The organism is Streptomyces sp. NPDC029216, assembly GCF_040648015.1.
Taxonomy (GTDB): Bacteria; Actinomycetota; Actinomycetes; order Streptomycetales; family Streptomycetaceae; genus Streptomyces.
Map to the genome: position 1 here is coordinate 1 of NZ_JBEZWL010000062.1, position 42686 is coordinate 42686.

Here is a 42686-nt window from a genome sequence, read left to right on the forward strand (position 1 = left end):
GGCGCGGCGGGGGCGGCCGGGCCGGTCGGCGGGGCGGGGGCGGGCGGCGGTAGTGGGGGCGGGGCGGGGTGTCCGGTGCCGCCGGTGGCGGCCGGTGGCTCCGGGGTGGCGGCCCCCGCTGAGGTGCCGGCCGGAGCGGGGGGTGCGGTGGTGCCCGTCCCGGTGCGGGCCGGAGGGGCGGGGGTGGTGAAGGGGTCCGGTGGGGTGGGGACCGCCGGGGGGTGGGACGGAGCGGGGTCGCCCGGGGGCTGGGTGGCGGGTGCTGACGTGGTGTCGGGCCCGGTGGCGTCCGCTGCCGTGCGGGTCGGGGTGGTGGGGCTCTGTGCGACGGGCTTCCGTGCGGCGGCGTCCGCCGGGGGGTCGCCCGGGGTGGGGGGCGCGGGGGTGTGCGGGGCGTCGGGGGTGGGGGAGTGGTGGGGGCGGGGCGGGGTGGAAGGGGGCTTCGGGGCGCGTTTCGCGGCCCGTCTGGGGCGGGTGTTCGGGCCGCCCGATCTGCCCGCGCCCGCGCGCGCGAGGCGGTCCAGGAGGTCCGCGTACGCCTCGCGCGTGCGGGCGCGCGGCTCCGTGCGGCCCCTCTCCCACGCGCGGACGGTGCCGGCGGTGACCCCCAGCTCCGTCGCGACCTGTTCGTGCGTCAGTTCGCCCGATTCGCGCAGCCGGCGGCGCTCCCCGGGGGGCGGCAGGCCCCGCTCCGAGCCGGAGGCCGTCTCCACGTCTGGTGTCATGTCACACTCCCCGCGACCCGGCAGCACTGGGCGATAAAGTACATAAACGTATATTGGGCGACACAACGGACAATCGCCTGTTACCCGCACATAGCGCGTGTCGTTGGCACCATGACGGGGTGACCCAAGTGATCGAACGCGGGGCCCCGTTGCCGGAGGCCCCGCAGGCCCGGGCGCCACGCCGTTCGCCGGCTGCCGCCGCCTGCGTGCTGGGCGGCGCCGTGGCCGCCGGACTGGGGCTCGGCTTCCTGGCCGTCCTCGTGATCGTGCTGTGGATCAGCTCCCCCTACCCCGACAGCGGGCCCGGCGGGGCGCTGCACCTTGCCGCCGGGCTGTGGCTGATGGCCCACGGGACCGAACTCGTCCGCTACGACACCCTCTCGGGGGTGCCCGCCCCCGTCGGCGTGACCCCGCTGCTGCTGGTGGCGCTGCCCGTGCTGCTGATCCGGCGGGCGGCCCGGCTGGGCAGCGCCTCCGGGGTCGGCGTCGGGGTCGGCGTGGGGGCGGAAGCGGAGGCGGAGGAGGTGCTGCCGGCGAGCGCGGTGTTCTCCGCCGTGCTCTGCGGATACCTGGGGGTGGGCGCGCTCGCCACGCTGTACGCGGCCGGCGGCCCGATGCCGGCGGACCCGATCAGCGCGGCCTGGCACCTGCCGCTGGTGGCGGTGTTCGCCGCGGCGGGCGGGGTGTGGGGGGCCAAAGGGCGGCCGGCGGGGTCGTTGCCGGGGTGGGTGCCGGGGGGCGTGCGGCGGGCCGTGGCCCGGCCGAGGTACGGGCTGGCGCTGCGCTCGGGCGTGGCGGGGGCGCTGGTCCTGCTGGGCGGCGGGACGGTGCTGGTCGGGGCGTCGCTCGTGTGGCACGCGGGGGAGGCGCAGTCCTCGTTCCTGACGCTGACCGGGGTGTGGTCGGGGCGGTTCGCGGTGCTGCTGCTGGCGGTGACGCTGGTTCCGAACGCGGTGGTGTGGGGGGCGGCGTACGGGCTGGGGCCCGGGTTCGCGGTGGGGACCGGGGCGACGGCGACGCCGCTCGGGTTCCAGGGGGCGGCGGCGCTGCCCCGGTTCCCGCTGCTGGCGGCGCTGCCGCCGGAGGGGGCGGGGACGCCGCTGACCTGGGCGGCGGCCGGGGTGCCGGTGGCGGCGGGGCTGGTGGTGGGGTGGTTCGCGGTGCGGCGGGCGCGGGAGGTCTCGTACGGGGAGACCGCGCTGACGGCGGTGCTGGGGGCGGTGGTGTGCGGGCTGGCGATGGCCGGGCTGGCGGCGGCGTCGGCGGGGGCGCTGGGGACGCGGGCGCTGGCGGACTTCGGGCCGGTGTGGTGGGAGGCCGGCGCGGCAGCGGCGGGGTGGGTGGCCGTACTGGCGGTGCCGGTGGCGCTGGGGGTGCACGGGGTCCGGAACCGGCCGGTGGGCTCCGCCGGGGGTGTGGCGGGCGGGGACGCGTGGCACGACGCCGGGGTGCGGGAGTTGAGGTGGGCGGTGTTGAGGGAGGCGGCGGTGCCGCTGGTCGCTCCCGCGGGTGGGGGGGCTTTGGCTCCGCCGGTGCCTTTGGGTGAGGGGGCGGTTGCGTTGGAGGTCGAGGGGGTGCCGGGGCCTCCGGCGGTTCCGGGTGCGTCCGGGGCTTCGGCGGGGCCGGTTGAGGTGGCGGCTACGCCGGAGGTGGAGGGCGAAGCCCTGGCCGGCGGCGCGGCGGAGGTTCCGGGAGATCAGGGTGCGGTGGAGGCGGGGGTGTTGGTGCCGGCGGTGGTGGGGGCGCGGGTGCTGGCGCGGCGGCGGCCGCCCGGCTGACCGGGGTCGGGGGTGCCGCTGCGCGGAGCCGTCTCCCCGCCCCGCCCTTCCACCGTTCCTCCCCCAGCTACCGCTGGGAGGTGCCCCCAGGGGCTCCGCCCCGGACCCCGCGCCTCAAACGCCGGCGGGGCTGAAAGGCCCGGGGCGTCGCCCCGGACCCCGTTCCGGGGGCTCCGCCCCCGTACCCCCGCGCCTCAAACGCCGGCGGGGCTGTCCATAGCCCGGGTCAGCGTTGGACCCTCAGGATGTTGCCCACCACGTTGTTCGGGAGGAGGTCGTTGCACTGGAGTTCCGCGGTCTGTGTCAGGGCGTCGTCGCGGCAGACGTAGAAGTCCTTGTACGCCAACTGCAGACCGTACGACGTGCCCGCCAGCATCAGGGCCAGCGTCGCCGAGACCAGGCCGCTCACCGCCGCCGCCCGCTGCGGCCGGGCCGCCGGGCCGAGGGCGGAGAGGCCGCCCGGCTGGGGCGGGGTGCCCTTCTCCGGGTCGGCCGGGGTCGCCGGGCGGCCGCGCAGTGCGCTGATCCCCCAGTACATCGCCAGCGCCCCCAGCAGCAGCCCCACCGACGGGATCCCGAAGATCCCGAAGAAGAACCCCCACATGCCCGCCAGCATCGCGTACCGCGCACGCCGCTGGACCGGGTCCATCGGGTCCCAGCGGGCCGGCCCCCCGGGCTCCGGCTCCCGGTCCGGGCCGGACGGAGCGCCGCCGCCGTCGTGCGGGCGCTGCGGCTGCCGGGGCTGCCACGGCTGGTCGGGCCGGCCCTCCGGGGGCGCCGCGAAGGGGTTGTCGTCGGTGGAGGGGTCGGGCTGACGGCGGTCCGGCATCGAGTGGCTTACTTCCCCTGTGTCATGGACGTCGTGGACCCGGTGTGCGCCGGGTTGTACGGCTTGTACGCCAGACGCTACCGCCCGCCCGTCCCCCCGTCCCTCGGGGGCGGTCCCGTGTGCCGGTATCGTTGCAGGCGGTCGGTGGCTTCGTATGGTTCCCCGTATATCGGTACCCCGAAGTTTCGTATGACCACACAAGACCAACGTCGCAAATCCTGTGAGAAAGGGCCTCCCATGGCCGCCTCCCGCCTGGTCGTGCTGGTTTCCGGCTCCGGCACCAACCTCCAGGCCCTGCTCGACGCCATCGACGCCCACCCCGGCGGAGCCGAGGGTTTCGGTGCCGAGGTCGTCGCCGTCGGGGCCGACCGCGAGAACATCGCCGGTCTGGAACGGGCCGAGAAGGCGGGGATCCCGACCTTCGTGTGCCCGGTGAAGGCCTACGGGAGCCGTGAGGAGTGGGACGCCGCCCTCACCGAGGCGACCGACGCGTACGCGCCGGACCTCGTCGTCTCCGCAGGATTCATGAAGATCGTCGGCAAGAGCTTCATCGACCGCTTCGGCGGCCGGTTCATCAACACCCACCCCGCCCTCCTCCCGGCATTCCCCGGCGCGCACGGCGTGCGGGACGCCCTCGCGTACGGGGCGAAGGTCACCGGCTGCACGGTCCACTTCGTGGACAGCGGCGTCGACACCGGTCCGATCATCGCCCAGGGTGTCGTGGAGATCGGGGACGGGGAGGACGAAGCCGCGCTCCATGAGCGCATCAAGGAAGTCGAGCGCCAGCTGCTCGTCGACGTCGTGGGGCGCCTGGCCCGGCACGGCTACCGCATTGAGGGACGAAAGGTAACAATCCAGTGACCGCCAACGAAACGACGACGGCTACGACTCAGCGGGCGATCCGCCGCGCACTCGTCAGTGTTTACGACAAGACGGGACTGGAAGACCTGGCCCGCGGCCTGCACGAGGCGGGCGTCGCGCTCGTCTCGACCGGCTCCACCGCGTCGAAGATCGCCGCGGCCGGCGTGCCCGTCACCAAGGTCGAGGAGCTGACCGGCTTCCCCGAGTGCCTCGACGGCCGGGTCAAGACCCTCCACCCGCGCGTGCACGCCGGCATCCTCGCCGACCTGCGCCTGGAGGACCACCAGCGCCAGCTCGCCGAGCTGGGCGTCGAGCCCTTCGACCTGGTGATCGTCAACCTCTACCCCTTCCGGGAGACCGTCGCCTCCGGCGCCACCCCGGACGAGTGCGTCGAGCAGATCGACATCGGCGGCCCCTCGATGGTCCGCGCCGCCGCCAAGAACCACCCCTCGGTCGCGGTCGTCACCAGCCCCGCCCGCTACGCGGACGTCCTGGCCGCCGCCCAGGGCGGCGGTTTCGACCTCGCCGCGCGCAAGCGGCTCGCCGCCGAGGCCTTCCAGCACACCGCCGCCTACGACGTGGCCGTGGCCTCCTGGTTCGCCGACGACTACGCCGCCGCGGACGACTCCGGCTTCCCCGACTTCCTGGGTGCCACGTACGGGCGGAAGAACGTGCTGCGCTACGGCGAGAACCCGCACCAGGGCGCCGCGCTCTACGTCGACGGCACCGGCGGCCTGGCCGAGGCGGAGCAGCTGCACGGCAAGGAGATGTCGTACAACAACTACACGGACACCGACGCCGCGCGCCGGGCCGCGTACGATCACGCCGACCCCTGCGTCGCGATCATCAAGCACGCCAACCCGTGCGGCATCGCGACCGGTGCCGACGTCGCCGAGGCGCACCGCAAGGCGCACGCCTGTGACCCGCTCTCCGCGTTCGGCGGCGTCATCGCCGTCAACCGCCCGGTGACGGTGGAGCTGGCCGAGCAGGTCGCCGAGATCTTCACCGAGGTCATCGTGGCTCCGGCGTACGAGGACGGTGCCGTCGAGGTGCTGGCCCGGAAGAAGAACATCCGCGTGCTGCGGGCCGAGGGCGCCCCGTCCAACCCGGTCGAGGTCAAGCCGATCGACGGCGGTGCGCTGCTCCAGGTCACCGACCGGCTCCAGGCCGAGGGCGACGACCCGGCGAACTGGACCCTGGCCACCGGCGACGCGCTGTCCGCCGAGGAGCTCGCCGAGCTCGCCTTCGCGTGGAAGGCCTGCCGCGCCGTCAAGTCCAACGCGATCCTGCTGGCCAAGGACGGCGCCTCGGTCGGCGTCGGCATGGGCCAGGTCAACCGCGTCGACTCGGCGAAGCTGGCGGTCGAGCGGGCGGGCGCCGAGCGCGCGCAGGGCTCGTACGCGGCCTCGGACGCCTTCTTCCCGTTCCCGGACGGGCTGGAGATCCTGACCGCCGCCGGTGTGAAGGCCGTGGTCCAGCCGGGTGGTTCGGTCCGTGACGAGCAGGTCGTCGAGGCGGCGAAGAAGGCCGGCGTGACGATGTACTTCACGGGTACCCGCCACTTCTTCCACTGAGCGACCCGGCAGACGGCGAAGGCCGCGTCCCGCAGTGCGGGACGCGGCCTTCGCCGTGAGCGGTGTCTGCCGGCTGCTGCTTACTTCTTGACGACGATCGTGCCCGCGGCACGGTCGTGCCAGCCCTGGAGCTTGCCCGAGTTGTCGAAGAAGGGGGACAGGTAGACCAGGAGCTGGCCGATGCCGCAGAGGAAGGAGCCGACCATCGGGATGATCCAGCGGATGAAGCCGCCGCCGATGCCGGGGTTCTGACCCGTGTTCTCCTTGACGACCTTCAGGCCGAGGGCCATCTTGCCGACGGTGGCGCCCGCGAACGCGATCATCAGCCATTCGTAGAGCAGGGTGGCCAGGCCGAGGATGAGCAGACCGCCGAAGAAGGCCGCGAAGATGCCGCCCGCGGCCTCTCCGGCCTGGGCCGACGCCTGGTTGAGGCAGGTGCTGTACTCCGGGGACATCGGGTCGATGCCCGTGCAGTCCTTGATGTCGCTGGCCGCGCTGAAGGCGCCCGCGAACACCACGGAGCTCAGGATGAAGTACAGGACACCGATGATCAGACCGTCGATCACACGGGCGCCGAAGCGGCGGCCCATCGTGGCGACCTGGACGGTGCCCAGGCCCGCGACGTTGATGTAGCCGTTGTTGGCCTGGAGCGTGCCCGGCGCCTGGGGAGGGACCCCGTACGGCTGCTGGCCCTGCTGCGGGTAGCCGTATCCGGCCTGCGGCGGGACGCCCTGCGGGGCCTGCTGCGGGTAGCCGTAGCCGGGCTGGCCCTGCGGCGGCTGCTGAGGCTGCTGCCCGTACGGGTTGTTCGGGTCGCCGAAGCTCATCTGGGTGTTTCCTCCGTGAAGTGCGGGGACGCACGGCACGCTGGAGGACACTTGCTTCTGCGGTACGCCCCCCGGCACTGCCCGCGGCACTCTTTCCGATCTCTTGCTGTCCGTCATCGTGGTGGGCTCGCACCGGGCTTGTCCAGTTGGTTGCAGAGCCGGGCCAGACTTGTTGTGCAAGTGCAATCAAGAGCACGTTCCGGCCTCCGCCCGACTGGAAGCCGGGCCGCCCCATCCGGAAGGATGCCTCCCATGAGCGCCCAGATTCTCGATGGCAAGGCCACCGCGGCCGCGATCAAATCCGAACTGACCGCCCGCGTGGCGGCCCTGAAGGAGCGGGGCATCACCCCCGGCCTCGGCACCCTGCTCGTCGGCGACGACCCGGGCAGCCGCTGGTACGTCAACGGCAAGCACAAGGACTGCGCGGAGGTCGGCATCACCTCCATCCGCCGCGAACTGCCCGCCACGGCCTCCCAGGAGGAGATCGAGGCGGTCGTGCGCGAGCTGAACGACGACCCGGCCTGCACGGGCTACATCGTCCAACTGCCGCTCCCCAAGGGCATCGACACCAACCGCGTCCTGGAGCTGATGGACCCGGCCAAGGACGCCGACGGCCTGCACCCGACGTCGCTGGGCCGGCTGGTGCTGGGCGTGCAGGGGCCGCTGCCCTGCACCCCGTACGGGATCGTCGAGCTGCTGCGCCACCACGGCGTCGAGATCAACGGCGCGCACGTGGTCGTCCTGGGCCGCGGCATCACCGTGGGCCGCTCCATCGGGCTGCTCCTCACACGCAAGTCCGAGAACGCCACCGTGACGCTGTGCCACACCGGTACGCGCGACCTCGCGGGGCTGCTGCGCCAGGCGGACATCGTCGTGGCGGCGGCGGGCGTTCCGCACCTGGTGAAGCCGGAGGACGTCAAGCCGGGCGCGGCCGTCCTCGACGTCGGCGTCAGCCGCGACGAGAGCGGCAAGATCGTCGGTGACGTCCACCCGGGCGTCGCCGAGGTGGCGGGCTGGATCTCCCCGAACCCGGGCGGCGTCGGGCCGATGACCCGGGCGCAGCTGCTGGTGAACGTGGTCGAGGCGGCGGAGCGGGCCGGCAGTGCGGGCTGAGCACGACACGAGCGGTACGGGCGAGACCAACGGGACCGGCGGGGCCAACGCGACCGGCGAGGGCGCCGAGCGGCCGGCCGCGAAGTCCCGGCGGTTCCCCGCCGTCACCCAGGACACCGCCCGCCCCGAGGGGGCCGGCCGGGCGATCCCCGGGGCCGTGTCCACGCCCGCCCGCCAGTGGCCGATGCTCAGCGTCCTCGCGGCCACCGCCGCCGGGCTGCTGTCCACGGCGATGGGGCACCCGCGGGTCGGCTGCCTCGTCATCGGCGTCGCCCTGATCGGGGCCGCGGTGCTGCGGCGCGTACTGCCTTCGGTGGGCATGCTCGCGGTGCGCTCCCGCTTCACGGACATGGTCACGTACGGGGTGCTGGGCGTGGCGATCACGCTGCTGGCGCTGGTCATGGAGCCGAAACCGTTGCTGCACGTCCCGTTCATGGAGACCGCGGTCCGCTTCACGGTCCGCTGACCGCGGGGCCGCCGCACCGCCGGAACACCCGTGCGGTGCGGCGCGCCCGGGCCCTCGAAGGGCCGTGGAAAGGGCGGCCTTTCCGGCTGGAGTACAGGTCGCGCGTGCGTTCGGACCTTGGAACCCGGGGGTCGTGTGCCGTGGACCACAGGCGCCGGGGGGTTCGGGACCCCCCGGGTCGGATAGCCTGACCGCGGATGTCTCTTCACGTCAAGATTCGCAGGACAGGGAAGCGGCGTCCTTCCCAGCAATGGGGACCCAGCACATGGGGCGGGGACGCCCCACCGCCAGCTGTCTAACGGAGAAGGCCATGACCCGCACTCCCGTGAATGTCACCGTCACCGGCGCCGCCGGCCAGATCGGCTACGCGCTGCTCTTCCGCATCGCGTCCGGCCACCTGCTCGGCGCGGACGTGCCGGTCAAGCTCCGCCTCCTGGAGATCCCGCAGGGCATGAAGGCCGCCGAGGGCACCGCCATGGAGCTCGACGACTGCGCGTTCCCGCTGCTCAAGGGCATCGACATCTTCGACGACCCGAACCAGGGCTTCGAGGGTGCCAACGTCGCCCTCCTCGTGGGCGCCCGCCCGCGCACCAAGGGCATGGAGCGCGGTGACCTGCTCTCCGCCAACGGCGGCATCTTCAAGCCGCAGGGCGCCGCGATCAACGCGCACGCCGCGGACGACATCAAGGTCCTGGTCGTGGGCAACCCGGCCAACACCAACGCGCTCATCGCGCAGGCCGCCGCTCCGGACGTACCGGCCGAGCGCTTCACCGCGATGACCCGCCTGGACCACAACCGCGCCCTCTCGCAGCTCGCGCAGAAGACCGGTGCCGACCTCACCGACATCAAGCGCCTCACCATCTGGGGCAACCACTCGGCGACCCAGTACCCGGACATCTTCCACGCGGAGATCGCCGGCAAGAACGCCGCCGAGGTCGTCAACGACGAGGTGTGGCTCGCCGAGCAGTTCATCCCGACCGTCGCCAAGCGCGGCGCCGCGATCATCGAGGCCCGTGGCGCGTCCTCGGCCGCCTCGGCCGCCAACGCCGCCATCGACCACGTCCACACCTGGGTCAACGGCACCGCCGCCGGCGACTGGACCTCCATGGGCATCCCCTCGGACGGCTCCTACGGCGTCCCGGAGGGCCTGATCTCCTCCTTCCCCGTCACCTGCAAGGACGGCAAGTACGAGATCGTCCAGGGCCTGGACATCAACGAGTTCTCCCGTGCGCGCATCGACGCGTCCGTGGCGGAGCTCGTCGAGGAGCGCGACGCGGTCCGCGGTCTCGGCCTGATCTGATCCACCCGCACTGACCAGGGGGTTCACCCGAACGCCTGATCAGTACGAACGCCCCTGCGCCCCGGCCAAACCAGGCCGGGGCGCTTTGGCGTGATTTCGCCTATCGGTTCCTGTAGGTGGAAAATAAGGTCGCCCGGTGACCGACCACCTGATTCCCCCTCAGCCCGGCGGCGACCACACGGCGGACCCGCGCGACGGCCGTCCACCGGTCCACCCCTCCATAAGCGAGGCCGGCCGCCTGCTGTGCGCGGGAACCTATCTCGACGGCGGCTACCGCGACCGGGTGATCGACGAGCTGTACGTCCACGAGGAGCGGATCGCCGCCCCCTCGTACGGGTTCGACGCCACCCGCGTCCTGGCCCACGCGCTCCGCGCCCGGCGCGTCGAGCTCGCCTGGGCCGCCGGGATCATCGGCGCCTGGTTCGTGGGGTCCCTGCTGACCAGCGGGGCGCTCACCCTGCTGCTCGTGCCCTTCCTGCTCCTGAGCTTCGCCAACTGGCTCCGGCGCCGGAGCAACCCCTTCCTGCGCTTCCTGGCGGTCCTGCTCAGGATCTACGTCTGGGTGATGCTGGCCCTCGGCATCCTCGGGCTCTGGCTGGCCGGCTCGATGGCCGGGGGCCCGGGCGGCGTCTTCGGCGATCTGCTGCCCACCGGCGACTCCGGCGGCTACAGCGGGTACGACGGCTACAGCGGTTCGAGCGGCAGCGGCTCGGGCGATGCCTCGTCCCTCTACCTGTGGCTGACCCCCCTCGTCTTCGCGGCCATCGTCACCCTCGTCGCGCTCCAGCGCGGCCACGGCGCCCGGATCGTCTCCCGGGAACTCAGCCCGAACCGGTACGCCGACCCGTCCGCCGACCCCGTCACGGAGAGCCCCCGCTTCGCCCGCGTCCGGGAGCGGATCCGCGGCGAGCAGCACTCGGCGCTGATCATGTACGACATCAACGGCCCGTTCACCGGGGCGGGGGACGCGTACCGCCCCTGGCAGCTGTCCGTCGAACTGCGCCCCCGCGAGGACCTCGGCCTCGACCGCAAGCCGCAGCCGGTCTCCAACGCCGACATCGTGCGGCGCATCGTGCCGCTGCTCCAGGCCCTGCGCGTCCCGTCCCCGCACGGCTCGCCGCAGGCGCAGGCCGACGTACTGGACCGGCTGCGCGAGCTGGTCGTGGACGAGTGCGTGTTCATCCCGGCCGCGGGACTGCCGCACCGGGACCGGGCCGGGGCGGTCCGGGACCGGTTCGCCGCGCACCGCCTCGGCTCCATCGAGGAGGGCGGGGAGCGGCGCAGGCACTTCCTGCGCATCCGGGTCGGCGGCTGGGACGAGAACCTCGTCGTCACCGTGTTCGTACGGGTCCACACCCAGGGCGGCATGCTGATGCTGGAGGTGGCCCCGCACGTGCTGCTTCCCGTGCGCACCGCCTTCCAGAACGCCGACGCGGAAGCCCAGCGCTTCCTGAACAACACCTGGTTCGGCAAGGCCGTCGCCGCGCTCGCCGCCACCCCCGGCTCGTTCGCCGGAGCCGTCGCCACGCTGGGCCGCGGAGTGGCCAGCTGGTGGCGGATCGTCACGGGCGGCCACGGCGGCGCCCGGCCCGCGGGACCGACGCTGTCGGTGCGGGAGATCGCCGCGATGGGCGACGGCTCCCTCTTCCACCTCATGGACCTCGACCGGTACCTGAAAACCATTCAGGACCGGGTGGTCGGAGGGGTTACCGTCGCCCTGCACGAAGCGGGCTGGCACACCGAGGAATTCGCACAGCGCGCGATCCACGTGGCCGAGGGCGGCACCTTCATCCAGGCGGTGAGCAACAGCGCGTTCAGCGTCGGGGGCACCGGACACCACAACACCGCCGGGGGCGGTACGAGCGGCAAGGGGAACAGCGGTGGCAAGTAGCGGCGAGGAACGCCCGGTCCACATCGGCAACGTCAGCCACACCGCCTTCAGCATCGGCGGCAGCAACAACACCAACACCGTCCACAACGGTGCTGCGGAGGACCGGCCGCCCAGCGCCGAGGACCTGCTGCGGGCCGTACGCGAACTGCGCGTCGAGCTCGTGCAGATGCCCCGCAGCAGCGGGCGCGGGGACCTCGACGCGGAACTGGAGGACGCGGCCGCCGAGCTGGAACAGGACGGGGAGATCCGGCCGGGGATGGCCGCACGGCTGCGCCGGGCGCTGGAGCGGTGGGCTCCGCTGGTGGAGACGGTGAGCGCGGCCACGGCGCTGGGCGGGCTGCTCGCCTCGCTGGGAGGCTGACCGGTGTCCTCGCCCGACGACACCTGGTGGAACCCGCGCACGCAGCGCTGGGAACCGGGCCCGGAACCGGCCCGCCCGGGCGAACCGGAACACCCGGCCGGCCCGGGCCACCCCGGCCGGCCGGGGCACCCGCAGGACGCCGCGTGGCCGCGGCAGCCCGAGCCGTCCGCGGAGCAGCGCCGGCCTGAGGAGGCGTCGCGGCCCGCGCAGGAGCCGGGCCGGTCCGCGCAGCCCACCGCCTCCGAGGCGCCCACGCAGGCCGCGGGGCCCGGGCAGCCGGCGCAGCCCGCCTGGTACGAGCAGCCGGCCGGGTACGGGTGGGCCTCGCAGCCCGCCGCCCCGGACGAGGGGCTGCCGCCGCTGCCGCCCCCGCCCCGGTATGACGGCTGGGCCCCGCAGCCGGTCCCGCCGCCCCTTCCGCCGCAGCCCCCGCACGGGCCGGGCGGGCGGGCGCAGCAGTGGCGGACCCCGCTGCTGGTCGGGCTCGCCGCGGCGGTCGTCGGCGGAGCCTCCGTCGCGGCCTGGATGCTGCTCGGCGGCAAGGACCAGCCCGCCGCGGACGCCCGTCCGCCGGCCCGGTCGGGCCCGTCGGTGCCGGGATCCTCCGAGCCCTTCACGAGTCCTCCGGCGAACCCCGCCCCGAGCCGGTCCCCGAGCGGCTCACCGAGCCCTTCGGCGAGCCCCGGCTACACGGTGGTGCGCAACGAGGCGGGCTTCTCCGTCGCCGTCCCCTCCGGCTGGGGAACCAGCCACGACGAACAGGGCAACGGGGCCTTCTACCGTCCGCCCGGCGGGGACCGCAGCGCCCTGATCCAGATCTTCCGGATCACGGAGCCCGCCTCCACCGGCTCCTGCGAGCTGCTGCGCATGTCCTCCGACCGGCTGAACTCCGGGACCCCCGCCTACCGGCAGGTGTCCATCGACCCGGTCGCCGGCTCCGCCTGCGAGCTGGTGTACGAGTACGACAGCGCGGAGTCCCACGGCCGCCGCCGGGGCATGGAGCGGATCGTCACCACCCCGGACGGCAACCGGTGGGCCCTGCTGGCGGCCGGCCCGGCCACCGACGGTCTGACGACGCGCGCGAACCTGACGGCGGCGGTGGAATCCTTCCGGCCGGAGTGAGCGGCCGGAAGGCCGCAGGTCAGCGCTTGAGCGACCCCGGGGTGTAGTGCCCCGGGGACAGCCGGGTGGTGACGGCGATCCGGTTCCACACGTTGATCATGGCGATGGCCGTGATCAGCTGCGCCAGCTCGGCCTCCTCGAAGTGCTTGGCGGCCTTCTCGTACACCTCGTCCGGGACGAAGCCGTCCGTCAGCACGGTGACGGCCTCGGTCAGCTCGATCGCCGCCAGCTCCTTCTCCGTGTAGAAGTGCTTCGACTCCTCCCAGGCGCTGAGCTGGATGATCCGCTCGACGCTCTCGCCCGCCGCGAGGGCGTCCTTGGTGTGCATGTCCAGGCAGAACGCGCAGTGGTTGATCTGCGAGGCGCGGATCTTGACCAGCTCGACGAGGGCCGGGTCCAGGCCCTTCTTCGAGGCGAGCTCCAGCGCGATGGCGGCCTTGTACGCCTCCGGGGCGAGCTTGAACAGCTCCATGCGGGGGGTGTGCTCGGCGGCCAGTTCCGTGGTCTTCGTGTCGTTGCTCATGGGTCCACCGTACGGAGCGGGCGGCCCGCCTATATGGTCCATATCCATGACGGATCCGTGGGCCACTTACGGCGCCGACCTGCACCTGGACCTCTCCTCGGTGGCTGCCGGCGAGCGCGGCCTGCGGGCCGCGCTCACCGAGTCGCTGCGCGAGGCGGCCCGCAGCGGGCGGCTGGCGCCCGGCACCCGGCTGCCCTCCTCCCGGACCTTCGCTGCCGACCTCGGCATCGCCCGCAACACCGTCGCGGAGGCCTACGCCGAACTCGTCGCCGAAGGCTGGCTGACGGCCCGCCAGGGCTCCGGCACCCGCGTCGCCGAACGGGCCCGGCCGCGCCGCGCCCCGGCCCCGCCCCGGGTCCGCCGGCCCGCGCGCCGCGGTCCCGCGTACAGCCTGGTGCCCGGCTCCCCCGACGTGGGCGGCTTCCCGCGCGCCGCCTGGCTGGCGGCGGCCCGGCGGGCCCTGACCGACGCCCCGAACGAGGCCTTCGGCTACGGCACCGACACCCGCGGCCGGATCGAGCTGCGCGAGGCGCTCGCCGGCTACCTGGCGCGGGCCCGCGGGGTCTACGCGGACCCGGACCGCATCGTGCTGTGCGCCGGCTTCGTGCACGCCGCGCGGCTGCTCGGGCAGGTGCTGCGGGGGCGCCGGGTGCGGGAGATGGCCGTGGAGGGCTACAGCCTCGACCTGCACCGGGACCTGTTCACCGGCGCCGGGCTGCGCACCCGCCCGCTGTGGGTGGACGACTCCGGGGCCCGCACCCCGGACCTGGCGGGCCTCGGCCCCCGGGTGGGCGCCGTGCTGCTGACCCCGGCGCACCAGTTCCCCACCGGCGCGGCCCTCCCCGCCGAGCGGCGGGCGGCAGCGGTGGACTGGGCGCGGACCACGGGCGGGCTGATCCTGGAGGACGACTACGACGGGGAGTTCCGCTACGACCGCCAGCCCGTCGGCGCGCTCCAGGGCCTGGACCCCGACCGGGTGGTCTACCTGGGCACCGCGAGCAAGTCCCTGGCCCCGGGGCTGCGGATGGGCTGGATGGTGGTCCCGCCGGACCTGCTGGACGAGGTGATGGCGGCGAAGGGTCCGGCCGAGTGGACGTCGAGCGCCCTGGACCAGCTGACGTTGGCGGAGTTCATCACCTCCGGGGCGTACGACCGGCACGTACGGGCGATGCGGCTGCGGTACCGGCGCCGGCGCGACGAGCTGGTGGCCGCGCTGGGCGGACGGGTCCCCGTCTCCGGGATCGCGGCGGGGCTGCACGCGGTGCTGGACCTTCCGCTCGGCACGGAGCGGTCGATCGTCCAGGCCGCGGCCTGGCAGGGCCTGGCGGTGGAGGGGCTGCAGCGGTACCGGCACCCGGAGACGGAGATGCCGGCGCGCGAGGCGCTGGTGGTCGGCTACGGAACCCCGGTCGACAGCGCGTGGACCCCGACCCTGCAGGCCCTCACGGCCGCGCTCCCGTAACCGGCCGCCGCCGCCGCTGGACGACCTCGGCCCAGACGGTCTTCCCGACCACCCGGCCGGTGACGCCCCAGGCGTCGGAGAGCTCGTCCACGATGCGCAGTCCGTAGCCGTGGCCGTCCCCGGCGGGCCGGAGGCCGGGCTGCCGGCCCGCGTGCGCGTCGGACACCTCCACCCGCAGCACCCCGTCCAGCCGTTTGAGCCCGAGCTCGAAGTCCCGCCTCGGCACGGCGCCGTGGGTCACGGCGTTGGCCGCCAGCTCCGCCACCACCTGCGCCACCCGGTCGGACTCGTCCCCGCCGAGCGGGAAGTCCCACCGGCAGAGCTCCAGCACCGCCAGGTGCCGGGCGAGGCGTGCGCCTCGTCGGGTGCTGCTGAACCGCTGGCGCCATTCGTTTCGGTCGTCGGACATGCCGCCGCTCCTCTCCGTAGTCGTGCAACTACTGGGCAGGTTCAGCGTGGCCGTTCGCAGGGAAGCAATCAACGTGTCAGGGGAGGACAGGAAGTTGGTGGGAGCCCTGTGAACATCAAGGAACTGAACCCGGAGAGTTCGCCGCAGGCCGCCTTCGGCGCGCGCTTGCGCACCTTGCGGGCGACGCGCGGCTGGCGGCAGGACGAGCTGGGCGAGCGCATGGGGTATTCGAGCACCCACGTCTCGGGTGTGGAAACTGGTCGCAAAGTGCCGACTTTGCCGTTCGCGCGTAGTGCCGACAGGGCGCTGGGGACCGGGGACGTGTTCGAGCGCGAGTGGCGGGAGATGCGGCAAGGCAGCCTGTTGGAGGGCTTCCCGGAATTCGTGGTGCACGAGGGGCGGGCGGCGGAGATCCGGCTGTACGAGGTCGGGGTGGTCCCGGGTCTGTTGCAGACGCGGGAGTACGCGACCGTGCTCGCCGAATCGGCCGTCAGGCGTGGGGCGATCACGCCGGAACAGGCCGCCGAGCGGATCGCGCTGGTGGCGGACCGTCAGTCCTCCCTCGTGCGCCGCCTGGCGCCCCTGATCTTCGTGGTGCTCGACGAGAGCTGCCTGCGCAGGCCCATCGGCGGTCCCGCCGTTATGGACGCGCAGTTGGCGCACCTGACCGAGTTCGCGGAGCTGCCGAACACCGTGCTCCAGGTCGCACCGTTCGACATGGCTGAGCGGCGGCCGTTCGACCTCCCGGTGACCGTACTCACCCAGCCCGATCGCACGCTCATGTCGTATGCCGAGTCCGCGCAGCGGGGCTACCTTGAAAGGGAGAGCACTGCGGTCTTGCCGATTTTGACGGCCTATCATCAGCTCCAGGCAGAGGCGCTGTCCCAGGCGGCTTCCGTGGCCATGATCAGCACGTTGCGAAAGGGCACCCCGTGACGACCTCGACCGAATCTCCCCGCTGGTTCACGTCCTCGTACAGCAACAACGGCGGCCAGTGCGTTGAAGTCGCCACCAACCTGCCCGGTGTCGTCCCGGTCCGGGACTCCAAGACCCCCACCGGCCCGGTGCTGAACTTCCGGGCGGCGGCGTTCGCGGCGTTCGTCGCGGGTATCAAGGCCCCATGACGAACCCCGCCGACGCAGCCCGCTGGTTCACGTCCTCGTACAGCGACCACGGCGGCCAGTGCGTCGAAGTCGCGACCAACCTCCCCGGCATCGTCCCCGTCCGGGACTCCAAGGCGGGCGACGGCGGCCCGGTACTGACCTTCGGGTCGGACGCCTTCGCCGCCTTCCTCGGAGCCGTCAGGACTCCCTAGGCTCCCCGAAGCGCGACAGCGCCAACGCTCCGGCCACCGCCACCGCGAAGCCCGTCACGGCCAGCCAGGCCAGGCCTTCGCGGGGGCGGTCGCCGAGCCAGGCCACGCCCGCCAGCGCCGGCCCGACCGTCTCGCCGAGCACGAGCCCGGCCGTCGCCGCCGTCACCGAGCCGCGCTCCAACGCCGAGGTCAGCAGCAGGAAGGCCGCCGCCCCGCCCAGCAGCAGTGCGTACAGCGCCGGGTTGCGCAGCTCCCGCAGGGAGAGGCTGTCGATGAGCCGGACGGCCACCTCCACCACCCCGAACCCCGTCCCGGCGGCCAGGCCGAGCACCAGCGCGCGCGAGCCGTCCGGCAGGCGTCCCGCCACCGCCCCCACCAGCAGCACCAGCGCCGCGACCCCCAGCAGCCCCAGCTTCAGCGCGAGCGTGCCGACCCCGGCCCCCTCCTCACCGGAGGCCAGCCCCAGCATCAGCAGCCCCGCGCACACCACCCCGACGGCGCCCCATTCCAGCCGCGACAGCCGCACCCCCAGCAGCCGGGCCGCGACCACCGCCGTCACCGCCAGGCTCGCCGCCAGGGCGGCCCCCACCGCGTAGATAGGGATGTTCCGCAGGGCGACGATCTGGAGCACGAAGCCGACCGCGTCCAGCCCCAGTCCCGCCAGGTACCGCCACTGCCGCACCGCCCGCAGGAACAGCGCGGCGTCCACCCCCGAGCCCGCCGCCCCCGGCCGGGTCGCCGCCCGCGCGGCCACCGCCTGGAGGACCGAGGCCGTCCCGAAACACACCGCCGCGCCCAGCGCACAAACCATTCCGATCAGCACGAAACCGACTCTAGGGCCAGCGCCGTGACAAGGGTGTGACGGTGGCCGGATTCCCTCCCCCGACGCGCCCGCTCTAGTCTGTCGGGAACCCACGCCACCCAGGGGGAGCGGAACACACGATGGACACCAGCGACACCACCCGACGACGCATGCGCTCCGGCGCGGTCGCCCTCGGCGGCATGGGCCTGCTCGCCGCCACCCTCGTGGCCTGCGGCAGCAGCGACGAGCCCGACAAGCGCTGCGCGTCCCGTTCCACGCTGGAGCACCTCAACTCGAAGGAGTGCAAGAGCGGCGGCCGCGGCTCGTACTACTACGGCGGCACCGTCAGCAACGGCAAGGTGACCGGCGGCAGCTTCGACAAGTCGGCCGTCACCCGCGGCGGCATCGGCGGCAGCCACTCCAGCTCCTCCGGCGGCTGAGCCCGTATGCAGCGCCACACCATCGAACCCCGCCCCGACTGGCAGAAGACCGTCGAGGAACAGGGCCTGATCTACCCCCTCACCCGCTACCCCGACGGCTCCCTGCGCCCCTACTGGGACGAGAGCGCGTACTACTCCTTCTCCCTCCCCGAGGTCGAGGCCCTGGAGAACGTCGTCGAGGAACTGCACGCCATGTGCCTGGCCGCGGCCGCCCACATCGTCGAGCACGACCGCTTCGCCGACCTCGGCATCACCGACCCGGAGGTCGCCGCGCTCATCGCCGAATCTTGGCGCCGGCGCGCCGAACAGCCCTCCCTCTACGGCCGCTTCGACCTGTGCTACGACGGCTCCGGCAGCCCCGCCAAGCTGCTGGAGTACAACGCCGACACCCCCACCTCCCTGGTGGAGGCGGCGAGCCCGCAGTGGTTCTGGATGGAGGAGCGCTTCCCGGGCGCCGACCAGTGGAACTCCCTCCACGAGCGGCTCGTCGACGCCTGGCGCCGGCAGGCCGAGCTGCTGCCGCCCGGCCCGGTGCACTTCGCGCACTCCGAGACCGACGAGCTCGGCGAGGACCTGATGACGGTCGCCTACCTCCAGGAGACCGCCGAGCAGGCCGGGCTGGAGACCCACGCCCTGTCCGTGGAGACCATCGGCTGGGACAGCCTCTCGAACCGGTTCGTGGACGAGAAGCTCCGTTTCATCCGCGGCTGCTTCAAGCTCTACCCGTGGGAGTGGCTGGTCGACGACGAGTTCGGCCCGCACGTCCTCGGCACCTACGACCACGGCGGCGGCTCCGGCACCACCGCCTGGATCGAGCCGTTGTGGAAGATGCTGCTGGCCAACAAGGCGCTGCTGGCGATCCTCTGGGAACTCTTCCCGGAGCACCCGAACCTGCTGCCCGCCTACCTCGACGGGCCCCGCGAGCTGGCCGAGTCCGGCGGCTACGCCGCCAAGCCCCTGCTGGGCCGCGAGGGCGCCGGGGTCACCCTGCACGAGCCGGGCGGCGAGCCGTTCACACCGGCCGAGGGGGAGACGTACGTCTTCCAGGCGCTGTCCCCGCTGCCCGACTTCGACGGCAACCGCGTGGTCCTCGGCGCCTGGGTGGTCGAGGAGGAGGCGGCCGGTCTCGGCATCCGCGAATCGGCGGGCCCGGTCACCGACGAGTACGCCCGCTTCCTGCCGCACGTCATCCTGTAGGGGCGCCGGACCGGGCGCCCCCACAGGGCGGTGGATCAGGCGGCGGATCAGCCGGCGAGGACCTCCCGCAGCTGCTCCAGGCCCCAGTCCAGGTCCTCCTTGCTGATCACCAGCGGCGGTGCGATGCGGATCGTCGCCCCGTGCGTGTCCTTCACCAGGACCCCGCGCTCCATCAGCTTCTCGGACACCTCCCGGCCGGTGCCGTGCGAGGGCTCGATGTCGACGCCCGCCCACAGCCCGCGCCCGCGTACGGCCGTCACGGCGCCGCCGCCGGTCAGCAGGTTCAGCTCGCGGTGCAGGTGGTCGCCGAGTTCGGCGGCGCGCTGCTGGTACTCGCCGGTGCGCAGCATCGCGATCACCTCCAGCGCGACGGCGCAGGCGAGCGGGTTCCCGCCGAAGGTGGACCCGTGCTCGCCGGGCCGGAACACCCCGAGCACGTCACGGTCGGCGACCACGGCGGACACCGGCACCACACCGCCGCCGAGGGCCTTCCCGAGGACCCACACGTCGGGTACGACGCCCTCGTGCTCGCAGGCGAAGGTCTTCCCGGTGCGGCCCAGGCCCGACTGGATCTCGTCCGCCATGAACAGCACGTTCCGCTCGCGCGTCAGCTCCCGTACGCCCGCCAGGTATCCGGCCGGCGGGACCAGTACGCCCGCCTCGCCCTGGATCGGCTCCAGCAGCACGGCCACGGTGTTGGCGGTGACGGCGGCGTCGAGGGCGGTGAGGTCCCCGTACGGGACGATCTCGAATCCGGGGGTGTAGGGGCCGTAGTGGTCGCGGGCCTCGTGGTCGGTGGAAAAGGACACGATGGTCGTCGTCCGGCCGTGGAAGTTGTTCGCGGCGACGACGATCTTGGCCTGCCCGTCCGGGACGCCCTTGACCTCGTACCCCCACTTGCGGGCCGTCTTCACCGCCGTCTCCACGGCCTCCGCGCCCGTGTTCATGGGCAGCACCATCTCCTTGCCGCAGAGCGCGGCGAGTTCGGTGCAGAACTCGGCGAAACGGTCGTGGTGGAAGGCGCGGGAGGTGAGGGTGACCCGCTCCAGCTGGGCCTTGGCCGCGTCGATCAGACGCCGGTTGCCGTGGCCGAAGTTGAGCGCCGAGTACCCGGCGAGCATGTCGAGGTAGCGGCGGCCCTCCACGTCGGTCATCCACGCGCCCTCCGCCGACGTCACGACGACCGGGAGGGGATGGTAGTTGTGCGCGCTGTGCTCGTCGGCGGAGCGCATGGCCTCGGCTGTTCTCGACACGGGGTCTCCGATCGTCCGTCTGGCTGGTGACGCGGGTGACATGGGTGGCGTCCTTTGTATCGTCGCTCGGATCGTGGACGCGGAAACCTCCCGGGCGCCGCGCCCGCTAAGGTGTTCGGTACGCACGGCGACTGGCGTACGGGGAACCAACTCCGGGGGAGTCGTGCGCGGACGACCGCACACAGGGCCGCTCGCCTGGGCCTCGCGGGGACGAGACCTGACATCGACCCCGGAGGAGCCGCGATGACCGCGCACCGCCAGCCCGCCCTGCTCGCCACCGACCCCGAGCTCGCCTCGCTCGTCTCCGCCGAGGAGACCCTCCAGGCGGAGACGCTGCGCCTGATCCCCAGCGAGAACTACGTGTCCGCCGCGGTCCTGGAGGCCTCCGGCACGGTCCTGCAGAACAAGTACAGCGAGGGCTACCCGGGCCGCCGCTACTACGAGGGCCAGCAGAACATCGACCGCGTCGAGGCGCTGGCCGTCGAGCGGGCCAAGGGCCTGTTCGGGGTGGACCACGCGAACGTCCAGCCGTACTCCGGCTCCCCGGCCAACCTGGCCGTGTACCTGGCCTTCGCCAAGCCGGGCGACACGGTGATGGGCATGGCCCTGCCGATGGGCGGGCACCTGACGCACGGCTGGGGCGTCTCGGCGACGGGCTCCTGGTTCCGCGGCGTCCAGTACGGCGTGCGCGCCGAGGACGGCCTGATCGACTACGACGCGGTGCGCGACCTCGCGCTGGCCGAGCGCCCGAAGATCCTTTTCTGCGGCGGCACGGCCTTGCCGCGCACGATCGACTTCGAGGCGTTCGCGTCGATCGCGAAGGAGGCGGGCTCGATCCTGGTCGCGGACGTGGCCCACATCGCCGGCCTGATCGCGGGCGGCGCGCACCCCTCGCCGGTGCCGCACGTGGACGTGGTCTCCACCACGACCCACAAGACCCTGCGCGGGCCGCGCGGCGCGATGCTGATGTGCAAGGAGGAGCACGCGAAGGCCATCGACAAGGCGGTCTTCCCGGGCCTCCAGGGCGGCCCGCACAACCAGACGACGGCGGGCATCGCGGTGGCCCTCCACGAGGCGGCCCAGCCGTCCTTCACGGCGTACGCCCACGCGGTCGTCGCCAACGCGAAGGCGCTGGCCGCGGCGCTGCTGGAGCGGGGCTTCGACCTCGTCTCGGGCGGCACCGACAACCACCTGATCCTGATGGACCTCACCTCGCGGGGGGTCCCGGGGAAGATCGCGGCGAAGGCGCTGGACCGGGCGGGGATCGTGGTCAACTACAACACGGTGCCGTTCGACACGCGCAAGCCGTTCGACCCGTCGGGGATCCGGATCGGTACGCCGTCGCTGACGTCGCGGGGGCTGTCGGCGGAGCACATGCCGGTGGTCGCGGACTGGATCTCGCGGGCCGTCGACGCCGCCGCCACGTCCGACGAGCAGGCCCTGACCCGCATCCGCGCGGAGGTCGCCGCCCTCCTCACCGCCTACCCGGCCCCGGGCCTGCCCCTGTCCTGACCGGCGGTCCGGTACCGCTGCGCGCCCGGTGCGCTCAAACGCCGCGCGGGCTGGAATTTCGCTGCGCGAAATCCAGCCCCGCCGGCGTTTGAGGCGCGGGGTCCGGGGCGGAGCCCTGGGGAACGGGCCCGAGTCCGCCCCCGCACCTGAGAGAATGGCGGCATGGCTTCTGATCGTCCCCGCGCGCTCTCCGGTATCCAGCCCACCTCCGGCTCGTTCCACCTCGGGAACTACCTCGGAGCGATCCGCCAGTACGTCGCCCTCCAGGAGACGCACGACGCCTTCTACATGGTCGTCGACCTGCACGCGATCACCATGCCGCAGGATCCGAAGGACCTCCGCGCGAACACCCGCCTCTCCGCCGCGCAGCTCCTCGCCGCCGGCCTGGACCCCGAGCGCTGCACGCTCTTCGTCCAGAGCCACGTCCCGGAGCACGCCCAGCTCGCCTGGGTCATGAACTGCATCACCGGCTTCGGCGAGGCCAGCCGGATGACCCAGTTCAAGGACAAGTCCGCCAAGGGCGGGGTCAACAGCGCCAGCGTCGGCCTGTTCACCTACCCGATCCTCCAGGTCGCCGACATCCTGCTCTACCAGGCGAACGCCGTCCCCGTCGGCGAGGACCAGCGCCAGCACGTGGAGCTGACCCGCGACCTCGCCGAGCGTTTCAACCACCGCTTCGGCCAGACGTTCACCCTGCCCGCCGCGCACATCGTCAAGCAGGTCGCGAAGATCTACGACCTCCAGGACCCGGCGATCAAGATGTCGAAGTCCGCGTCCTCCCCCAAGGGCCTGATCAGCCTCCTCGACGAGCCCAAGGCCACCGAGAAGAAGATCAAGAGCGCGGTCACCGACACCGAGGCCGAGATCCGCTTCGACGCCGAGAAGAAGCCCGGCGTCAGCAACCTGCTCACGATCTACTCCACCCTGACGGGGGAGAGCATCCCGGCCCTGGAGGCCGCGTACGAGGGCAAGGGCTACGGCGCGCTCAAGACCGACCTCGCCGCTGTGATGGTCGACTTCGTCACACCCTTCCGCCGGCGCACGCAGGAGTTCCTGGACGACCTGGAGACCCTGGACGCCGTGCTGGCCAAGGGCGCGGAGAAGGCCCGGGCGGTCGCCGCGGAGACCCTGGCGCAGGCCTACGACCGCATCGGGTTCGTGCCCGCCAAGCACTGACGCACCGGGGCCCCTGGCGGCCGAGGGGGTGCTGGCGCCACACTGAGGCGGCGGCACCCGATGCGAGGGCATCGGCCCGACCGCGTCGGTGCGACCACATCGACGCGACCACACACCAGTACACGCGCGCGGAGGAGATCACGTGGGGACCGTAACGCTCGGCGTTTCGATCGCGGTCCCGGAGCCGTACGGCAGCCAGCTCCAGCAGCTGCGCGCCGGCTTCGGGGACGCCGCCGCGCACGGCATCCCCACGCACGTCACCCTCGTACCGCCCACCGAGGTGGAGGCCGGCCGGCTGCCGGAGATCCGCGCGCACCTCGCGGAGGTCGCGCGGACCTTCCCCGCCTTCCCGATGCGCCTGGAGGGGACGGGAACCTTCCGGCCCCTCTCGCCGGTCGTCTTCGTCCGGCTCGCCGAGGGCGCCGAGGGCTGCACCGGCCTCCAGGGCCGGGTCCGCGATCCCGGGGGCCCGCTCAGCCGCGAGCTGGCGTTCCCGTACCACCCGCACGTCACGGTCGCCCACGGGATCTCCGAGGAGGCGATGGACCGGGCCTTCACCGAGCTCGCCGACTACGCCGCGGGCTGGCAGTGCGAGGGCTTCGCGCTCTACGAGCAGGGCTCGGACGGGGTCTGGCGCAAACTCCGCGAGTACCCCTTCGGTACCGCCGCGACCGCCGTCCCCGCACAGTCGGGCCCCGCCGCCGACACCGCGATACGACGCTCCTGACGCGACGGCCGCAGGCTCCGGCACGCGCGGAAGGCGTGGAACCGGAGCCTTCGCAGGACCAGGGCGTGGAACGGTCGGGGTGCAGGGCGAAAAGTCACAATCGACGACCGTAGTGCCCGAAAGCGGCAATACCGGCTATTTCCGGCAGCTCATTTACGGTGGCCCCATGGACTGGCTGAAGAAACTCCCCGTGATCGGACCGCTCGTGTCCGCCGCGATGCGGACCCACGCCTGGCGTTCGTACGAGCGGCTCGACCGCGTGCACTGGTCCCGGCTCGCCGCGGCGATCACCTTCATCAGCTTCCTCGCGCTCTTCCCCCTGATCACCGTCGCCGCCGCCGTCGGCGCCGGGGCGCTCAGCCAGGACCAGCTGGACCGGCTCCAGCACACCCTCTCCGAGCAGGTCCCCGGCGTCTCCGACCAGCTCGACATCGCCGGCCTCGTCGCCAACGCCGGCACGATCGGCCTCGTCGCCGGCGCGCTCCTCCTCTTCACCGGCATCGGCTGGGTCGGCTCGATGCGCGACTGCCTGCGCGCCGTGTGGGAGGAGGACGACGAGGACCAGGGCAACCCGTTCGTCCGCAAGGGCAAGGACGCCCTGGTCCTGCTCGGCCTCGGCGGAGCGGCCCTGGGCTCGGCCGCCGCGTCGATCATCGGGTCCACCGCGGTCGGCAAGATCGCGGAGCTCATCGGCATCCCGCGCGACGGCGCGGGCGGAGCGCTGCTGCGGGCCGGGGCCTTCCTCGTCGGCGTCCTGGCGGCCTTCCTGCTCCTGCTCTACCTGCTGAGCCTGCTGCCCGGCGTCGAACCGCAGCGCGCCCGCCTGCTCCAGGCCGCACTGATCGGCGCGGCCGGCTTCGAACTCCTGAAACTGCTGCTCAGCGGCTACATAAGGGAGGTCGCCGGCAAGAGCATGTACGGGGCCTTCGGCGTGCCGATCGCCCTGCTGCTGTGGATCAACTTCACGGCGAAGCTGCTCCTGTTCTGCGCCGCCTGGACCGCGACCCGGGACGACGAGGGCGAGCAGGAGGAAGCGGAAGAGCCGAAGGCGACAGACCCTAGCCGCCCTGGCCGCGGCGGCCGCGCGGCCAGCGGCGGTTGACCACGAAGGCCCCGCCCGCCACCACGGCCAGCGCCCCGCCCGCGATGCCGAGCGCCGTGCCCAGCCCGCCGCCCCCGGAGGGCGGGCCGGCCGCCACCGGGACGTTCTCGTGGGTCTTGGCGGGCGAGCCGTAGGGCTTGGTGTCCGCGCTCTTCGGCGGCACCAGCAGGCCGACCGGCTTGACCTTCCCGACCGCCGCGAAGCCCCAGTCGAAGAGGTCGGCGGTCTCCTCGTAGACCGAGTTGAGCCCGCCGTGGTCCGGGTTCATCACCGTGACCAGCAGCTTCTTGTCCCCGCGCTGGGCCGCGCCGGTGAAGGTCGAGCCGGCCATGGTGGTGTTGCCGTTCTTCACCCCGGCGATGCCCTTGTACGGGGTGATGCCGCCGGCGCCGGTCATCAGCCGGTTGGTGTTCTGGATCTCGAAGAACTCGCGCGGCCTGCCGGCCTCCTGACGGCCCGGGAACTTGGCCTCGACGGTGCCGCAGTACTCGCGGAAGTCCTGCTTCTGCAGCCCGGAGCGGGCGATGAGGGTGAGGTCGTACGCGCTCGACACCTGCTCCGGGGCGTCGTACCCGTCGGGCGACACCACGTGCGTGTCCAGGGCCTGGAGCTCCTCGGCGTGCGCCTGCATGTCCTTGACGGTCTTCTCGACGCCGCCGTTCATGGCCGAAAGTACGTGCACCGCGTCGTTCCCGGAGCGCAGGAACACCCCCAGCCACAGGTCGTGGACGCTGTAGTCGTGGTCCTCCTTGACCCCGACCAGGCTGCTGCCCGGGCCGACGCCGTCCATGTCCTGGTCGGTGACGTGGTGCACCTGGTCCTTGGGGAGGGTGGGCAGCACGGTGTCGGCGAAGAGCATCTTCAGGGTCGAGGCCGGGGGCAGCCGCCAGTGGGCGTTGTGCGCGGCGAGGACCTCGCCGGTCTCGGCGTCCGCCACGATCCAGGACCGGCCGCTGAGGTTCGCCGGCAGCGCGGGCGCGCCGGGCAGCGGGTTCACCTGGGTGCCGGGCTGCCCGAGCCGGGGGCCGCCCACGGTGGACATCGACGGGGGCGGGGCGGGTGCCGCCGGGGCCTGGGCGGGCTTCCCCTTCCCGTCCGCCGGCGGGGGCGGTGTCGGCGCGGCGTACGCGGGCGCGGCCGGGGGCACGACGAGCATCGCCGGAACCAGCAGCGCGGCGGAAAGGACCGTCAGTGCGGTCTTCTTGGCAGACACGCAGGTGAACGTACATCCCGATGGGCTGCCCGGCGTCGCGGACCGGCCAACCGGGGCGAACCACCCCCGGTACGGCCCACCCCGGCGCGTCCGTCCTGGGGACGAATCCGATACTGGGGACATGAAACTCAGCCGTACCGCGTCCTGGTTCCTCGCAGCGTTCGGAGCTTGGTCCTGGGTGATCTGGTCCACGTTCGTCAAGAACCTCTTCAATGACGCCAGCGGTCTGGCTTTCGATGACGGGCGGCCCACGGCCTACTTCTGGGTCCACCTCCTCCTTGCCGTGACGTCCTTCCTCCTGGGGACGGCCGTCGGTGTGATCGGGCTGCGCAGCGTCCTCGCCTTGCGGCGTGCATCACGATGACCGTGTTTGTGGTGATTGTGGGGGTCGTCGCGGTCCTCGCGCTGCTGGGGCTGGTCCATCGGTGGCTGTGGGTGCGGCTGGTCCGCGACACGACCCGCCCGGGCGGGCCCGCGCGGCGCGCCGGGACGGTCCTGGCGTTCGCGCTGCCGCTGCTGTCCCTGGCCGCCCTGACCGCCGGCCGCGCAGGCGCCCCGTTCTGGCTCCAGCGACTGGTGGCCTGGCCCGGCTTCATGTGGCTCGCGGTCCTGCTGTACCTGACGCTGGCGATGCTGGTGGCGGAACCCGTCCGCCGCCTGTGGCTGCGCCGGCTGAACCGGACCGTCCCCGCCGGGCCGGGCCCGGCCCCGATCGGCGTGCCCGACACCCCGGCGGGCAGGGGCACGGCCCCGCGGGGCCCGGCCGCCACAGCAGCCCGGGCCGCACCGGAAGCCGACACCGCGGAAGCCCCTGCGGCCCCGGCCGGGCAGGGAGCCGGCGACGGGCCGGCCGGGGTGACCCGGCGGGTGTTCGTCGCGCGGACGCTCGGCGGGGCCGCCGTCGCCGCGGCGGGCGTGACCGTCGGGAACGGGACCTACGGGGTGCTGCGCGGTCCGCGCGTCAAGCGGGTGCAGGTGCCCCTGGCCCACCTGCCCCGCGCCGCGCACGGCTTCCGGATCGCCGTCGTCAGCGACGTCCACCTCGGCCCGGTCCTCGGCCGCGCCCACACCCGGCGCATCGTCGACACCGTCAACCGCACCCAGCCCGACCTCATCGCGATCGTCGGGGACCTCGTCGACGGCAACGTCCACGACCTCGGCCCCGCCGCCGAACCCCTCCGGCAGCTCCGGGCCCGCCACGGGAGCTTCTTCGTCACCGGCAACCACGAGTACTTCTCCGGCGCCCGGCAGTGGGTCGACCACGTCCGCGAACTCGGTCTGACCCCCCTGGAGAACGCCCGCCGCGAGCTGCCCCACTTCGACCTCGCCGGGGTCAACGACGTCCAGGGTGAGAAGGAGGGCGAGGGGCCCGACTTCCAGGCCGCGCTCGGCGACCGCGACCGCTCCCGCACCTCCGTGCTCCTCGCCCACCAGCCGGTCGTCATCCACGACGCCGTCCGCCACGGCGTGGACCTCCAGCTCTCCGGACACACCCACGGCGGCCAGCTCTGGCCCGGCAACTACCTCGCCGAACTCGCCAACCCGACGGTCGCGGGCCTGGAGCGGTACGGGGACACCCAGCTCTACGTGTCCCGCGGAGCGGGCGCCTGGGGGCCGCCGGTACGGGTCGGAGCCCCGTCCGACATCACGGTCGTCGAACTCGCCTCATACCAGTCCTGACCAGTCCCGACCGGGCATCGCGACCCTTCCCGTGGCTGGTTTTCCGTGATTGGGTACCCCCCGGGGGGTCGTCCGATAGTCGGATTGCCGAGTTCGTACAGCGGGGGTTCAGGGGATGGGGTCTGTCCGCTCCAAGGTGATCGCGGCCGGGCTGGTCCTCGCCGCAGCGGGTGGCGTGGCGGCCTGGCAGCTGCTGCCGGCCGGCGACGAGGGCCGCGGCGCGATCCGGGTCGGGACCACCGACCACGTCTCCGCCCTGGACCCGGCCGGTGCCTACGACGCCGGCTCCTGGGCCCTGTTCAGCAACGTCTACCAGTCGCTGCTGACCATCAAGCCCGGCTCCGACACCCCGGTCCCGGACGCCGCGTCCGCCTGCAAGTTCGTCGGGCAGAAGCTGACCACCTACCAGTGCGACCTGCGCCCCGACCTGACCTTCACGGGCGGGCGGCAGGTCACCGCCGAGGACGTGAAGTTCTCCTTCGACCGCATCAAGCAGATCAACTCCGACCAGGGCCCGGCCCCGCTCTTCAACACCCTGGAGTCGGTCAAGGCCGAGGGCCGCACGGTCACCTTCAACCTCTCCGCCCCCGACGCCACCTTCCCGTTCAAGATCGCGACGGGCGCCGCGTCCATCGTGGACAAGGAGCGGTATCCGGCCAAGGCGCTGCGCGCGGACGGCAAGGCCGACGGCACGGGCCCGTTCGTCCTGACCGGCTACAAGGCCCGTACGAGCGCCGACCTCAAGCCCAACCCGGCCTACAAGGGCCAGGCCAAGCCCGCCGAGTCCGCGATCACCGTCCGCTACTTCAAGGACTCCGCCCAGCTGGACCAGGCCTGGCGGGACCACCAGATCGAGGTCGCGCACCGCGACATGCCGCCGACGGTGCTCGCGGGCCTCAACCCGGGCCTGAAGGACACCCGCTACCAGGCCTCCGGCGGTACGGAGACCCGTCACATCGTCTTCAACGTCCGCCCCGGCTCGACGGTGCAGAAGCCGGCGGTGCGCCAGGCCATGGCCGCCGCGCTGGACCGGTCCAAGATCGCCGGCGATGTCTACAAGGGCACGGTCACCCCGCTCTACTCCCTCGTCCCGGCGGGGATCGCCGGTCACAGCACGCCGTTCTTCGACACCTACCCCTCGCCCAACGGCGCGACCGCCCGCAAGCTCCTCACGGACGCGGGGGTCGCCGCGCCGGTCTCCGTCACCCTCGGGGTCAACGTGCGCGGCGCGAACGTGGCCGAGGCCGAGGAGATCAAGCGGCAGCTGGAGGCGACCGGCCTGTTCCAGCTGACGATCAAGCCGGTCGAGGCGTGGGAGGACTTCCAGAAGGCCTACGCCGCGGGTCAGTTCGACGCCTACACGCTCGGCTGGATCGCCGACTTCCCGGACGCGGACAACTTCCTCGCCCCGCTGGTCGGCAAGGACGCCAGCATGAACGACGGCTTCTCCGACAAGACCATCGAGGAGCTCATCACCCGGACCCAGTCCTTCCAGAACCGGGCCGAGGCCGCCAACGACTTCCACGAGCTCCAGCGGGTGGTCTCCCAGCAGATCCCGCTGCTGCCGATCTGGCAGAAGAAGGACTACGTCCTCTCCCGCGAGTCCGTCACCGGCCTCCAGTACCTCTCCGACGGCACGGGCGTCTGGCGCCTGTGGGAGCTCAACTGGCTGTAGGCGGCGCGAGGGTGTCCCCGTGGGCCAGGAGGAGGGTGTGCAGGGAGGCGGCCAGGGTTTCGCACTCCGTGCGGTCCAGGGGGGCCAGCAGGCGGGCGTAGTGCCTGAGGTGCTCCTCCATGACCGAGTCGCACAGGGCGTGGCCCGCGTCCGTCAGGCGGATCCGGACCGAGCGGCGGTCCGCCTCGTCGCGGACCCGTTCGACCAGCCCCTTGGCCTCCAGGCGGTCGATCCGGTTGGTGATCGCGCCCGAGGTCACCATGGCGGCCGGGAGCAGCGCGCCGGCGGTCAGCGCGTACGGGGGGCCTGACCGGCGCAGGGTGGCCAGGACGTCGAACTCGCCCAGCTCCAGGCCGTGCTCGGCGGTGAAGGCCTTGAGGTGCTTGTCGATGATCCGGTTCATGCGCTGGATCCGGGCCAGCACCTCGACGGGCCACAGCGCCTCCGTGAGGTCCGGGCGCTCCTTCTCCCACTGGCCGACGACCGCGGCCACCATGTCCTTCTCCGCACGCTCCATGCGGCGAGAATACCTCAACGTTAAGACACTTGACGTTGAAGGGATCTCGGTGTTTTTATCTCAACGTTGAGATTGTCAAGGTTGAGACGTGAAGGGGAGTGGGTCATCCATGACGGTCACCGCCACCAGGAGCAGCACCGGGAGGCCCGCGCCGACGACGGACGACGCCGCACCGGGCCCCGTCCCGGTCCTCTGGCTCGCCCTGCTCGCCACCCCCATCGCCGCCGGGGCCAACGCGCCGGTGCTGATCCTCCCCGACATGGCCCGCTCCCTCGGGGTCGCGAACGGCACCGCCGCCTGGCTGCTCACCGCCTTCGGCTGGGCCATGGCCGTCGGCACCCCGCTGATCGCCGGACTCCTGCGCCGCCGCGGCCTGGCCGCCGTCCTCCGCCTGGCCACCGTCCTCGTACTGGCCGGCACCCTCCTCGTCGCCGCCTCCCCCTGGCTCCCGCTCACCCTCCTCGGCCGCTGCGCCCAGGCCGCGGGCGGCGCCGGGCTGGTGGCGGCGGCCATGAGCCTCGCCGGGAACGCCCGCCGGATGGGCGTCATCAGCGCCGGCTTCGGCATGCTCGGCGCATCCGGCCCGCTGCTCGGCCGGGCCCTCGCGGACGGCGCCTCCTGGCGGCTCGCGCTCGCCGTCCAGGCGGTCTCCCTGCTGGCGGTGCCCGTCGTCCTGCGCCGCGCCGGGACCCCGGCCCCGGCCCCCGCCGGCCGCTTCGACGCGCGCGGTGCCGCCCTGCTGACCGGGCTCGCCACCGCCCTGGTGCTGCTGCCGACCCAGCCCCTCGCCGCCCTGGGCGCCGCCCTCGTCGCCGCCGTACTGCTCGCCCTGCACGTACGCCGCCGCCCCGACGGGTTCGTGCCCGCCGCGCTGCTGCGCCGGCCCGTCTTCGTGGTCTCGGCGCTGCTCGCGCTGGCCCTGTCGGCCTCCTACTTCACCCTGCTGTTCTCGGTGCCCCGGCTGCTCGCCGACCGGGCCGGCTGGGACGCGGCCTCCGCCGGGGCCTGGCAGCTGGCCGCGCTGCTCGCCGGGTCCGCCCTGTCCTGGCTGCTCGCCGCCGCCTCGGCCCGGATGGGCCGCGGGGCCGTCCGTACGGTGCTGGTCGCGGCCGGAGCCGCCGCCGCGCTCACCGGGGTCCTCGCCGGCTCCGGACCGCTGCTGGTGGTGGCCACCGGGGTCGGCGTGTTCACGGCCAGCGCCGCCAACGCCGTCCTGTCGACCCACGCCGTCGCCGCCGCCCCCGACGAGGCCCACCGGCCCAGCGCCATCGGCCTGTTCACCCTCTGCTACCAGCTCGGCGGCGCCTTCGGCCCGGCGGTCGCCACCCTCCTGGTCCTCGGGGCCTGAGGCACGGCGACGGGCCGGAGGGGCTGCCCTCTCAGCCCTCGTCGGAGCTCGGGCCGGACGCCCGCTTCCCGCTCCTGGCCGCCGCCGTCTGGGCCATGCCCGGCAGGAAGTCCGCGAACAGCTCGTGCAACTCCCGCACCAGCGGCCGCAGCACCCGGAACCGCGCCAGGACGATGCCCCGCGTGGTCAGCTGCGCCCCGCGCTCGGCGAGCCGCCGGGACTTCTCGCTCTCCGGGGAGCGGTCGAAGACCCAGTACAGGACCAGGCCCATCTGCGAGAGCCACATCAACTCCGGCAGTACGTCGGCCAGCTCGGCCGGCACCTTGGTCTTCGCCCCGGCGAGCACCTCGCGGTGGATGCTGATGGCCGCCTGGCGCGCCGGTTCCGATTCCGCGGAGAACGGGCTGAGCGGACTCTGCGGGTCCGCTGCGTTCTTGAAGAACTGCGAGGCGAACTCGTGGTACGGCGCCGCGATGTCGAGCCAGCTCGTCAGCACTCCGGAGAGCCGCGTCTGGAGATCGGTCTCCTGGTCCAGGATCGGCCGGACCGCCGCCTGGTGGGCGGCGCTGATCCGGTCGTAGAACCCCTGGACCAGATGTTCCTTCGACTCGAAGTAGTAGTACGCGTTGCCGACCGAGACCCCCGCCTCCTTGGCGATGGCCCGCATCGTCGTCTTGTCGAACCCGCGTTCCTGGAACAGCCGGAGCGCGGTTTCGAGGATGAGCGTGCGGGTCTGCTCGCTCTTGGGAGCCTTCTGATCTGTCACGGTGTCCGACCTTATCGGGGCGCGGAGCAGGACTCGTCACAGGCCGCTTCCCCAACCTCCGCTTCGGACTTGGTCCGTACCGCGACGCCGGCTGCTGCGCCATGGCTCAGGCCCCGGCGCCGGCACGTAGGACCGGATCAGCGCAGCTTCAGCGGGTGGTCCGGGGCGAGGTGGTTCGCGAGGGCGACCAGGACGTCCGTGCTCGCGTTCTGGACCGTGCTGCCCCGGCCCTGCGTCGCCACCGTCGCGATCGCGAGCTTCTTCGACGGCAAGTAGGCCACGGTCGCCGCGTACCCGGCGAAGGAGGGGTTCTGCAGGATCCACCCGTCCTGTACGACCAGCCCCAGGGCGTACGAGGTGCCGGGCGCGATCGTGGAGACCGGGGCGAGCTGCGCCCGGTGGGACTCCGGGCTCAGCAGCCGGCCCTCGCCGATCGAGGCGAAGGACTTCGCCATGTCCGCCAGCGTGGACGTCATCACCGCGCCCGGCGCGAGGGTCCACGACGGGTCCCAGTACGTGGAGTCCTCGAACACCTTGCGCTCGTTGTCGAAGGCGTGCAGGACCGGGGCGGGGATCTCGGCGGTGGACGGGTTGGAGGTCCCGGTCAGCCCCAGCGGCTCGATGATCTCCTCCCGCATCACCTCGGCCAGCGGCCGGCCCCGCACCTTCCCGATGATGTCGCCCAGGATCTGCCAGTTGGCGTGCGAGTAGGCGAAGCCGGAGCCCGGAGCCCGTACCAGGGGCTTGTCCACGGAGATCCGGATGAGCGCCTCCGGGGTCCAGCGGCGGAACGGGTTCTCGTACAGGGCGGCGATGAACTTCGGGTCCCGGACGTAGTCGGCGTAGCCGGAGGTGGTGGAGGCCAGCATCCGCAGCGTGATCGCGTCCGCGTGCGGCAGGTCGGGGCGCCAGCGGGAGACGCTGTCGTCGAGCGAGACCCTGCCCTCGTCGACGAGCTTGAGCAGCAGGGTCGTCAGGTAGGGGATCGCGACGGCGCCGTTGCGGAAGCGCATGTCCGGCGTGGCGGGGACGCCCGTCATGGACTCCCCGGCGGTGGCGGCGGCCACCCGTTCGCCGCCGGTCCACACCTCGGCCATGGACGCGGTGAGCTTGTACTTGGCCAGCGACTCCCCGACCTGCCGCCGGGCGAAAGCGGCGGCGTCCTCGGGGAGACACGTACCGCCCCGGGAGACCTGCCCGGACGGACAGTCCCGCTCGTCGCCCTCGGCCGTGGGGGTCCCGCAGCCGGACAGCAGGCAGGCCCCGAGGACCAGCGGGACCAGCAACGGCGCGGGCTTCACGGAACGACGGCGCACGGGTGCCTCCCAGCAGCTCGCAGCGGTTCCCCTCCCGTCCTCGGAGGCTAGCCCCACACCCACCCCCCGGCCCGCCCGAGGCGGCCGCGGGAGTGACGGCCGGGGCAATGCCCGAGGCCCGCACCGGCTATGCCCCGTCACTCCGGAGCGGGAGGCGTACGCACCAGACTGTGGTCGAGGGCGTCGAGATCGGGTTCATCGAGCGTGCCCACGCCCTTGGTCTCCTCGGCCAGGAACATGATCAGGACCGCTGCTGCGACACCGAGGACAGAGACCCCCAGACCGAACCGTGAACGCCAGCCGGCCAGGTTGCCGCCCAGCCAGAAGTAGAGGCCGGCCGACCCGACACCCGGCAGCACGAACACGAGCCAGCGAACCTTGTCCAGCGTGTAGGCGAAGGGATGGCCCCCGCGGGCCCGGCTGCCCTTGTAGACCTCCCACTGCCATACGTGCATGGACACCAGTGAGGCGAGCTTGCGGCGCAGATGGTTGTTGATGTATCCCGCCAGGCGCAGGATGCGAATGGTGCGATCCGAGTACAGACCCGCGAGCATGGCGAAGAGCGGAGGGAAGTACAGCAGTACCGAGCGGATGTTCTCCGCCTTCGGGCCGGAATCGTTGAACAGTGGCTGAGCCAGAGCGGCCATGGCCGCCGACACCATGAAGGCGAAGTTCATGATCTGCTTCTGGTGGTCCTGGTAGCGGCCTATCTCCTCGCGCAGCACCTCGTACTCGGCTATCAGCGCGGCGCCGATGAGCTCCAGCTCAGCGCCACTGTGGGCGGTGTCACCCGGACGCGTCGGCGTGTTCGGCTGACGGCTCTGCGGGACTTCCTGACTCAACCCTTCCCCCTGTGGTCTTTGTGCCGCCTGCGGCGGCGGTCGCGATCTCCAGTTCGGCCATGGCGCTGTCGGCACCCGAGGCCAGCGCTTCCTCCCACCGCTCCTGTGTGGACGCTGAGAACGTCATCGTCCGGATGCCCCGGGCGCGCAGTTCCGCGCACAGTCCCGGCTCCAGGAACCGGCTCTGCATGACCACCCAGCCGGATCCGGCCTCGGTGGCCATGGCTGCGACGTCCATCGGCAAACCGGCGAACAGGACCCCGCACGCGGCCGTTCCCCACCGGGCCGAGACCAGCCGCACCACGCGGTGGTTGAAACCGATGGCCCGTGTGTTCCCGGGCCGAGGCACCTGCGCGAGGACGGCGGCCGCAGTGCGTGCCTCTTCGCCGGGGCCGGCCTTCAGGTCCATGACGACGGGCAGGCCGAGCGCCCCGAGCGTGGCCAACCCCGTCTCGACGGGCGGGAACACGGCCGGGTCCAGGGCCTCGGCCGGCGTCTCGGCGACGGTCCGCAGCGCGGTCTCCTTGGCGAGGTGCGCCGCGCACGGCAGGACCACGGCGATCCCGTCCTGCGTGCACGCGACGTCCACCTCGGCCGCGCAGCCCGTGCCGCGCAGCACCGCGGCATCGTCGAGGCACACGTCGTGGACGACGACTTCCCGCACGAGTCCCGTCACGGACGCGCCGTGACGGCCCGCGCACCGAATGCCGGGGACTTCCCGGCGGCCAGACCCAGGTGACCGGCACCCACCAGCCCGGCGCGGTCACCGAGCCGGGCGGTCACCACGTGCGGAACGGACAGCCCGGTGGTCTGTCCGCTGAGCACCTCGTGCAGCCGGGCCTTGACGCCCTCCCGGAACCACGCGTTGTGCAGCCACACGCCGCCGCCGACCGCGACGGAGTGTGGATCACACAGTCCTGCGACGAAGCCGATCACCAGCGCAGCCGCTTCCACCGCGTCCTGACAGGCCGCGTCGCACTCCGGGCCTTCCCTACGATCCTCGCCGACGAAGGGAGCGAGGGCCTTGCCCCCCGCTCGCTGGTTGACGGTACGGCCGTCGGGCGGCAGCGGAAGCGCCGAGATCAGTCCGAGCGATCCGTGCGCCCCGAGGTCCAGCCGTCGCCCTTGGACCAGGGCGACACCCACACCGGTACCGAAGTTGACGAACGCGACGCGGTCCTCCTCGCCGTGGCCGCCGTATACGGCTTCGCCGAGGCCCTGAGCACTGACGTCGTTGACCACGCTGACCGGCAGCCCCAGCCGGTCGGACAGCTGCGCTGCCATGTCGTAGTCCCGCAGGTAGGGGAGGCTGCCGCTGCTGAGTACCGTGCCCGTTGCCGGGTCCACCGCGCCGGTCGAGCCGACCCCGACCCCCGTGATCGGGCCCGGCCCCGGCTCCTCAAGGGCGGAGCGCAAGTGCTCCACACCCTTCACGACGGCCTCGGTGATGTCCGAGGACGAGGTGAAGTCCCTGGAGTCCACCTCCTGTACGTGTGAGGTCCTTCCCTGTTCGTCGGCCAAGGCCACACGCAGACGCGTCTTGCCGAAGTCCACGGCGACGGCGTACTCGCTCATGTTCATCCCTCCACTCGGGCCACGGGCGTGATTCCGTGGCTGACGCACCACTCGCCGAGCCAGCGGGTGAACTCCTCCCCGGCCGACAACAGGAAGCCGGTCCGACTGCCGCTGACGTCGTGGAGCTCCGTTACTTGGCCGCCCGCCTCGCACGCGAACAGCATGGCGGCCGAACGGGTCCAGCCGCCACTGCTCTCCAGGCTGACGACGGCGTCCAGTTGGCCCTGCGCCAGGAGCACCGCCTCCAGTGCCTGACTGACGACGATGCGCACGCCCTGGGTGTGGTCCAGCAGGTGGTCGATCAGGCGCAGCGTGGCGGCGCGGGCGCCCTTGCTCATCTTCGGGGTCAGCATCACCGAGATCAGCGACGCGTCGATCGGCCGGGCAATGGTGTGGACCGGTTCGGCGAGGCCGGTATCCGTCGCGCAGCCGCTCGGTGTGACGGTGTGACGGACCGTGCCCCCACCGGCGACCGCCGTCACCAGCCGACCGTGTTCGACATCGAGGACAACGGCGAGTTCGGTGCGGTCCCCCTGTTCGAGGGTCACGCACACGGAGTACCAGGGAAGCCCCCTTGCGAAGTTGACGGTGCCGTCGACGGGGTCGAGCCGCCAGCGCCATCGCGGGCCGTCAGGGAGCACGGGTGACGAGGCGGCGTGGTCGGGGGCAGCGCCGGGCAGGTCTTCGGCGTACACGGCCGCGTCAGCGCGCACGGTGGTCAGACGGTCGGCCAGGAAGCGGCCCAGTGCCCGGTCGGTCTCGGTCACCAGGTCCCGGACGCCCTTGGTCTCGGCGGTCCGGTCCGGGCTGCGCAGGTACCGGTCTGCGGCCTCCAGCAGTACACGGCGTACGTTTTCGGCTTCGCTCATGCCGGCCGCTCCTCTGCGGGGCCGTAGAACTTCATGATTCCCCGCGGTGGGAGGGCGGCCTGCCCCCGGACCATCGCCGTCACGGTCAGTTCCAGGGAGCGAGCCAGGTGACGGGACTTGCGGCCGGCGAAGTCACGGGCCTCGCGGTCAGCCGCGTACTCCTCTTTGAGGAGCAGGATGCAGATCCGGTCGGTGAGTTCGCCGACGGTCTCGGAGAGGTGGAGGGACGGAGAACCGCCCGACGAAGGCCGATCGAGTTGCAGTTGCTGGGCCAACTGATCAATTCGGTTGATCTGGCTCGTGCGGATCGCGTTCGACCGGTCGATCATCTGCTTGGTCCGGGCCAGCTGCGCCATGCCGGTTGCCGGGTCGTGGGAGACGTCTTCCAGTTTCCACTGTTCCCGGTTCTGTCGGAGCAGGGCCTCCGCGGCGTTGAGCAGTTCGCCCAGGATTCGTCCTGCCGCGCCGGGCGCGTGGCGTGCTGCATCTTCCAGCGCACTGCTGAGTAGTGCTCGCAGGCGTGACGCGCCCGCCCCCATCGTGCCGTGCTCGTGTAAGGAGTCAGTCACAAAGCGCAAGAATAGGGGCCGGTCGGTTCGGCGAACAGCCCGAGGGGACAGCCCGGGCACGGGCGAGGCCCCGTACCCGGATCGTCTCCGGGCACGGGGCCTCACGGCGTCAAAGAGAACGGAATCAGAAGCGGCGCGTGATCAGGGCGCGCTTGACTTCCTGGATCGCCTTCGTGACCTCGATGCCACGGGGGCACGCGTCGGTGCAGTTGAAGGTCGTGCGGCAGCGCCACACGCCGTCCTTGTCGTTCAGGATCTCCAGCCGCTGCTCGCCGGCCTCGTCACGCGAGTCGAAGATGAAGCGGTGGGCGTTGACGATCGCCGCCGGGCCGAAGTACTGGCCGTCGTTCCAGAACACCGGGCACGAGGACGTGCACGCGGCGCACAGGATGCACTTGGTGGTGTCGTCGAAGCGCTCGCGGTCCTCGGCGGACTGCAGGCGCTCGCGCGTCGGCTCGTTGCCCTTGGTGACCAGGAACGGCATGACGTCCCGGTACGCCTGGAAGAAGGGCTCCATGTCGACCACGAGGTCCTTCATCACCGTGAGGCCCTTGATGGCCTCGACCGTGATGGGCTTCTCCGGGTTGATGTCCTTGATCAGCGTCTTGCAGGCGAGCCTGTTCTTGCCGTTGATCCGCATCGCGTCGGAGCCGCAGATGCCGTGCGCGCACGAGCGGCGGAAGGTCAGCGTGCCGTCGAGGTCCCACTTGATCTTGTGGAGACCGTCGAGCACGCGCTCCTTCGGGTCGATCTCGATCTGGAAGTCCTGCCACTCCGCCTCGGCCGAGACCTCGGGGTTGTAGCGGCGGATCCGGAACGTGACCGTGATGTACGGCGAGGCGGCGGCCGCCGCCTCCATCTTGTCCAGGGTCGGGGTGGCCATCAGTACTTACGCTCCATCGGCTGGTAGCGGGTGACGACGACGGGCTTGTAGTCCAGGCGGACGGAGTCCTTGCCGTCGGCGCCGACCTCGCGGTACGCCATGGTGTGGCGCATGAAGTTGACGTCGTCGCGGTTCGGGTAGTCCTCGCGGTAGTGACCGCCGCGGGACTCCTTGCGCGCCAGGGCGGACACGGCCATGACCTCGGCCAGGTCGAGCAGGTTGCCCAGCTCGATGGCCTCCAGCAGGTCCGTGTTGAACCGCTTGCCCTTGTCCTGGACGGACACGTTCTTGTAGCGCTCGCGCAGCTCCGCGATCTTCTCGACCGCGGTCTTGATGGTCTGCTCCGTACGGAACACCATCACGCACGCGTCCATCGTCTCCTGGAGCTCCAGGCGCAGGTCGGCGACCCGCTCGGTGCCCGTGGAGTTGCGCAGGTGCTCGACCAGGTCGGCGACCTGCTGCGCCGGGTTCTCCGGCAGCTCGACGTAGTCGTTCTCGGCGGCGTACTTGGCCGCGGCGATGCCGGAGCGCTTGCCGAAGACGTTGATGTCGAGCAGCGAGTTGGTGCCCAGGCGGTTGGCGCCGTGCACCGACACGCACGCGACCTCGCCGGCCGCGTACAGGCCGGGGACGACGGTGGTGTTGTCCGCCAGGACCTCACCCTCGACGTTGGTCGGGATGCCGCCCATGGCGTAGTGCGCGGTGGGCTGGATCGGGATCGGGTCCGTGTACGGCTCGATACCGAGGTAGGTGCGCGCGAACTCCGTGATGTCCGGGAGCTTCGCGTCCAGCTGCTCCGGCGGGAGGTGCGTCAGGTCCAGGTACACGTGGTCGCCGGCGGGACCGCAGCCGCGGCCCTCGCGGATCTCCGTGTAGATGGAGCGCGAGACGACGTCACGGGACGCGAGGTCCTTCATGACCGGCGCGTACTTCTCCATGAAGCGCTCGCCGTCCTTGTTGCGGAGGATGCCGCCCTCACCGCGGGCGCCCTCCGTCAGCAGGATGCCCATGCGCCAGATGCCCGTCGGGTGGAACTGGAAGAACTCCATGTCCTCCAGCGGCAGGCCGCGGCGGTAGCAGGCCGCCTGGCCGTCACCCGTCAGGGTGTGCGCGTTGGAGGTCACCTTGAAGAACTTGCCGGTGCCGCCCGAGGCGTAGATGACCGCCTTGGCCTGGAAGACGTGGATCTCGCCGGTGGCGAGCTCGTACGCGACCACACCCGCGGACTTCTTCACTCCGTCGACCTCGACCAGCAGCTGGTCCAGGACGTAGAACTCGTTGAAGAACTCCACGCCCTCCTTGACGCAGTTCTGGTACAGCGTCTGGAGGATCATGTGGCCGGTGCGGTCCGCGGCGTAGCAGGACCGGCGGACCGGGGCCTCGCCGTGGTTGCGGGAGTGACCGCCGAAGCGGCGCTGGTCGATGGTGCCGTCCGGGGTGCGGTTGAACGGCAGGCCCATCTTCTCCAGGTCGAGGACCGCGTCGATGGCCTCCTTCGCCAGGATCTCGGCGGCGTCCTGGTCGACCAGGTAGTCACCGCCCTTGACCGTGTCGAAGGTGTGCCACTCCCAGTTGTCGTCCTCCACGTTGGCCAGCGCGGCGGCCATGCCGCCCTGCGCGGCGCCCGTGTGGGAGCGGGTGGGGTAGAGCTTCGTCAGCACGGCGGTGCGGCTGCGCTTCGTCGCCTCGATGGCGGCGCGCATGCCCGCGCCACCGGCGCCGACGATCACGGTGTCGTACTTGTGGATCTTCATTGGATTTCGCCTCAGCCCCGTTGCCTAGCGGATGTTCGGGTCGAAGGTGAAGATCACCAGCGTGCCCAGAAGGATGGTGAACACCGTGGCGGTGTAGAGCAGGCCCTTCAGCCACAGCCGCGTGTTGGCGCGCTCCGCGTAGTCGTTGATGACGGTACGCAGACCGTTCGCGCCGTGCAGCATGGCCAGCCACAGCATCAGCAGGTCCCAGACCTGCCAGAACGGGGAAGCCCAGCGGCCGGCCACGAACGCGAAGCCGACCTTCGAGACGCCGCCGTCCAGCACCAGCTGGATCAGCAGGTGGCCGATGACCAGGACGACCAGCACGATGCCCGAGAGGCGCATGAAGAGCCACGCGGCCATCTCGAAGTTGCCGCGGGTCGAGCGCGGGGTCTTGCCGGTCCGCTTGCGCGGGGCCTCGATGTAGGGCGCCGGGTTGTCGGTGTCGTAGAGGGACACGCCCTCGACGTCGCCGATCGCCTGGGCGGAAGAAGTGTCAGAAGACATGCGTGTCACTCCCCGAACAGAACGCGGTAGGCGTGGCCGAGGACGGGGTACAGGGCCCCGGCCATCAGCGCGATCCAGACGCCCACGACGCTCCAGAGCATCTGCTTCTGGTAGCGGGGGCCCTTGGACCAGAAGTCCACGGCGATGACACGGAGACCGTTGAGCGCGTGGAAGAGGATGGCGGCCACGAGGCCGTACTCCAGCAGCGCGACGATCGGAGTCTTGTAGGTAGCCACGACATCGTCGTACGCCTCAGGGGAGACGCGAACGAGTGCGGTGTCGAGGACGTGTACGAACAGGAAGAAGAAAATGAGGACGCCGGTGACTCGATGAGCCACCCAGGACCACATTCCTTCCCGGCCGCGGTACAACGTTCCAGCCGGCACGGAAAACCCTCCGGAAGCGGGGCGGGGGCCAGCCGGCTTCTTTGTCGGTCGGGCCCGGCCGGGTACGGTCCACCGGCCCCGGACATCGTAGCGACGCTTCGTCGGTTCCCTCGCGCGGGGTCCACTGGTGTGATCAAACAGGCACGGACGGCCTATCCCACAGGGGCAAATAGCCCGAAATCAGCCGCAGACAGACCATCGTCGGGGCCCCGGCGACCCGCTCCCGCCAGCCGGCCGAGCAGTCGCAGCAGCCGCGAGCGGGCGACCATCCGCAGTTCGTCGGCCGCGATCGAGCGCTCCTCGTCGATCTCGTGACCCATCCTCCGGCGGATCGCGGCCAGCAGCTGGCTTATCTGCTCCTCCGGCGGATGGCCGTCCAGGCAGATCACGAAGGCGTGCCCGAAGGTCCGCTCGTACTCCGCCCGGGCCGCGTCCAGCGCCACCAGCGCGGCGTAGGGCGCCCCCTGGCCCAGTTCCGCCGAGGTCTCCCGGGCCAGGGCCTCGGCGAGGTCGCCCTGGGACATGTCGTACGCGGCCTCGTCGGACGCCGCCAGCAGGGAGGCGGTGTCCGGGTACGGGCGGTGGTCGGCCACCCGCTGGGCCCAGCGGACGCTGCCGCAGCAGTGCAGCAGGGCCGTGCGGGCGTGCTCGGGCGACAGCGAGTTGAACCGCGCCAGCCCGGCGTCCGGAGTGGAGACCGGGCCGCGGACCTGTGCCGGAAGGGGGCTGGACAGCGGGGGTCTCCTCGGGGCGCGGCGCGGGTGTACCGCCACGCTAGCGATCCCGGAGAGGGGGTGCCGTATGCATAAGGGGATTTCACTCGGAAGTGAGCCGAAAGGATGACACCCGGGCCGGTGTGAACCGGCCGAAGAGAGGGGAGGGCGACCGAGGCCGCCACCCCCCACAGGAGAGGCCCCGGTCGCCATCCGTCACGGGCTCGTGCGACAAGCCCGTATCTGTGTCAGCGTCCGGAGTGCGTTTTCTGTCACACCTCGCTCCGCGCAGGGTTGGTTGCTGGTTGTACAACGCGTGGACGAGAGGCGCGTGAAGGCCGTAACGTGCGGATTTGCGCCACACGTACAGGACGTTGAACGGGTTGGGGACTTTGCTGGGGGACGACGCGGAGCTGACCGCCGCGGTGCTCGCGGCACAGGACGGCGACGAAAGCGCGTTCCGGACTGTGTACCGCGCCGTGCACCCACGCCTGCTCGGATACGTACGGACGCTCGTCGGGGACGGCGACGCCGAGGACGTCACCTCCGAGGCCTGGCTGCAGATCGCCCGCGACCTGGCCACCTTCACCGGCGACGCCGACCGCTTCCGCGGCTGGGCCGCCCGCATCGCCCGCAACCGGGCCCTCGACCACATCCGCATGCGCGGCCGCCGGCCCGCCGTCGGCGGGGACGAGACCGAGCTGACCGGCCGGGCCGCGGACTCCGACACCTACATCGAGGCCATGGAGGCCCTGTCCACCGGCCGCACCATGGCGCTGATCGCCCAGCTCCCGCAGGACCAGGCCGAGGCCGTCGTCCTGCGGGTGGTGGTCGGCCTCGACGCGAAGACCGCGGCCGAGACCCTGGGCAAGCGGCCCGGCGCCGTCCGCACGGCGGCGCACCGCGGCCTGAAGAAGCTCGCCGAACTGCTGGGCGCCGAGTCCGGCCCCGCCGGCGAGGACCGCCCCCGTGCGCGGGTCGGCCATAATGCCGGAGACCCGGCGCGGGACCGGGACCTCGACGCCGTACCGGCGCAGCGGGCGCGGGCCAACGACCTCGTGGAACGAACCGGTGTGACGCATTCACGTTGGCGGACGCAGAAGGACATGTGATGGCCGACGAGCACAAGGCGTGGCTGGACGGAGCCACGGCGGAAGAGCTGCTGCGCGGACGGGCCGCCGGCCCGGTCGGGCCCGGGGCCGACCCGCGCGCCCGGGCCGAGGCGGACCGGCTGCGCGCCGCCCTCGACGCCCTGACCCCGCCCCCCGCCGCGGGCGAACTGCCCGGCGAGGCCGCGGCGCTGGCCGC

The 42686-nt window shown here is 72.3% G+C and carries 45 protein-coding genes and 1 pseudogene; 25 read left to right on the forward strand and 21 right to left on the reverse strand.

Features of this window, described 5'->3' with window-relative positions:
* A partial coding sequence (locus AB0F18_RS21960) for a helix-turn-helix domain-containing protein (protein WP_362063167.1) occupies positions 1-725 on the reverse strand: 725 nt, incomplete at its 3' end.
* A gap of 119 nt (positions 726-844) precedes the next feature.
* Between AB0F18_RS21960 and AB0F18_RS21965 the strand changes: the two genes are divergently transcribed.
* Positions 845-2503: a DUF6350 family protein gene (locus AB0F18_RS21965; protein WP_362063169.1), complete on the forward strand. Its 1659-nt coding sequence runs from the start codon at positions 845-847 to the stop codon at positions 2501-2503.
* Positions 2504-2729: 226 nt separating this feature from the next.
* Here AB0F18_RS21965 and AB0F18_RS21970 read toward each other — a convergent pair whose 3' ends face one another.
* The gene (locus AB0F18_RS21970; protein WP_362063171.1) at positions 2730-3332 is read right to left on the reverse strand and encodes a hypothetical protein; all 603 of its coding nucleotides are present in this window, start codon (positions 3330-3332) and stop codon (positions 2730-2732) included.
* Positions 3333-3569: 237 nt separating this feature from the next.
* On the opposite strand from AB0F18_RS21970, the gene purN reads away from it, so the two are divergent.
* Together purN and purH are read left to right on the forward strand one after the other, a co-directional pair.
* Positions 3570-4193, forward strand: coding sequence for a phosphoribosylglycinamide formyltransferase (gene purN, locus AB0F18_RS21975; RefSeq protein ID WP_362063173.1), 624 nt, complete (start codon positions 3570-3572; stop codon positions 4191-4193).
* On the forward strand, positions 4190-5767 hold the full coding sequence (gene purH / locus AB0F18_RS21980) for a bifunctional phosphoribosylaminoimidazolecarboxamide formyltransferase/IMP cyclohydrolase (RefSeq protein WP_362063175.1): 1578 nt from the start codon (positions 4190-4192) through the stop codon (positions 5765-5767). Before purN ends, purH begins: the two co-directional genes overlap by 4 nt.
* A gap of 80 nt (positions 5768-5847) precedes the next feature.
* On the opposite strand, the gene AB0F18_RS21985 is transcribed toward purH, so the two are convergent.
* Positions 5848-6594, reverse strand: coding sequence for an RDD family protein (locus AB0F18_RS21985; protein ID WP_362063177.1), 747 nt, complete (start codon positions 6592-6594; stop codon positions 5848-5850).
* 252 nt (positions 6595-6846) lie between these two features.
* Here AB0F18_RS21985 and AB0F18_RS21990 point away from each other — a divergent pair, with 252 nt between their 5' ends.
* The 6 genes from AB0F18_RS21990 (at position 6847) to AB0F18_RS22015 (ending at position 12847) form a co-directional block, all read left to right on the forward strand.
* Entirely contained in the window at positions 6847-7707 is an 861-nt protein-coding gene (locus AB0F18_RS21990; protein ID WP_362063179.1) for a bifunctional methylenetetrahydrofolate dehydrogenase/methenyltetrahydrofolate cyclohydrolase, read from the forward strand.
* A complete protein-coding gene (locus AB0F18_RS21995; RefSeq protein WP_362063181.1) occupies positions 7697-8173 on the forward strand; it encodes a DUF3017 domain-containing protein in 477 nt (158 codons plus the stop codon). Before AB0F18_RS21990 ends, AB0F18_RS21995 begins: the two co-directional genes overlap by 11 nt.
* A gap of 310 nt (positions 8174-8483) precedes the next feature.
* A complete protein-coding gene (locus AB0F18_RS22000; RefSeq protein ID WP_362063183.1) occupies positions 8484-9473 on the forward strand; it encodes a malate dehydrogenase in 990 nt (329 codons plus the stop codon).
* A gap of 136 nt (positions 9474-9609) precedes the next feature.
* Positions 9610-11364, forward strand: a complete 1755-nt coding sequence (locus AB0F18_RS22005) for a hypothetical protein (RefSeq protein ID WP_362063184.1) — start codon at positions 9610-9612, stop codon at positions 11362-11364.
* Positions 11354-11725 (forward strand): hypothetical protein, encoded by a 372-nt coding sequence (locus tag AB0F18_RS22010; protein WP_362063186.1) that lies wholly within the window; start codon positions 11354-11356, stop codon positions 11723-11725. Before AB0F18_RS22005 ends, AB0F18_RS22010 begins: the two co-directional genes overlap by 11 nt.
* Positions 11726-11728: 3 nt before the next feature.
* Complete coding sequence (locus tag AB0F18_RS22015) at positions 11729-12847, forward strand: hypothetical protein (protein WP_362063188.1); 1119 nt, start codon at positions 11729-11731, stop codon at positions 12845-12847.
* A 19-nt stretch (positions 12848-12866) separates the two neighbouring features.
* On the opposite strand, the gene AB0F18_RS22020 is transcribed toward AB0F18_RS22015, so the two are convergent.
* Positions 12867-13370, reverse strand: coding sequence for a carboxymuconolactone decarboxylase family protein (locus AB0F18_RS22020; RefSeq protein WP_362063190.1), 504 nt, complete (start codon positions 13368-13370; stop codon positions 12867-12869).
* Between the two features lie 46 nt (positions 13371-13416).
* On the opposite strand from AB0F18_RS22020, the gene AB0F18_RS22025 reads away from it, so the two are divergent.
* Positions 13417-14832, forward strand: a complete 1416-nt coding sequence (locus AB0F18_RS22025; protein WP_362063192.1) for a PLP-dependent aminotransferase family protein — start codon at positions 13417-13419, stop codon at positions 14830-14832.
* Here AB0F18_RS22025 and AB0F18_RS22030 read toward each other — a convergent pair.
* Positions 14813-15241, reverse strand: coding sequence for an ATP-binding protein (locus AB0F18_RS22030; protein ID WP_362063194.1), 429 nt, complete (start codon positions 15239-15241; stop codon positions 14813-14815). The genes AB0F18_RS22025 and AB0F18_RS22030 overlap by 20 nt on opposite strands.
* A 108-nt stretch (positions 15242-15349) precedes the next feature.
* Here AB0F18_RS22030 and AB0F18_RS22035 point away from each other — a divergent pair, with 108 nt between their 5' ends.
* Genes AB0F18_RS22035 through AB0F18_RS22045 form a run of 3 tightly spaced genes read left to right on the forward strand, consistent with a single transcriptional unit; the run spans position 15350 to position 16556 of the window.
* The gene (locus tag AB0F18_RS22035) at positions 15350-16177 is read left to right on the forward strand and encodes a helix-turn-helix transcriptional regulator (protein ID WP_362063196.1); all 828 of its coding nucleotides are present in this window, start codon (positions 15350-15352) and stop codon (positions 16175-16177) included.
* Positions 16174-16365 (forward strand): DUF397 domain-containing protein, encoded by a 192-nt coding sequence (locus AB0F18_RS22040; protein ID WP_362063198.1) that lies wholly within the window; start codon positions 16174-16176, stop codon positions 16363-16365. The genes AB0F18_RS22035 and AB0F18_RS22040 overlap by 4 nt, the downstream gene beginning before the upstream one ends.
* Entirely contained in the window at positions 16362-16556 is a 195-nt protein-coding gene (locus tag AB0F18_RS22045; RefSeq protein ID WP_362063200.1) for a DUF397 domain-containing protein, read from the forward strand. Before AB0F18_RS22040 ends, AB0F18_RS22045 begins: the two co-directional genes overlap by 4 nt.
* Here AB0F18_RS22045 and AB0F18_RS22050 read toward each other — a convergent pair.
* Positions 16543-17367 carry a hypothetical protein gene (locus tag AB0F18_RS22050; protein WP_362063248.1) on the reverse strand — a complete coding sequence of 275 codons (825 nt, stop codon included), beginning with the start codon at positions 17365-17367 and terminating at the stop codon, positions 16543-16545. The genes AB0F18_RS22045 and AB0F18_RS22050 overlap by 14 nt on opposite strands.
* A gap of 131 nt (positions 17368-17498) precedes the next feature.
* On the opposite strand from AB0F18_RS22050, the gene AB0F18_RS22055 reads away from it, so the two are divergent.
* Both AB0F18_RS22055 and AB0F18_RS22060 read left to right on the forward strand, forming a co-directional pair.
* Positions 17499-17798 (forward strand): hypothetical protein, encoded by a 300-nt coding sequence (locus tag AB0F18_RS22055; RefSeq protein ID WP_362063202.1) that lies wholly within the window; start codon positions 17499-17501, stop codon positions 17796-17798.
* A 6-nt stretch (positions 17799-17804) separates the two neighbouring features.
* Positions 17805-18995 carry a glutathionylspermidine synthase family protein gene (locus AB0F18_RS22060; RefSeq protein WP_362063204.1) on the forward strand — a complete coding sequence of 397 codons (1191 nt, stop codon included), beginning with the start codon at positions 17805-17807 and terminating at the stop codon, positions 18993-18995.
* Between the two features lie 47 nt (positions 18996-19042).
* Here the strand turns inward: AB0F18_RS22060 and rocD are convergent, their stop codons facing one another.
* A complete protein-coding gene (rocD, locus tag AB0F18_RS22065) occupies positions 19043-20248 on the reverse strand; it encodes an ornithine--oxo-acid transaminase (RefSeq protein ID WP_362063206.1) in 1206 nt (401 codons plus the stop codon).
* Between the two features lie 243 nt (positions 20249-20491).
* On the opposite strand from rocD, the gene glyA reads away from it, so the two are divergent.
* The 4 genes from glyA to AB0F18_RS22085 all read left to right on the forward strand — a co-directional run bounded on the left by glyA (position 20492) and on the right by AB0F18_RS22085 (position 24765).
* On the forward strand, positions 20492-21760 hold the full coding sequence (gene glyA / locus AB0F18_RS22070; RefSeq protein ID WP_362063208.1) for a serine hydroxymethyltransferase: 1269 nt from the start codon (positions 20492-20494) through the stop codon (positions 21758-21760).
* Between the two features lie 162 nt (positions 21761-21922).
* A complete protein-coding gene (trpS, locus tag AB0F18_RS22075; protein WP_362063210.1) occupies positions 21923-22936 on the forward strand; it encodes a tryptophan--tRNA ligase in 1014 nt (337 codons plus the stop codon).
* A 142-nt stretch (positions 22937-23078) separates the two neighbouring features.
* Positions 23079-23663, forward strand: coding sequence for a 2'-5' RNA ligase family protein (locus AB0F18_RS22080; protein ID WP_362063212.1), 585 nt, complete (start codon positions 23079-23081; stop codon positions 23661-23663).
* A 166-nt stretch (positions 23664-23829) separates the two neighbouring features.
* Entirely contained in the window at positions 23830-24765 is a 936-nt protein-coding gene (locus tag AB0F18_RS22085) for a YihY/virulence factor BrkB family protein (protein ID WP_362063214.1), read from the forward strand.
* On the opposite strand, the gene AB0F18_RS22090 is transcribed toward AB0F18_RS22085, so the two are convergent.
* Positions 24722-25978, reverse strand: a complete 1257-nt coding sequence (locus AB0F18_RS22090; protein WP_362063216.1) for a D-alanyl-D-alanine carboxypeptidase — start codon at positions 25976-25978, stop codon at positions 24722-24724. The genes AB0F18_RS22085 and AB0F18_RS22090 overlap by 44 nt on opposite strands.
* Before the next feature lie 121 nt (positions 25979-26099).
* Between AB0F18_RS22090 and AB0F18_RS22095 the strand changes: the two genes are divergently transcribed.
* From AB0F18_RS22095 to AB0F18_RS22105, 3 genes are all read left to right on the forward strand, one after another.
* Positions 26100-26342, forward strand: a complete 243-nt coding sequence (locus AB0F18_RS22095) for a hypothetical protein (protein WP_362063218.1) — start codon at positions 26100-26102, stop codon at positions 26340-26342.
* The gene (locus AB0F18_RS22100) at positions 26339-27658 is read left to right on the forward strand and encodes a metallophosphoesterase (RefSeq protein WP_362063220.1); all 1320 of its coding nucleotides are present in this window, start codon (positions 26339-26341) and stop codon (positions 27656-27658) included. Before AB0F18_RS22095 ends, AB0F18_RS22100 begins: the two co-directional genes overlap by 4 nt.
* A 115-nt stretch (positions 27659-27773) precedes the next feature.
* Positions 27774-29333, forward strand: a complete 1560-nt coding sequence (locus tag AB0F18_RS22105; RefSeq protein ID WP_362063222.1) for an ABC transporter substrate-binding protein — start codon at positions 27774-27776, stop codon at positions 29331-29333.
* Here AB0F18_RS22105 and AB0F18_RS22110 read toward each other — a convergent pair.
* Positions 29320-29850 (reverse strand): MarR family transcriptional regulator, encoded by a 531-nt coding sequence (locus AB0F18_RS22110; RefSeq protein ID WP_362063224.1) that lies wholly within the window; start codon positions 29848-29850, stop codon positions 29320-29322. The genes AB0F18_RS22105 and AB0F18_RS22110 overlap by 14 nt on opposite strands.
* Positions 29851-29959: 109 nt before the next feature.
* Between AB0F18_RS22110 and AB0F18_RS22115 the strand changes: the two genes are divergently transcribed.
* Positions 29960-31198, forward strand: a complete 1239-nt coding sequence (locus AB0F18_RS22115; protein WP_362063226.1) for an MFS transporter — start codon at positions 29960-29962, stop codon at positions 31196-31198.
* Between the two features lie 31 nt (positions 31199-31229).
* On the opposite strand, the gene AB0F18_RS22120 is transcribed toward AB0F18_RS22115, so the two are convergent.
* The 12 genes from AB0F18_RS22120 to AB0F18_RS22175 all read right to left on the reverse strand — a co-directional run bounded on the left by AB0F18_RS22120 (position 31230) and on the right by AB0F18_RS22175 (position 41438).
* A complete protein-coding gene (locus AB0F18_RS22120; protein ID WP_362063228.1) occupies positions 31230-31964 on the reverse strand; it encodes a TetR family transcriptional regulator in 735 nt (244 codons plus the stop codon).
* A 137-nt stretch (positions 31965-32101) separates the two neighbouring features.
* Positions 32102-33280, reverse strand: a complete 1179-nt coding sequence (locus AB0F18_RS22125; protein WP_362063230.1) for a serine hydrolase domain-containing protein — start codon at positions 33278-33280, stop codon at positions 32102-32104.
* Between the two features lie 137 nt (positions 33281-33417).
* Positions 33418-34122: a hypothetical protein gene (locus AB0F18_RS22130; RefSeq protein WP_362063232.1), complete on the reverse strand. Its 705-nt coding sequence runs from the start codon at positions 34120-34122 to the stop codon at positions 33418-33420.
* A complete protein-coding gene (locus AB0F18_RS22135) occupies positions 34067-34798 on the reverse strand; it encodes a hypothetical protein (RefSeq protein WP_362063234.1) in 732 nt (243 codons plus the stop codon). The genes AB0F18_RS22130 and AB0F18_RS22135 overlap by 56 nt, the downstream gene beginning before the upstream one ends.
* The gene (locus tag AB0F18_RS22140; RefSeq protein ID WP_362063236.1) at positions 34795-35697 is read right to left on the reverse strand and encodes an ROK family protein; all 903 of its coding nucleotides are present in this window, start codon (positions 35695-35697) and stop codon (positions 34795-34797) included. The genes AB0F18_RS22135 and AB0F18_RS22140 overlap by 4 nt, the downstream gene beginning before the upstream one ends.
* A gap of 2 nt (positions 35698-35699) precedes the next feature.
* Positions 35700-36566, reverse strand: a complete 867-nt coding sequence (locus AB0F18_RS22145; RefSeq protein ID WP_362063238.1) for an inositol monophosphatase family protein — start codon at positions 36564-36566, stop codon at positions 35700-35702.
* Positions 36563-37135, reverse strand: a complete 573-nt coding sequence (locus tag AB0F18_RS22150) for a DUF4254 domain-containing protein (RefSeq protein ID WP_362063240.1) — start codon at positions 37133-37135, stop codon at positions 36563-36565. Before AB0F18_RS22150 ends, AB0F18_RS22145 begins: the two co-directional genes overlap by 4 nt.
* A 124-nt stretch (positions 37136-37259) precedes the next feature.
* Complete coding sequence (locus AB0F18_RS22155; protein ID WP_007266035.1) at positions 37260-38018, reverse strand: succinate dehydrogenase iron-sulfur subunit; 759 nt, start codon at positions 38016-38018, stop codon at positions 37260-37262.
* On the reverse strand, positions 38018-39772 hold the full coding sequence (gene sdhA / locus AB0F18_RS22160; RefSeq protein WP_358893552.1) for a succinate dehydrogenase flavoprotein subunit: 1755 nt from the start codon (positions 39770-39772) through the stop codon (positions 38018-38020). Before sdhA ends, AB0F18_RS22155 begins: the two co-directional genes overlap by 1 nt.
* A gap of 24 nt (positions 39773-39796) precedes the next feature.
* A complete protein-coding gene (locus AB0F18_RS22165) occupies positions 39797-40279 on the reverse strand; it encodes a succinate dehydrogenase hydrophobic membrane anchor subunit (protein ID WP_362063242.1) in 483 nt (160 codons plus the stop codon).
* A gap of 5 nt (positions 40280-40284) precedes the next feature.
* A complete protein-coding gene (gene sdhC, locus AB0F18_RS22170) occupies positions 40285-40665 on the reverse strand; it encodes a succinate dehydrogenase, cytochrome b556 subunit (protein ID WP_362063244.1) in 381 nt (126 codons plus the stop codon).
* A gap of 152 nt (positions 40666-40817) precedes the next feature.
* Positions 40818-41438, reverse strand: a complete 621-nt coding sequence (locus AB0F18_RS22175) for a 2-oxo-4-hydroxy-4-carboxy-5-ureidoimidazoline decarboxylase (protein ID WP_362063246.1) — start codon at positions 41436-41438, stop codon at positions 40818-40820.
* Positions 41439-41770: 332 nt separating this feature from the next.
* Here AB0F18_RS22175 and AB0F18_RS22180 point away from each other — a divergent pair, with 332 nt between their 5' ends.
* A complete protein-coding gene (locus AB0F18_RS22180) occupies positions 41771-42490 on the forward strand; it encodes an RNA polymerase sigma factor (protein ID WP_362063250.1) in 720 nt (239 codons plus the stop codon).
* A pseudogene (locus AB0F18_RS22185) lies at positions 42490-42686 on the forward strand (hypothetical protein); the annotation flags it as partial. The gene AB0F18_RS22180 and the pseudogene AB0F18_RS22185, both read left to right, overlap by 1 nt.

What these genes read in the sequence shown, in the direction of transcription:
- AB0F18_RS21970 (WP_362063171.1), bottom strand. Translation starts at nt 3,332, where the DNA reads ATGCCGGACCGCCGTCAGCCCGACCCCTCCACCGACGACAACCCCTTC.
- purN (WP_362063173.1), top strand. Translation starts at nt 3,570, where the DNA reads ATGGCCGCCTCCCGCCTGGTCGTGCTGGTTTCCGGCTCCGGCACCAAC.
- AB0F18_RS21985 (WP_362063177.1), bottom strand. Translation starts at nt 6,594, where the DNA reads ATGAGCTTCGGCGACCCGAACAACCCGTACGGGCAGCAGCCTCAGCAG.
- AB0F18_RS21990 (WP_362063179.1), top strand. Translation starts at nt 6,847, where the DNA reads ATGAGCGCCCAGATTCTCGATGGCAAGGCCACCGCGGCCGCGATCAAA.
- AB0F18_RS22000 (WP_362063183.1), top strand. Translation starts at nt 8,484, where the DNA reads ATGACCCGCACTCCCGTGAATGTCACCGTCACCGGCGCCGCCGGCCAG.
- AB0F18_RS22020 (WP_362063190.1), bottom strand. Translation starts at nt 13,370, where the DNA reads ATGAGCAACGACACGAAGACCACGGAACTGGCCGCCGAGCACACCCCC.
- AB0F18_RS22025 (WP_362063192.1), top strand. Translation starts at nt 13,417, where the DNA reads ATGACGGATCCGTGGGCCACTTACGGCGCCGACCTGCACCTGGACCTC.
- AB0F18_RS22030 (WP_362063194.1), bottom strand. Translation starts at nt 15,241, where the DNA reads ATGTCCGACGACCGAAACGAATGGCGCCAGCGGTTCAGCAGCACCCGA.
- AB0F18_RS22045 (WP_362063200.1), top strand. Translation starts at nt 16,362, where the DNA reads ATGACGAACCCCGCCGACGCAGCCCGCTGGTTCACGTCCTCGTACAGC.
- AB0F18_RS22050 (WP_362063248.1), bottom strand. Translation starts at nt 17,367, where the DNA reads ATGGTTTGTGCGCTGGGCGCGGCGGTGTGTTTCGGGACGGCCTCGGTC.
- AB0F18_RS22055 (WP_362063202.1), top strand. Translation starts at nt 17,499, where the DNA reads ATGGACACCAGCGACACCACCCGACGACGCATGCGCTCCGGCGCGGTC.
- AB0F18_RS22060 (WP_362063204.1), top strand. Translation starts at nt 17,805, where the DNA reads ATGCAGCGCCACACCATCGAACCCCGCCCCGACTGGCAGAAGACCGTC.
- glyA (WP_362063208.1), top strand. Translation starts at nt 20,492, where the DNA reads ATGACCGCGCACCGCCAGCCCGCCCTGCTCGCCACCGACCCCGAGCTC.
- trpS (WP_362063210.1), top strand. Translation starts at nt 21,923, where the DNA reads ATGGCTTCTGATCGTCCCCGCGCGCTCTCCGGTATCCAGCCCACCTCC.
- AB0F18_RS22085 (WP_362063214.1), top strand. Translation starts at nt 23,830, where the DNA reads ATGGACTGGCTGAAGAAACTCCCCGTGATCGGACCGCTCGTGTCCGCC.
- AB0F18_RS22095 (WP_362063218.1), top strand. Translation starts at nt 26,100, where the DNA reads ATGAAACTCAGCCGTACCGCGTCCTGGTTCCTCGCAGCGTTCGGAGCT.
- AB0F18_RS22100 (WP_362063220.1), top strand. Translation starts at nt 26,339, where the DNA reads ATGACCGTGTTTGTGGTGATTGTGGGGGTCGTCGCGGTCCTCGCGCTG.
- AB0F18_RS22105 (WP_362063222.1), top strand. Translation starts at nt 27,774, where the DNA reads ATGGGGTCTGTCCGCTCCAAGGTGATCGCGGCCGGGCTGGTCCTCGCC.
- AB0F18_RS22110 (WP_362063224.1), bottom strand. Translation starts at nt 29,850, where the DNA reads ATGGAGCGTGCGGAGAAGGACATGGTGGCCGCGGTCGTCGGCCAGTGG.
- AB0F18_RS22115 (WP_362063226.1), top strand. Translation starts at nt 29,960, where the DNA reads ATGACGGTCACCGCCACCAGGAGCAGCACCGGGAGGCCCGCGCCGACG.
- AB0F18_RS22140 (WP_362063236.1), bottom strand. Translation starts at nt 35,697, where the DNA reads ATGAGCGAGTACGCCGTCGCCGTGGACTTCGGCAAGACGCGTCTGCGT.
- AB0F18_RS22145 (WP_362063238.1), bottom strand. Translation starts at nt 36,566, where the DNA reads ATGAGCGAAGCCGAAAACGTACGCCGTGTACTGCTGGAGGCCGCAGAC.
- AB0F18_RS22155 (WP_007266035.1), bottom strand. Translation starts at nt 38,018, where the DNA reads ATGGCCACCCCGACCCTGGACAAGATGGAGGCGGCGGCCGCCGCCTCG.
- sdhA (WP_358893552.1), bottom strand. Translation starts at nt 39,772, where the DNA reads ATGAAGATCCACAAGTACGACACCGTGATCGTCGGCGCCGGTGGCGCG.
- AB0F18_RS22165 (WP_362063242.1), bottom strand. Translation starts at nt 40,279, where the DNA reads ATGTCTTCTGACACTTCTTCCGCCCAGGCGATCGGCGACGTCGAGGGC.